The sequence below is a fragment of the Pantoea sp. E956-1 genome, from assembly GCF_982223955.1.
Genome location: NZ_CEUYZP010000005.1, coordinates 173,015 through 230,685, shown reverse-complemented (window position 1 = coordinate 230,685; position 57,671 = coordinate 173,015). Strand labels below are relative to the sequence as shown.

45 protein-coding genes, 1 tRNA gene and 6 pseudogenes (1 of these 52 cut by a window edge) are annotated in these 57,671 nt (G+C 49.3%); 22 read left to right on the top strand and 30 right to left on the bottom strand.

What is annotated here, in order from left to right; genetic code table 11:
- A protein-coding gene (locus AC0T7J_RS15165; protein ID WP_473795215.1) for a type I secretion system permease/ATPase crosses the window boundary here: on the top strand, nt 1-1,855 show its 3' portion. Its footprint begins 353 nt before the window's first position; the window shows 1,855 of its 2,208 coding nt (coding positions 354-2,208); its start codon lies beyond the left edge, outside the window; the stop codon is at nt 1,853-1,855.
- Nucleotides 1,852-3,033 (top strand): beta-barrel domain-containing protein, encoded by a 1,182-nt coding sequence (locus tag AC0T7J_RS15160; RefSeq protein ID WP_473795214.1) that lies wholly within the window; start codon nt 1,852-1,854, stop codon nt 3,031-3,033. Before AC0T7J_RS15165 ends, AC0T7J_RS15160 begins: the two co-directional genes overlap by 4 nt.
- Nucleotides 3,034-3,184: 151 nt before the next feature.
- Here AC0T7J_RS15160 and AC0T7J_RS15155 read toward each other — a convergent pair whose 3' ends face one another.
- From AC0T7J_RS15155 to AC0T7J_RS15145, 3 genes are read right to left on the bottom strand one after another with little or no spacing between them, the layout of a single operon-like run.
- On the bottom strand, nt 3,185-3,670 hold the full coding sequence (locus tag AC0T7J_RS15155; protein ID WP_473795213.1) for an Hcp family type VI secretion system effector: 486 nt from the start codon (nt 3,668-3,670) through the stop codon (nt 3,185-3,187).
- Between the two features lie 20 nt (nt 3,671-3,690).
- The gene (locus AC0T7J_RS15150; protein WP_473795212.1) at nt 3,691-4,023 is read right to left on the bottom strand and encodes a DUF1493 family protein; all 333 of its coding nucleotides are present in this window, start codon (nt 4,021-4,023) and stop codon (nt 3,691-3,693) included.
- Entirely contained in the window at nt 4,017-4,475 is a 459-nt protein-coding gene (locus AC0T7J_RS15145; protein WP_473795211.1) for an STM2901 family protein, read from the bottom strand. Before AC0T7J_RS15145 ends, AC0T7J_RS15150 begins: the two co-directional genes overlap by 7 nt.
- A gap of 474 nt (nt 4,476-4,949) precedes the next feature.
- Between AC0T7J_RS15145 and AC0T7J_RS15140 the strand changes: the two genes are divergently transcribed.
- The 4 genes from AC0T7J_RS15140 (at nt 4,950) to AC0T7J_RS15125 (ending at nt 9,357) form a co-directional block, all read left to right on the top strand.
- The gene (locus AC0T7J_RS15140; RefSeq protein ID WP_473795210.1) at nt 4,950-6,467 is read left to right on the top strand and encodes a BglG family transcription antiterminator; all 1,518 of its coding nucleotides are present in this window, start codon (nt 4,950-4,952) and stop codon (nt 6,465-6,467) included.
- An 18-nt stretch (nt 6,468-6,485) separates the two neighbouring features.
- On the top strand, nt 6,486-6,959 hold the full coding sequence (locus tag AC0T7J_RS15135) for a PTS sugar transporter subunit IIA (RefSeq protein ID WP_022625347.1): 474 nt from the start codon (nt 6,486-6,488) through the stop codon (nt 6,957-6,959).
- Nucleotides 6,960-7,066: 107 nt separating this feature from the next.
- Nucleotides 7,067-8,491: a PTS fructose transporter subunit IIC gene (locus AC0T7J_RS15130; RefSeq protein WP_134162001.1), complete on the top strand. Its 1,425-nt coding sequence runs from the start codon at nt 7,067-7,069 to the stop codon at nt 8,489-8,491.
- Nucleotides 8,492-8,496: 5 nt separating this feature from the next.
- Nucleotides 8,497-9,357, top strand: a complete 861-nt coding sequence (locus AC0T7J_RS15125; protein WP_473795207.1) for a ketose-bisphosphate aldolase — start codon at nt 8,497-8,499, stop codon at nt 9,355-9,357.
- A 121-nt stretch (nt 9,358-9,478) separates the two neighbouring features.
- Here AC0T7J_RS15125 and AC0T7J_RS15120 read toward each other — a convergent pair whose 3' ends face one another.
- The 3 genes from AC0T7J_RS15120 to AC0T7J_RS15110 form a co-directional block, all read right to left on the bottom strand.
- The gene (locus AC0T7J_RS15120; RefSeq protein ID WP_031593688.1) at nt 9,479-10,063 is read right to left on the bottom strand and encodes a DJ-1/PfpI family protein; all 585 of its coding nucleotides are present in this window, start codon (nt 10,061-10,063) and stop codon (nt 9,479-9,481) included.
- A 356-nt stretch (nt 10,064-10,419) separates the two neighbouring features.
- Nucleotides 10,420-11,238, bottom strand: a complete 819-nt coding sequence (locus tag AC0T7J_RS15115; RefSeq protein ID WP_473795204.1) for a CDP-diacylglycerol diphosphatase — start codon at nt 11,236-11,238, stop codon at nt 10,420-10,422.
- 147 nt (nt 11,239-11,385) lie between these two features.
- Complete coding sequence (locus tag AC0T7J_RS15110) at nt 11,386-11,742, bottom strand: putative T6SS immunity periplasmic lipoprotein (RefSeq protein WP_473795203.1); 357 nt, start codon at nt 11,740-11,742, stop codon at nt 11,386-11,388.
- 1,333 nt (nt 11,743-13,075) lie between these two features.
- Between AC0T7J_RS15110 and AC0T7J_RS15105 the strand changes: the two genes are divergently transcribed.
- A complete protein-coding gene (locus AC0T7J_RS15105) occupies nt 13,076-13,924 on the top strand; it encodes a YPO3983 family protein (RefSeq protein WP_473795201.1) in 849 nt (282 codons plus the stop codon).
- On the top strand, nt 13,911-14,387 hold the full coding sequence (locus AC0T7J_RS15100) for a DUF943 family protein (protein ID WP_191923757.1): 477 nt from the start codon (nt 13,911-13,913) through the stop codon (nt 14,385-14,387). Before AC0T7J_RS15105 ends, AC0T7J_RS15100 begins: the two co-directional genes overlap by 14 nt.
- Before the next feature lie 236 nt (nt 14,388-14,623).
- On the opposite strand, the gene AC0T7J_RS15095 is transcribed toward AC0T7J_RS15100, so the two are convergent.
- A complete protein-coding gene (locus AC0T7J_RS15095) occupies nt 14,624-14,905 on the bottom strand; it encodes a DUF3289 family protein (RefSeq protein WP_473795199.1) in 282 nt (93 codons plus the stop codon).
- Between the two features lie 882 nt (nt 14,906-15,787).
- Here AC0T7J_RS15095 and AC0T7J_RS15090 point away from each other — a divergent pair.
- Entirely contained in the window at nt 15,788-16,480 is a 693-nt protein-coding gene (locus AC0T7J_RS15090) for a helix-turn-helix transcriptional regulator (protein WP_473795197.1), read from the top strand.
- A gap of 14 nt (nt 16,481-16,494) precedes the next feature.
- Here AC0T7J_RS15090 and AC0T7J_RS15085 read toward each other — a convergent pair whose 3' ends face one another.
- From AC0T7J_RS15085 to AC0T7J_RS15075, 3 genes and pseudogenes are all read right to left on the bottom strand, one after another.
- Nucleotides 16,495-17,133 carry an acyl-homoserine-lactone synthase gene (locus AC0T7J_RS15085; RefSeq protein ID WP_111534554.1) on the bottom strand — a complete coding sequence of 213 codons (639 nt, stop codon included), beginning with the start codon at nt 17,131-17,133 and terminating at the stop codon, nt 16,495-16,497.
- Nucleotides 17,134-17,724: 591 nt separating this feature from the next.
- A pseudogene (locus AC0T7J_RS15080) lies at nt 17,725-17,907 on the bottom strand (DUF8093 domain-containing protein); the annotation flags it as partial.
- Between the two features lie 601 nt (nt 17,908-18,508).
- Entirely contained in the window at nt 18,509-19,036 is a 528-nt protein-coding gene (locus AC0T7J_RS15075; RefSeq protein ID WP_187484358.1) for a DUF2778 domain-containing protein, read from the bottom strand.
- 456 nt (nt 19,037-19,492) lie between these two features.
- Between AC0T7J_RS15075 and AC0T7J_RS15070 the strand changes: the two are divergent.
- Nucleotides 19,493-19,725 (top strand): annotated as a pseudogene (locus tag AC0T7J_RS15070) (hypothetical protein); the annotation flags it as partial.
- A 42-nt stretch (nt 19,726-19,767) separates the two neighbouring features.
- Here the strand turns inward: AC0T7J_RS15070 and symE are convergent.
- The 5 genes and pseudogenes from symE to AC0T7J_RS15045 all read right to left on the bottom strand — a co-directional run bounded on the left by symE (nt 19,768) and on the right by AC0T7J_RS15045 (nt 25,577).
- The gene (gene symE, locus AC0T7J_RS15065; RefSeq protein ID WP_031593698.1) at nt 19,768-20,097 is read right to left on the bottom strand and encodes an endoribonuclease SymE; all 330 of its coding nucleotides are present in this window, start codon (nt 20,095-20,097) and stop codon (nt 19,768-19,770) included.
- A 522-nt stretch (nt 20,098-20,619) separates the two neighbouring features.
- Nucleotides 20,620-20,943: pseudogene (locus AC0T7J_RS15060) on the bottom strand (helix-turn-helix domain-containing protein).
- Nucleotides 20,927-21,236: pseudogene (locus AC0T7J_RS15055) on the bottom strand (type II toxin-antitoxin system RelE/ParE family toxin). The pseudogenes AC0T7J_RS15060 and AC0T7J_RS15055 overlap by 17 nt, the downstream one beginning before the upstream one ends.
- Nucleotides 21,237-21,298: 62 nt before the next feature.
- Nucleotides 21,299-21,612, bottom strand: a pseudogene (locus AC0T7J_RS15050) (transposase); the annotation flags it as partial.
- Between the two features lie 431 nt (nt 21,613-22,043).
- Nucleotides 22,044-25,577 (bottom strand): annotated as a pseudogene (locus AC0T7J_RS15045) (AAA domain-containing protein).
- A gap of 315 nt (nt 25,578-25,892) precedes the next feature.
- Between AC0T7J_RS15045 and AC0T7J_RS15040 the strand changes: the two are divergent.
- The 6 genes from AC0T7J_RS15040 to AC0T7J_RS15015 all read left to right on the top strand — a co-directional run bounded on the left by AC0T7J_RS15040 (nt 25,893) and on the right by AC0T7J_RS15015 (nt 37,220).
- The gene (locus tag AC0T7J_RS15040; protein WP_473795193.1) at nt 25,893-28,742 is read left to right on the top strand and encodes an SNF2-related protein; all 2,850 of its coding nucleotides are present in this window, start codon (nt 25,893-25,895) and stop codon (nt 28,740-28,742) included.
- A 25-nt stretch (nt 28,743-28,767) separates the two neighbouring features.
- Nucleotides 28,768-29,748, top strand: a complete 981-nt coding sequence (locus tag AC0T7J_RS15035; RefSeq protein WP_473795192.1) for an AAA family ATPase — start codon at nt 28,768-28,770, stop codon at nt 29,746-29,748.
- A gap of 9 nt (nt 29,749-29,757) precedes the next feature.
- Nucleotides 29,758-32,145, top strand: a complete 2,388-nt coding sequence (locus tag AC0T7J_RS15030) for a S8 family peptidase (protein ID WP_473795190.1) — start codon at nt 29,758-29,760, stop codon at nt 32,143-32,145.
- A 9-nt stretch (nt 32,146-32,154) separates the two neighbouring features.
- Nucleotides 32,155-33,756 carry a site-specific DNA-methyltransferase gene (locus AC0T7J_RS15025; RefSeq protein WP_473795188.1) on the top strand — a complete coding sequence of 534 codons (1,602 nt, stop codon included), beginning with the start codon at nt 32,155-32,157 and terminating at the stop codon, nt 33,754-33,756.
- A gap of 2 nt (nt 33,757-33,758) precedes the next feature.
- Entirely contained in the window at nt 33,759-36,629 is a 2,871-nt protein-coding gene (locus tag AC0T7J_RS15020; protein WP_473795186.1) for a DEAD/DEAH box helicase family protein, read from the top strand.
- An 84-nt stretch (nt 36,630-36,713) separates the two neighbouring features.
- Complete coding sequence (locus AC0T7J_RS15015) at nt 36,714-37,220, top strand: hypothetical protein (protein ID WP_473795184.1); 507 nt, start codon at nt 36,714-36,716, stop codon at nt 37,218-37,220.
- A 181-nt stretch (nt 37,221-37,401) separates the two neighbouring features.
- Here AC0T7J_RS15015 and AC0T7J_RS15010 read toward each other — a convergent pair whose 3' ends face one another.
- The 8 genes from AC0T7J_RS15010 to AC0T7J_RS14975 form a co-directional block, all read right to left on the bottom strand.
- On the bottom strand, nt 37,402-38,664 hold the full coding sequence (locus AC0T7J_RS15010; RefSeq protein WP_473795242.1) for a tyrosine-type recombinase/integrase: 1,263 nt from the start codon (nt 38,662-38,664) through the stop codon (nt 37,402-37,404).
- A gap of 198 nt (nt 38,665-38,862) precedes the next feature.
- A tRNA-Leu gene (locus AC0T7J_RS15005) sits at nt 38,863-38,947 on the bottom strand.
- Nucleotides 38,948-39,157: 210 nt separating this feature from the next.
- Complete coding sequence (locus tag AC0T7J_RS15000) at nt 39,158-40,189, bottom strand: DUF1176 domain-containing protein (RefSeq protein ID WP_473795241.1); 1,032 nt, start codon at nt 40,187-40,189, stop codon at nt 39,158-39,160.
- A gap of 149 nt (nt 40,190-40,338) precedes the next feature.
- Nucleotides 40,339-40,725 carry a hypothetical protein gene (locus AC0T7J_RS14995; RefSeq protein WP_473795182.1) on the bottom strand — a complete coding sequence of 129 codons (387 nt, stop codon included), beginning with the start codon at nt 40,723-40,725 and terminating at the stop codon, nt 40,339-40,341.
- A 29-nt stretch (nt 40,726-40,754) separates the two neighbouring features.
- Nucleotides 40,755-41,216 (bottom strand): hypothetical protein, encoded by a 462-nt coding sequence (locus AC0T7J_RS14990; protein ID WP_473795180.1) that lies wholly within the window; start codon nt 41,214-41,216, stop codon nt 40,755-40,757.
- A 178-nt stretch (nt 41,217-41,394) separates the two neighbouring features.
- Entirely contained in the window at nt 41,395-42,993 is a 1,599-nt protein-coding gene (locus AC0T7J_RS14985; protein ID WP_473795179.1) for a hypothetical protein, read from the bottom strand.
- Between the two features lie 22 nt (nt 42,994-43,015).
- On the bottom strand, nt 43,016-43,813 hold the full coding sequence (locus AC0T7J_RS14980) for a nucleotidyltransferase domain-containing protein (RefSeq protein ID WP_473795177.1): 798 nt from the start codon (nt 43,811-43,813) through the stop codon (nt 43,016-43,018).
- A 4-nt stretch (nt 43,814-43,817) separates the two neighbouring features.
- Nucleotides 43,818-45,041 (bottom strand): RtcB family protein, encoded by a 1,224-nt coding sequence (locus tag AC0T7J_RS14975; RefSeq protein WP_191939111.1) that lies wholly within the window; start codon nt 45,039-45,041, stop codon nt 43,818-43,820.
- Nucleotides 45,042-45,224: 183 nt separating this feature from the next.
- Here AC0T7J_RS14975 and rtcR point away from each other — a divergent pair, with 183 nt between their 5' ends.
- Nucleotides 45,225-46,805: an RNA repair transcriptional activator RtcR gene (rtcR, locus tag AC0T7J_RS14970; RefSeq protein ID WP_064704891.1), complete on the top strand. Its 1,581-nt coding sequence runs from the start codon at nt 45,225-45,227 to the stop codon at nt 46,803-46,805.
- 5 nt (nt 46,806-46,810) lie between these two features.
- Here rtcR and AC0T7J_RS14965 read toward each other — a convergent pair whose 3' ends face one another.
- Nucleotides 46,811-47,071 carry a hypothetical protein gene (locus AC0T7J_RS14965; RefSeq protein WP_137241135.1) on the bottom strand — a complete coding sequence of 87 codons (261 nt, stop codon included), beginning with the start codon at nt 47,069-47,071 and terminating at the stop codon, nt 46,811-46,813.
- Nucleotides 47,072-47,165: 94 nt separating this feature from the next.
- On the bottom strand, nt 47,166-47,606 hold the full coding sequence (locus tag AC0T7J_RS14960) for a hypothetical protein (protein WP_473795174.1): 441 nt from the start codon (nt 47,604-47,606) through the stop codon (nt 47,166-47,168).
- Nucleotides 47,607-48,027: 421 nt separating this feature from the next.
- On the opposite strand from AC0T7J_RS14960, the gene AC0T7J_RS14955 reads away from it, so the two are divergent.
- Both AC0T7J_RS14955 and AC0T7J_RS14950 read left to right on the top strand, forming a co-directional pair.
- On the top strand, nt 48,028-49,041 hold the full coding sequence (locus tag AC0T7J_RS14955; RefSeq protein WP_473795172.1) for an HNH endonuclease family protein: 1,014 nt from the start codon (nt 48,028-48,030) through the stop codon (nt 49,039-49,041).
- Nucleotides 49,038-49,706 (top strand): class I SAM-dependent methyltransferase, encoded by a 669-nt coding sequence (locus AC0T7J_RS14950; RefSeq protein WP_473795170.1) that lies wholly within the window; start codon nt 49,038-49,040, stop codon nt 49,704-49,706. Before AC0T7J_RS14955 ends, AC0T7J_RS14950 begins: the two co-directional genes overlap by 4 nt.
- Before the next feature lie 104 nt (nt 49,707-49,810).
- Here AC0T7J_RS14950 and AC0T7J_RS14945 read toward each other — a convergent pair whose 3' ends face one another.
- Together AC0T7J_RS14945 and AC0T7J_RS14940 are read right to left on the bottom strand one after the other, a co-directional pair.
- Nucleotides 49,811-50,806 (bottom strand): YsnF/AvaK domain-containing protein, encoded by a 996-nt coding sequence (locus tag AC0T7J_RS14945; RefSeq protein ID WP_473795168.1) that lies wholly within the window; start codon nt 50,804-50,806, stop codon nt 49,811-49,813.
- A gap of 16 nt (nt 50,807-50,822) precedes the next feature.
- Complete coding sequence (locus AC0T7J_RS14940; RefSeq protein WP_010251609.1) at nt 50,823-51,224, bottom strand: DUF2382 domain-containing protein; 402 nt, start codon at nt 51,222-51,224, stop codon at nt 50,823-50,825.
- A 544-nt stretch (nt 51,225-51,768) separates the two neighbouring features.
- On the opposite strand from AC0T7J_RS14940, the gene AC0T7J_RS14935 reads away from it, so the two are divergent.
- From AC0T7J_RS14935 to AC0T7J_RS14925, 3 genes are all read left to right on the top strand, one after another.
- Complete coding sequence (locus AC0T7J_RS14935; protein WP_033759689.1) at nt 51,769-52,278, top strand: YjjA family protein; 510 nt, start codon at nt 51,769-51,771, stop codon at nt 52,276-52,278.
- A 129-nt stretch (nt 52,279-52,407) separates the two neighbouring features.
- On the top strand, nt 52,408-53,043 hold the full coding sequence (locus AC0T7J_RS14930; protein WP_086905101.1) for a hypothetical protein: 636 nt from the start codon (nt 52,408-52,410) through the stop codon (nt 53,041-53,043).
- Nucleotides 53,044-53,067: 24 nt separating this feature from the next.
- Nucleotides 53,068-53,736: a MarC family NAAT transporter gene (locus tag AC0T7J_RS14925; RefSeq protein ID WP_064704894.1), complete on the top strand. Its 669-nt coding sequence runs from the start codon at nt 53,068-53,070 to the stop codon at nt 53,734-53,736.
- Nucleotides 53,737-53,779: 43 nt separating this feature from the next.
- Here AC0T7J_RS14925 and AC0T7J_RS14920 read toward each other — a convergent pair whose 3' ends face one another.
- The 3 genes from AC0T7J_RS14920 to AC0T7J_RS14910 are packed head-to-tail and all read right to left on the bottom strand — an operon-like array spanning nt 53,780 to nt 57,581.
- Nucleotides 53,780-55,042: a c-type cytochrome gene (locus tag AC0T7J_RS14920; RefSeq protein ID WP_010671773.1), complete on the bottom strand. Its 1,263-nt coding sequence runs from the start codon at nt 55,040-55,042 to the stop codon at nt 53,780-53,782.
- A gap of 4 nt (nt 55,043-55,046) precedes the next feature.
- On the bottom strand, nt 55,047-56,816 hold the full coding sequence (locus AC0T7J_RS14915; RefSeq protein WP_010251625.1) for a GMC family oxidoreductase: 1,770 nt from the start codon (nt 56,814-56,816) through the stop codon (nt 55,047-55,049).
- Nucleotides 56,817-56,852: 36 nt separating this feature from the next.
- A complete protein-coding gene (locus AC0T7J_RS14910; RefSeq protein WP_064704896.1) occupies nt 56,853-57,581 on the bottom strand; it encodes a gluconate 2-dehydrogenase subunit 3 family protein in 729 nt (242 codons plus the stop codon).
- Nucleotides 57,582-57,671 lie beyond the last annotated feature (90 nt).

Genomic DNA, 57,671 nt, shown 5'->3' with positions numbered 1-57,671 from the left:
GCTGCAGACCACGCTGAGTATTGAAGAGCTGTCGCAGCATGCGCAGCGCGTACTGCTGGCGAAGCCGGAGTCCTCGGTGCCGGATGCGCGGGTAGATGACTATATCAAGCCGCATCGTGCTGACTGGCTGTGGCAGACCATTCTTCGGGAGTGGCCAGCCTATGTAAACGTGATGTTTGCGTCGCTGATCTCCAACGTGCTCGGTCTCTCCGCGATGCTGTTCACCATGCAGGTGTATGATCGGGTGATCCCTTCCCAGTCCGTTCCTTCACTCTGGGTGCTGTTTGGTGGCGTAATGATCGCCCTGACCTGCGTTTTTGTGATGCGCATTATCCGCACGCATATCTCTGATATGGCAGGTAAAAGTGCGGATTTGCGCATCTCCGACCGCGTCTTTGGTCACGCGTTGCGTATCCGTAACGATCAGCGGCCCAAATCCACCGGCTCTTTTATTGCTCAGATCCGCGAGCTGGAACAGATCCGTGAACTGATTACCTCGACCACCATTTCTGCGATTGCCGATCTGCCTTTTTTAATCATCTTTCTCTTTATCCTCTGGTTACTGGGGGGATGGCTGGTGCTGGTTCCGCTGGCGGCGATTCCGCTGATTGTTATTCCGGGCCTGCTGGCACAGGGGTCGCTGGCGAAGCTCTCCAAAGCGACCATGCGCGAGTCCGCGGTTCGCAGCGCCATGCTGGTTGAGACCGTACAGGGCATGGATGACATCAAGCTGCTGCGCGCAGAGCCCTACTTTCAGAACCAGTGGAATCACCTCAACGAGGTAATCAGTCAATCTTCGCAGAAGCAGCGTTTTATCAGCGGATTGCTGATGAGCTGGACCAGCGAAGTCCAGACTATTGCGTACGTGGGCGTGGTGCTGGTGGGTGCCTTCTTTGCCATGAGTGGCGACCTCTCTACCGGCGTGTTAATCGGCTGCTCGATGCTGGCGTCACGCATGATGGCACCGCTGGGACAACTGGCGATGATATTTGGCCGCTGGCAGCAGGCTAAAGTGGCGCGTGAAGGACTGGAGAACCTGCTTAACAGTGAGGTCGATCAGCCAGAGCGCAGCATCCGGGTTCATCGTCCGCGCATTAACGGCGAATATGCCCTCTCCGACGTTATTTATCGCTACGACCCGAACGCCCCTGACCCGGTGCTGACGGTGAAAAAGCTGACGATTAAAGCCGGTGAGAAAGTGGCGCTACTGGGGCGTAATGGTTCCGGTAAATCGACGCTGCTGCAACTGATGGCGGGCCTGTTGCAACCGGGCGAAGGCGCACTGCTGCTGGATGGCGTGCGTCTTTCCTCTATCGATCCGCTGGATGTGCGGCGTGATGTCGGCCTGCTTACCCAGACCTCTTCCCTTTTTTACGGCACGATCCGCGAGAACTTACGCCTGGGCATGCCGCTGGCGACCGAAGAGGAGATGCTGCAGGCACTGGAGATCAGCGGCGCACTCGACTTTATTCAACGCTTGCCGGAAGGCATGGATTACCTGTTGCAGGAGGGCGGCAAAGGATTGTCTGGCGGTCAGCGTCAGCAGCTGTTGCTGGCGCGCACCCTGCTCCGCCAGCCCAGCGTACTGCTGCTGGATGAGCCTACCGCCTGGCTGGATGATAGCGCGGAAAAACATCTGATTGAGCGGCTGATGACGTGGATGGGCAACCGGACGCTGATTATCGCCACTCACCGTCCGGCGGTACTGCAGCTGGTGGATCGCATCATGCTGATCGATAAGGGCAGGATTGCGCGGGATGGAACGAAAGCCGAGATGCTTATCACCAGGCCTGAGGCCAGCGCAGCGCCGCATCAGGGCAAAGTGAACGTTAAACCGCAGGGAGCACAGGTATGAGTTTCTCCTTATTCCGTAAAAAGAAGTCTCAGCGTTCCCGTAAGCGGGTCTCCTCTGGCGGTCTGATCATCCTGTCGGTGCTGATCATGCTGGTGCTGTTCTTTATCTGGGCCTCGAACTTCGAACTGGATGAAGTCACCGTCGGTGTCGGCAAAGTCGTACCCAGCTCACACGAGCAGATTATTCAGTCGCTGGAGGGCGGGATCCTGAAAGAGCTGAAGGTTCACGAAGGCGATGTGGTTGAGGCGGGTCAGGTGCTGGCCCTGCTGGATCCGACCCAGATTGATTCCGGTGTGCAGGAAAGCACCTCGCGGTTACGTGCCGCGCTGGCGACGGCGGCCCGCTTACAGGCTGAGACCGCTGGTACACCTCTGATCTTTCCGCCTGAAGTATTAGCCGATCCGCCACTGGTGGCTGCTGAAACCGCGCTTTATCAGTCGCGCCGTGAAAACTACAGCAAGACCATCAGCGGCCTGACCGAAGCGCTGGAGCTGATCAACCGCGAGTTACGGCTGACCTCGTCGCTGGTGGCTAAAGGCGCGGCCAGTAATGTGGAAGTGCTGCGGCTGAAACGCCAGGCGAACGATCTGCAAAACAAACTCAACGACGCTGAGAATCACTATATCGTCCAGGCGCGTGAAGAGCTGGCGAAAGCCAATGCCGAAGCGGCGTCTCAGCGCTCCATTATTATCGGACGCGCTGACTCGCTGAAGCGCACGGTGATTGTTACGCCGGTCAGAGGCATTGTTAAAGATATCGAGGTTAATACGGTTGGCGGCGTTATCCCACAGCGCGGCAATCTGATGGAGATTGTGCCGCTGGATGAGCAACTGATGATTGAGGCGCAGATTGCCCCGCGCGATGTCGCCTTTATCACGCCCGGCCAGCGTGCGGTGGTGAAACTCACTGCCTACGACTACAACATCTATGGCGGTCTGGAGGGTAAAGTGGCTTCTATCTCACCTGACACCATCCAGGATGAAGTCCATCGCGACCAGTACTATTACCGCGTCTACATTCGCACCGATAAGGATTATCTGGTCAATAAAAAGGGCAAAAAGTTTCCGGTTTATCCCGGCATGATTGCGATGGGCGAGATTCACACCGGCAGTAAAACCATCATGGAATATCTGATGAAACCGCTGAACCGCGCGAAGGAAGCGCTGCGGGAGAGATAAGAGCTGCGGGGCCTGGAGATGGGGGCATTTTTCGGGGTCAGATCTGACCCCGTTAGCTGATTCTGATCTTTTGTCTGTGCAGAATAAGGACTCTGCTGCTGCGGATGACGATGCCAGAGCAACTCCTGTTATAAAATCATGAAATCACTGCTCATGATGCTGTCGGCTGCTCATTCCATGCATCATGCGGTAACAGATTATCGTCTTTATATAAATGAGTGATCTTCTCGTAGTTCAGCGCCACCTCTTCCATATGACCCTTGCCGGGACAACCGCGGGTGTCATACATGACCGGACTGACAGAAATAACTTTTTCATTCTCAAGGGAGATGCGGTAATACTCAACCTCCTGTCCGGCGTCATTGATGTGATAAAAAAGGAACTCAGCTGACTTTAGCGTCTGGCCTGTTGCGGCAACCTTAAACAGATAAGGCAAAGCACTATTAAGCTCCTTACTAAACTGAAAGGGAGAATGCTGACGTGTCCCGGTAACCTTTCCGGTCATCGGGTCCGTTGGGATCATCAGATTATGCTGTAAACCGCGTAATTCTATACTGCCTTCACGGTCTATAACGTCTGAATAACCACGGATTATTGCACCGCCGTCATCCGTTAAAAAAAGTACAGGTACAGCCACTTCACACTCTTTGTTAATAGTTATTCGTATAACCATTTACCGGCTTTCGCTGACTCAATCAGCATCCCTAAAGTGAAATCCGGAACGGGAACGGGCAAGGCCTTTTTGAATGGATTCCAGGATAGTGGTTCATCCGGATAATAAGTTTCAATTCTGAAGTTTCCTCTGGAAACGTGAAACTCCTCAAAGTAATCATTCATAAGTTCTTCCGCCTCACCAATGTCTAACAACATATCTGTATCAAGGTCGGTTTCATGATTTAGTAGTTTTTGCTTCTTATCATTATTAAACAGGTAAACGCCACTGTAGCGTCTGGCCAGCGCGAAAACGCGTTGTTCAACGTCATCTACCATAATTTATCGTTGCCTCGTGCTATACGGTTGTAGTTACGTATTGCGCAGTAAGTAATTTGCCATACATCTGCAATTATAATCACTTCACCTATGAGAGGAATCGTTCGTCCAATAAATGTGCTTATTTTTGCTACCATTCGGCGTTCAGCCGTCCAGGGGGTATAGCCACCCACCCATGTAGGCAACTTTATCCCAAAGGGGAACTTCGCATTCTTAAAATATTTGCGCATCGCTTTAGATACTCGTGAAGTGCCCTCTTTTGCCCCCTGGGGCTTAGTACGGGTTTTCTGATTATTAACACCGCTGTAAAGGGCTATAACTGCAGCCAGATCATCTATCCCAAAATGATTCGCTGTGGTTTCACAGAAGATCATGAAGAAAAGCTCAGAAGCTGTCAGGTTGGAGCGCCCCGCATAAAAGTATGTTCCGTTAAGTTCCTCAACCGTATCCATTCCACAATCCCTTGTAAGCCCTGTGCGGAAAGTCATCATAGTGGCTACTTTTTACGCCATCCTTGATCTCATCACCTGATTTGACTCATTCGCTTTTCATCTGTTGTGGCTGGTCACTTCTGGTAATACTGCTGAGCGTCGTCAGAATGAGTAGTCTGGCCACATGGGGTAGAGGATCCGCTGGCTCTTTCTTAGAGGTCCGGAATTGCAGTGACTCTGTCCATACCTAACCTCTCCGGCATGACGATCCAATATTCAGTAAAGGGGCACTCAGGATTTCAACGACCGTCAGCATGCAAAAATCTTTAATCCCCTTTGTTATATCCATGCATCTCGTCCCCGATTATGTCGAAAACTCACCTTCTGGTGGTCAGCCTGACCACCAGGTTGTGGCCATGTTTTAATATTTACATGGCATAGTGCCTTTGCTTAGATGATAACTGACAAGGCGAATAACAGATTAAGCGGAACCTGATGATGATGAAGGCGCTGACTGAACGGCAACTGACGATTATGCGACAGCTTATTTCTCATAACAGTTATGTGAGCCTGCACGCTATTTCAGAAAAAACAGCAATCACCACCCGAACCTTGCGCCGCGATATCGCCGATATTAACGAAAAACTTTCTGACCAGGGAATCAATCTCAGCGGAAAAAGTGGGAGAGGGATCACAATTAAATTCGCTGACGCGCAGTCCGAAATAGCCGCGCGCCGGATTTTCTCAACCGAAGTGGATGATTTCAGCAGTAACTTCAGGATGCTGAAAATAGCGTCTGATTTATTAATGCTGTCACCAAAAAGCTCCTCCATCAGCGAACTGGCGGATAAATATTTTATCAGTCGCGCTTCGATAGTGAATGATTTGAAAACATTAGAAACATGGTTACATCAGTTTGATTTAACCTTATTAAAAAGTCGTGTGGGAACCAGCATAAAAGGCAGCGACCATAACATTCGCATGGCGATGAAAGCGCTGGTGTTAAAATCGATTTATAACCGTCAGGACATGATGGAAAGCCGTCTGGATGAAAGCACGCTGCAGGAGCTTTCAGAGAAATTTGGTCAGCAGGCTGTCCATTTTACCCTGCAATTAATTAATTTTATTGAACAGCAACTGCAATATACGATAAGCGATCCTTACTACATCAATTTATTTACGCATATTCTGGTACTGATCCACCGGAGTCACTCGCCGATGCACAGGACCGACGCCCGCGCGGTGTCGATGAACCGGGTCAGCGACCATCACGCATGGCAGGTATCACTGGCGGTGATAGAGCGCATTGAGACCGCCTACAACACGGTACTGGTGGCCGAGGAGTCTCACTCCATCTATCAGTATCTGGTCTCTTCCGGTAAGGCGGGCGGTGAGTCACCACAGCACGATGACTCCCTGATTTCAGAGCGTGAAACCCGCTTTGCTGAGGCGCTGATCGCCCGGGTGGCGCAGCGCATCAACATTGAAATCACTACCGACCAGAACCTGCAGGCTTCACTGTCCTCGCATATCAAGCCGATGCTGAACCGCCTCAGATATCACATCCGGATTAAAAATCCGCTGCTGCATGATATCCAGACCGAACTGGGCACGGTGTTCGCCGCCGTTAAAGCGGTGATCAGCCAGCTGACGCAGGAGCACAGCCTGGATGAGATCAGTGACGATGAGGTGGCTTACCTGACGGTGCATATTCAGGCAGCCATCGAAAACAGCATCAAGGTAAAACGGGTATTGCTGGTCTGCTCCAGCGGTCTGGGCACCTCGCAGCTGCTTTACGGACGGATTATCCGCGCCTTTCCCGACTGGAAAATTATCGACATCGTGCCAGGGAAAAATATTGCTGACTCCCTGAAACGACATGAGTGTGACGTGGTGATTTCCACCATCCGGCTGGAGCCGCTGGAAAAACCGGTGGTGTATGTCTCGGCCCTGTTCTCGGCGAAAGATATCGCAAGAGTAACGGAGTGTCTGGTATCGAATTCGATTAATTAATGATAATGGAGAAGCAAAATGACGACAGCCGTGGCTATTAACGAAGTATTAAAAGAAGAGTGCATTATTCTCGATGTCGATTGCCAGACCAAAGAGCAGATTATTTCTCAGCTGACCGATCTGCTCTGCCAGACCGGTGCCGTCACCGATAAAGCCGCTTTTCTAAAGGATGTTTATCTGCGTGAGGAATTAGGCTCCACCGGATTTGAAAATCATATTGCCATTCCGCACGGTAAATCTGCCGCCGTCGCCAAGACCCGCATTGCTGTCGGTCGTTTACGCCAGGATATTCCATGGGAGACCATCGACGGCACCAAAGTACGCTTGGTTATTCTGTTCGCGGTAAAAGAGTCCGATAAAGATGTAGGCCATATAAAAATGCTCGCCAAAATATCCATTGCGTTAGGCGATGAAGATGTCGTCGAGCAATTGCTTAATGTCCCGCATCGCGAAGAGATGTTTCATTTACTGTTATCCCGATCGGGAGCCTGAATAAACCGGAGAACAGCATGAATTAAAAAACAAAGGAGGTATTCCAGCTTGTAGCCATCCCTTCAGACCGAAAAACATAAATATAAAATTTTCACTGGAGAACATTTATGAACATTATTGCCATTACCGCCTGTCCTACAGGTGTCGCCCACACCTACCTTGCCGAAAGTAATTTAAAAAAAGCGGCTAAAAAACTGGGCCTGAATGTATTAGTTGAAACCCAGGGCGCGATTGAAAGCGAATATATTTTCAGCGACGACGATATTCATCAGGCAGATGTGGTGTTAATCGCCGCAGATAAAAAAGTTGAGATGGCGCGCTTCCAGCATAAAAACGTGATTGAGGTGCCCGTTACCCGTGCCGCGAAGGACGCAGAAGGCCTGTTAAATGCCATTGTTAACGGCGAGCTGGCTCCCAGGCTGGCAGACGCTGCGCCGCAGACCAGTGCATCTGAGCCGGCTAACAGTGCCCGTGAGGCGTCGGGTTCCCGTTCCTGGATTTCAGAGATTTATGTGCACCTGATCACCGGTGTGAACCTGATGATCCCGTTTGTGGTGGCGGGCGGCATTCTGATCGCACTGAGTTTTTCATTCGGGATTACGGCGGCCACACCAGGGGACGCGAACTTCAGCCCGATAGCGAAGATGCTCTCTGACATCGGTGGCGGTTCCGCCTTTGCCCTGATGCTGCCGATTCTTGCGCTGGGGATCAGCCAGTCTGTCAGCGGCAAAGCGGGCATCGTGGCGGGCGCCGTGGGCGGGATGATGGCGATCCACACCGGCTCCGGCTTTCTTGGCGCGCTGATTGCCGGCTTCCTGGCCGGGTACATCACGCTGCTGATCAATAACCATATCCATCTGCCCAAAGCGGTCGCCGGGTTAAAACCTATTTTAATCGTGCCGCTGCTGAGCGTGCTGCTGACCGGCGCACTGATGGCGCTGCTGATTGGTGAGCCGATCAAAATGCTGCTCGGCTGGCTGACCGACTTCCTCAGTTCGCTGGGTAACACCAACGCGGCCATCCTCGGCCTGCTGTTCGGCATGATGGTGGCCTTTGATATGGGCGGCCCGCTGAATAAAACCGTCTGTATGTTTGCGATTGGCCTGATGTCGAGCGGGGTTTACGGACCGATTGCCGCCTGTATGGCGGCGGGCATGGTGCCACCACTGGGCATCGCGCTGGCAACCACCCTTTTCCGCCGCAAATTTACCGAGCAGGAGCGCGAGACCGGCAAGGTCACCTACATCCTCGGTCTGTCATTCATTACCGAAGGCGCGATCCCTTACGCGGTCGCCGATCCGCTGCGCGTCATCCCGGCCATCGTCGCGGGTTCCGGATTAGCGGGCGCCCTGTCAATGATGCTGGGCTGCGCTTCCCGCGCTCCGCACGGCGGCATTTTCGTCATCTTCATTCCTAACGTGATCAGCAATGTCATGGGTTATCTGTTTGCGATTGCCGCAGGCAGTCTGCTGACGGCGCTGATCCTGTTGTTCCTGAAAAAAGATATCTCCGTTCCTGCAAAACAAGGATAAAACCTATGCTTTACAACATGAAAGACCTGCTCAGCGTTGCCCGACAGCATCAGTTTGGCGTTGGCGCGTTCAACATCGCCAGCGCGGAGTTTGGCCGTGTGGCGGTTGAGACTGCCGAGCGACTGGATTCACCGCTGATTCTGGAGATTCATCCTGAAGAGATGGCCTTCACCGGCCCGGAATTTATTGGCTATCTGCGGACGCTGGCAATTCAGGCACGCGTGCCGGTAGTGATCCATCTGGACCATGGCCGCTCGCTGGAAGAGGTGATGAAAGCGATCTACGCCGGTTTTACTTCAGTGATGATTGACGCCTCGTCTCACCCTTTTGAGCAGAACATTGCGCTGACGAAGAAGATTGTCGAGATAGCGCACACGATTAATGTCTCTGTTGAAGCGGAGCTGGGCACCATTGGCGTGGCAGAAGGCAGCGGCGAAGGCGGCAGTAACGAGATTCTCTACACCGATCCGCAGCAGGCCGAGACCTTTGTGCGCGAGACCGGCACCGACACGCTGGCAGTCGCGATCGGCACCTCGCATGGCCTTTATCCCAAAGGGAAGCAGCCGAAGCTGGATATCGAGCGCCTGCAGCAGATCCGTAAGGTGGTTAATATCCCGCTGGTGCTGCATGGCGGTTCGGGCAACAAAGACAGTGAGGTCGCGGAATCAATTCGTTATGGCGTCGGTAAAATCAATATCTCCAGTGATATGAAGAAGGCGTTCTTTGTCGCGCTGGAGCAGGAACTGAAGCTTGGGGGTCACGAGCCTAATTCCCTCTTTGTTAAACCGATGCAGGCGGCAGGTGAAGTGGTCGCGGCGAAGATGGCGCTGTTTAGTTCGATGGGGAAAGCGGCGTTGTATCGGTAAGCCAGTTACCAGTCGTTAGTGGAACCCGGCGGCGATTCAAAGAGACACTGAGGATTCGGTGTCTCTTTTTGCTGGCATCACAACAATCAGCGCTCTGTTTCTGACTGAAATTCAGGGGCGTTTAGCGAGGCGACCTGTTCAGCCACGGACGGTAATAGATATGTTCAGCCTGGAAATCGACCGCACCCTTATTCCCGGTCAGGCGCAGAGCAAGCGTTAATGCAAAATCGAAGGCGACACCCAGGCCCCGACCACTGAGCAGATTGCCATCCTCCACTACATCCTCCATCACGTATTCGCCATCTGTTACCTCAAGCCCCAGCTCGCCTGAGCAGGTGTAGCGACGGCCTTTCAGCAGGTTATTCCCCCCCAGCACCCGGGCGGCGGCAGAGCAGATTGGCGCAATCAACATTCCCGCTTCATCATGTCTCTGGATTAAGGCAGCCACAGCAGGACTGGCGGCCAGGTTCTTAGAACCCTCAGGCCCGCCAGGCATGATCAGCGCATCGAATAAATGTGAGTCCTGTAATTCTTCAATCAGCGTATCTGTTTTAATGACGGCGCCGTGATAACTGACGATCTCACGCTGAGGCTGACAGGCAACGGTAGTGACTGTGATGCCTAGTCGGCTGAGAATATCGAGAGTAATAAACGCTTCTGCTTCTTCAAATCCTGTGGCCAGGAGTAATGCTGCATTTTTGGACATATTTCCTCCGATGATTTTAAATAAATGAAACACTGTTTCATTTATTGTGATTCTACCAGAAGTTTACCGCTGTCGATGACTCTGTTTAAGAGAGGCGATTTATAATGTGTGCGTGACAGGATCCTAATAGATGGATTGAGCGAAAGCGGGAGCGCTGTTCTCATGCAGCACACGGGTGATCGCATCCACCTTTGCAGAACGGGGTCGCCGGGCTGCTGGCCTTTCATTACGGCATAAGCCATGTGCTGGTTTTTCTGCACGGGCGATCGTCCTCGTCAGCCGGGTTCTGGCTGGCAGAGCGTTTGATTACAGCAGAGTGGCTGGGTCGGAGGAGGATTAAGGGTGATAAGGTTGAGTTACTTCCCGACTGAAACATCAGCTGGCGGCGCTGAAAGAATATCGCAGCGTTTATCCAGTAGCGACTCAACGGAAGCCCGATTGCCCTTATCCCAGCCGCGCCGGGTGGTTAGCAGGATAAACCCTTTTTCTCCCGAAAACGTCGTCGGGATGAGCGCCACACCAGACTCCGCCAGCTGCGGCGGCGACAGCCGGAAATGGCGCGCCACGGAGGAGACAGGATAGATCCCCATCGCCGTCGGCTGCATAACGCGACGGGCATAGTAGGTGTGGTTCATCAAACGGTCGGGCAAGGGTCGCCAGTCATTATTAATATAGGGGCGCTCGGCCTGAAGCTGGCGATAGACATCTTCCCGCAGGCAGGTCAGATGAATATGCAGTTGATTCTGGCTGCGGCCATAAGCGGAATTCAGCGCCATGCCGAGCCGATCCTCAGGCACTTTATCGCCATAGGCCGCCATCAGACGATAGCGCATTAACCAGGCGTAGCCGAAATAATCGGGACGTCCGGGGCGCGTCAGCGCAATGCTCTCAATGCCGGACATTGCCACCGTGGGCACCAGAATAAAGTGCAACCTGTGGCGAGGATTCTGGATGATGCTGTAGCCCTGCGTGTTGTCCTGCGGCAGATAGATTTGCTGGCAGGGAGCCGGATCGCGACGGTAGTGATAGTTGTTCATGCAGAGGTCATGTGTGACCGTCCACAGCGCGTCAGAGCGGGCGCATCCCACCAGTAGCATCGCGATGACCAGCGACAGAGAACGGCATTGCGACAACAATTTCCCGTTCAGCGGATGGCGTCCGGTCAGGCGACTCAATGCAGGTACAACCTCATCAACAAGGGTTCATATTGGGGGAGCGTTTATCCAGTTTAGCACGGAGCCAGTGGTAACCAGCTTCGGGTTGGTTAGTATAGCGCTGGTGTTGCAGGGTGGTTAGGGCAACTGAGTGAATGTTCTGCCTCCTTATTCTTTGGAATAAGAAAAATCAGCCGTGACTAAATGCGACGCTGATTTATCAGATTGAACATCACAGGCGAAATAGTAACGCTCTCCAGTTGTGAACTTAAATCCAAACACAGGAAGGCACTCACCTTTTGGAATATAAACAGGTTTGTCATCAAAAACCTTGTGAAGAGAGTTGCTTTTATCGCTGTTGATTTGAATGGCAGTAATCCTTTCTTGTGGCTCCAGTGGCGACACCACACAAACTTGCTTGTCTTTGATAAATGCCGTTGTAGATTCGCGCTCCACCATTCGGTCGCCAGGCCCAGGGCATCCCGTTAAGAGAAATACGACACCCAGCATCATCTTGTTTCTCATGATTAACGCCCCTTCCCTGTTACGCTTTTATGATAAAGCGAGGGGACATCCTGCAACATATCATTGCCCCTATACATCCCCATGCGACCTGGCCTCTGATAGAAAGACCACTTACTCATCCCATAAACCAGTAGTAACCAATAATCAGCTAAAATAGAGACTTGCTGTTCAGGAGAGTAATCAGTTAGCTTGTCTTTATCCAGTCTGTAAGTGTATTCAGCAGCCCAGATAAATGCGCCCCGCATTCTCACCCATTACCCGTGTTGATGTTGCCACACGTGGCCCAACTCATGGATGAAAACATATTTATCTTCTATGAAAACAGAGTGTGCGGAAAAGTTTTCTTAGTACATTGGCTTTCTGTACCATAGCTCCCCGTTGGGGGTCATCGCGTAGTTCTGTTTCTTTAATCCGAATGGTAAATAGCTGTCGTAATGAATCCAGACACGGCTATAGACTATCGAATCACCGAATATTCTTCGAGCCATTGTAATCTCGCCTAACGTTATCCGGCGTAATGTTCCTCTCTGCCTGTGCACTCATAAACAACACTCCTTGTATGGTTTATCTCGGGTTATCCAGGGAGCATAAAAAGCGCAACTAACAGATTTTCGACAAAGGTGCCTTATTGCACGCTGGTAGTAAGACAACTCACACAGCCATCAGGCAGCAGCATCAGGAATACGTCAGCCATTGGTTTTTAACAGGGTGACAATATGATCCAAATGAAATGAGACCGAACCGCTGGCGCAGCCTGATGATCGTGAGCAGATGCTGACAGCAATATAAACAGGCCTGTATCCCTCCAACGTCATCTCAATTTTTCAAAGAGAGGCATCTTCGAATAATGAGCTGTTTCCTGTTGATTAATAATCTATTGTTATCGCCTGCCCTTCTAACCCAGACAAAAGTTATTTATACGGCTAATTAAGATTAGCCATATAAAATCCTGACAATAGCATTTTATTGGTATTTTCAGATGATCCTCTGATTAAATCTTCCAAAATGAGAATCAAAAATTATAGCTGGCGCCGATCCAGATTATAGTAAGTGTCATCAGAGATAAAGGCCTCCCGGAATACATTTTCAACAGTCCGTCTGGATTCAACTGACTAAATCACAGCGATAATCTTACGCTCAGTAAAACGAGTTTTACACATAGCGATCTCCTTACGTTGGCAGATTGATTGTGCCAGAGGATCTCTAAATGTGAATGGCACGATTATGCGGGATACATACAAAATGTCCTGTGCAAAATTTGCACCGCCGCCTGTCACAGCGTATTATTCCCTGTGAATACCACAACGGACGATAGCACAAGGAATGTACTACGATGGTTGCACTACAATTTCCCTGTACGATATTCAAAACCCAAAAATGGATGGACGACTACAGCGCCAGTGATATGCAATGTGGGGATCTGAACGAAACACAATTGAAAGCGCATTATCATCTGGTTGATGTTTCCACCAAAACCAATCCTTACACGTTGACGAAAATCACTCCGTTCACTCAGCCACAGTCTATGTTTTATGGCTCCCGAGAAGAAGGTGAGAAAATTACCCATCAGCAGTGCGCCGTAACTCTTTTTGATGAGTTCCGCCAGCTATCGCGCCTGTTCTCTCTTTACGGCCCCTACAAGTATCTGATTGAAAAGATGATCACCCATATGCAGTACGCTAATGGCAGAACGTTCAGTGATATGGCGCTGAACAGCGCTTTGAAAAAGCATATCCTTCAAGATAGCTCTAATGAAAACAGTACATTCCTACGTCTTAAAGACGCTATGACTGAAAATATAGATTGGGAAAATAAATGCTATCCAGCCAGCAAGAAGGATAAATTAACAGAAGCCATATCTTTTGGAAAGCTTCCAAAGTTTGACAGATTTAAGGATAACTTTAACGGTATGGGGATCACCGTTCACGATACATGGGCTAATCAAATTACAATAAAATCACTACAGGTTGATAATAATCGCTATCGTGCTATCGCTTATTACAAAGTACAAGACCACTTTGGGTTAGACAATAAAGATATTTCCACATTCATGTTCAACCAGTTTCGTTTTTTCCGTATTTGGTTTGTGCTCCAGCGATACAATCAGCTTGGATTTAAGCCATTTATGACTAATATTGATGCCACTATCGAAATTACCGGGGAACGTAATGAAAGTAAATAATAAAAAAAAGCTCTTTACGCTATCTCTCGCGGGCTGTGCACTGCTCGGTTATTTTATCTGGCTGTCTGTTCAACCGGTAGAAATCGTCGCTGTTCATGAGCATAGTAGCGCCAACTCTGTATTAGTTAAAAGCTTTCCTTTTACCGACAAAGGTAAAATAAACTGGTGGCTAACAAACAAAGAGATATTAAAAGCCAGGTACAACATTCCAAAAACAGATAGCGATGGAAGTTTTACTGTTATGTTCTGGTTATTCGGGGAGGGTTACAAAGAAACAGATGGCTACGACAGGCTCTGTTTTGATGACATGAACCCACCGTTAAACTGCATCGAAAAGGATGCGGTTTTTTCCGTCAGTAATAGCTCTAATTTAGGTACTATTTTCACCGTATATAATGGTAAATATCAGCTAAAAAACAATGGTGATATAATTAAGTTTAAGGATAAGTCCGAAATAAAGTGACCACAGAAATGAAACCCTCTGTCCTCGTCTGACTTGAACCAGCCATGCGGAAGTAGCGAGTTCGTTATGAAGGGCCGAAAACCGAGCTGATTCTATCTCTGGGGAAACAACCAAATACTAAAAAATCGGAAAGGCACTATCCAGCGACACATCACGAAAGGCTTTGCCATTGCAGAACTGCGTATGGGTAATCATTTTTTTATTAAATTCTTGTGGGGCCCGTAAGTTGAAAAAGGTCAGAACAGGTGTCGGAATTCATCAAAAAGGATATTGATGCATTGCTGGCGGGTTATCTTTTCCCCTTCTCCACGGGTGCCATGAAACATTGAATGTGGCTGAAGGAATGGAGTAATTTTCGTCAGGGTGTAAGGGTTGCCCCTGGTGGAGACATCCAGCAAATGAAAATATTCTTTTAGCTGTGACGCTGAAAGATCCCCACAGTGCATATCTTTAGCGCTGTAATCGTCCATCCATTTTTGCTTTTTAAATACGCCGCAGGGAAACTGTAGTGCGATCATCAGATACATTCTTTGTAATCTCGTCCGTTGAATTCTTCACAGAAAGTAATACTCGAAGACTGGCTGGAGTGTAAATAACGCAGTAATCCCGCCCCTGATTCTTTAAAGATGACGGACAAATTCATAGTGGACGCTTTACGCTCTTCGTTCATCGTCAAATGGTATCTTTCGGGTTCCCCTGAAGATCCTGTGCAATACCTTTAGCATCGGTTACCTATGTCTGAATCTCAATGTTGTCGATCCGCGCATCTGCACTTTGAGAAACCAGCATAAATGAAGTGCTTATAGCGCTGCTGATCATGAGCGTAATCAGATTACTGGCATGCTTACACGACTTAATGTGACTCCTGCTGATTAACACTCGCTTGTCATCACCTATATGGCCAGTGAAAGCGCAGGCGTTAAGCCGGCTGCAGGGTTGACCTGAACGTTTGCCATCAGGCCCTATGTCCAAAACCCACAGGGGTTAGCGCAGCAGAACTGACGACCCGGTAACGCCGGGGAGCCGAAGGGGAGCATGAGCATCAGGATTTAAAAATCGTCAGCAGTCAGATACTGACTCGGTGCCTGTTTAATTACTCCTGCCAGCATGAGTTTGTTATGAAAAATGCTGCTGTCGGTTCACTCCAGTCCGCAATAACTTAAAATCGCGAATCATTATTCGAATTTTTCTGCTGTCCCCGCAGATTTTTGTGAATCCCGATAATCCATCTGTAGTCTTGTAAGCTGGTCTTTCCATCCGTTTTGTAAAGCAAAAATATCCAGGATATTGCTGGCAGATGTCATTTGCACTGTCTGTTAGCTGGATTAAAATACGATTAGCAACAGCTAACGAAGCGGATTATACTGGTTTATCCACTCATCCCGGAGGTAGATACTGACGTGAAGGATACATACTACAACGATACAAGAATCAATTTGTTAATCCAGAATGAACTGAATGCATTCTTTGAGGATTACAAGGGTGTTATCTATGCCTACGCCATTATGAACAAGAAAGACCCTTCACAGATGCGTATTATTAATAACAACCCTGAGTGGTTCGATATATACCTTGAAAGAAAGTATCAGTTTATTGATCCTGTCATTATTCAGAGTTTACGTTGTATTGAAGATTTTTTTTGGGAAAACAATGTCATTCTGTCAGGCGGCTACAATCTCACGCGAATTTTCAATGAAAGTTTTCAATATAATATTTTACAGGGGCAGACATTCCCTCTGCATGACTACCTGAACAACCTGGCTTTGCTATCCATTATCAGTCAGAAAGATTCTGGTATTGACATGGAAAAAAATCGTTCGGAAATAGTTAGCTTTCTTATTAAATTGCATCAGAAAACGCTTAACTTATACAGTCAACACCATCAGAAAAAAAACGTTTTTTTGTCACCGCGTGAGCGACAAATACTTAAGTGGGTCGGCGCCGGGAAAACATACGCCGAAGTTGCGGTCATTTTATCTATTGCGGAGCGCACCGTAAAATTTCATATGGGCAACGTCATGAAAAAGCTCGGAGTGAATAACGCCACACATGCGGTAAAACTTGGAACGGAGCTCCGGCTGCTGGACAACTGAGCCAGCGTTACGGGTTAAAGATGGCGTAAATGCCGGGACATCTCACGAAGCCAGCCACTGGCTTTGTCCCTGGTGATAATATCTTCCACGATGCTCATGCTGGCAGGCATGAAAATGTAGTAGATAACTTCCCCTTTTTCAGAAAGGCCTTTCTGAATAACTTCTGTTTTCCAGTTTGCATGGCGAAATATTGCATACATGCCGCGACTTGCCACAGCGTACATCCCCCGATAGTTTCTCTTCATGCAATAAAAAATCATTGCAAGGAATAACACTTTACTGGCGGGCAAGCCATGAAGGCCTGCAGAGTCACGTCTTTCTTTATCTAAAAACAGCCGGCTAATCTCACAACAGGGGATATCTGTGGGGAGACCACTTATACCCTCGAAATATTCATGAAAAATTTCGCTCATCATCGTCGGCTGCGTTGAATCTATAAACCGTGCACCACATAGCAACTTCCCGTTATGCATGCCCAGCAGGTAAGTCGTATTTTCGTTGTCAAATTGATCCTTTTCCATGCCGTCAATGCATTCGACTTTCCAGTCGAGCCTCTCACGAAATGTTTTTCTTCTGAGCCGGTAGAGTTCGGTTGCTAATTCTGGCGGAAATTCATCGTAATCACGCAAAAAAAACTCAATAGCAGAATTCATTCATTCATTCCTGATAATCACACATGGGAACCATTACCCCTGTCTTTTAAGACAGCTTTTATTACACCTGCGCAGACCCTATACTTAAAAAAGTACCTGACCACCGGGCACTCACCATGCTTAGCGGTCAGGAGGTCAAAGACCAAGTCAACACCAGGGAAAACCCACCCGCGATTATCTGATATTTCAGGTGCCGGGTACAGAGTGCAATAAGCGCTCAAACGATAATTATATTAAAATACGAAAAACATCAATTAACTATAGTTTAATTATTGCCCTTTATAATTTTAAGGGGCAAGCTTTCCTGTTGAATTGACTAAAGCAACTATTATCTAATCTGTGACACAGGTTAACCGGGGGTTTCCCCGCCTGACACTAATCAGTTGCTGAAGACATCGCCACCAAACTGTTCAGCCGTTATACGAAACCCCTCACTATTATCGTTACAGATACCGCCAGCAGCGAGTAACCGGCCGACGTTTTTGATGTTAAGCGTTCCATAGGTTACTGGCTGTCTCCCGCCTCCCACGCTGAGCTGCCTTAATGAAGTTGGCGCAGTTTTTCCGTCAGAGCGTCGATGATCGCGCTTACTCACTGCATGATTAAACGCACCGATAGTGTTTTCGCTCCACCGAATCTGAAGGCATTTTCATTGCCGCAAATTAACTTACCATTGTCGTCAATGTAAAACAGCCCGTCGGACAGAACACACACATCATTCAGGCATACCACATCACCACACTCTATCATGGCTTTTAGTTGTTCCTTTGACCGCTCTGCGTGTCTGGAAAGCGTTCCGGATTATCCCTCGACAGGCAAATAAGACGGTTTTCTGGCAGGCTCAATGCCGTATAAACATCCCTGTGTTGTCTCTTTCATTCCCAGGGGGATAATTGGACTGCAGGATAGTGAATTAAACAATCACGCAACGAAAACCCGATGTCCCGGTGGAGGTACACCAGAAAACAGTGAGCAGGTTACAATGCAACTCAATCAATTTCGCATGCACGTATTTTTGGGCAAAAAACCTAAGATTTAGCCGTACATATCATAATAATTTAATACGCAATGTGAGCGAATTTAGATCATTCAATTTATAAGCAATTTTTTAACTTCTGCAGAATTAATTCACATCTTATAAAATTATTGCTTAGTGTTAAGTTGCTTCTCAATCGCTCTGACTATAATCTGATAACCAATGAGTGTTACCATTGTACAGATCACTAATAGCGCAATCCCCACGAAACCCTCAATATCGCGTTGATTAAATAGCTTTGCTAACTCTGTCCAAAACTGCTGCTCTCCTTGTGTCGATGGATCTGACGGTCTTACCAGAAGGAACGTCATTACAAACAAAGATACTGCGATAAGGATTCTAAACCCCGCTGGGACACGTTTTGCTTCCATTTAAAACCACCTCAATTGTGCCAAAAGACATTAGTCCATTACGTAATTTCACTTGTGAAGTAGAGAGTAATGCTTGCCGAATAGCGATGAAATCAGTTCTGTGTTGCAAAGTGATACAACCTAAAGATACACCAAGAGGCCCGCGAGGATGTAGTCTGAAATTCCCTCGATCTACATTATTAACCCACATATGGTCATCTATCCTTCCATCATCACGATACAAAGCAAACCATTCATACTTGATAACTGGCGTTGAAGTAGGCCATGAGTAGAAATCATGCAAGTCAGTTCGGATTATACCTTTCCAGCCACCGGTTGGGCGCTTAACGATGTGATATAAACCATCAGGTATTGGCCCGTTGTCTGGAACTGCAATGCATCCTGCACGATTGCGATATTCCCTGTTACCAGAGTACGCCATAAACGTCCCTATCCCATACATGAGTAAAGGTGAGTAATCTGCATCATTGACAGTGAAAATTCCTTTTAATGCCATGTCTGGCTCCTTCTACTTTGATCATTTTATAGATGAGTGTGATTTATCATAATGCCTCATCATAAAATGAAAATGATCTGCGTCTAATATTCAACACAATCATGAGTTAGTGATATATCTAATATTTACTGTGTTTCTATTTCGCCAACGTGCTGAAAACTCTGATAGACTTTGATAACTCAGTGCTGGATGTAGATAACACTCTTTATAATTCTACCGCCAGATTTCCTGCACCAGGTTTAGAAAGTAGCTTTGTGAATAGTATGCTTACGGAGAGTTTCGGGGCAAAAAAATCGGCTCTGGCCTCACGAAGGATGCTGATTTGGAAAGCCATTTTTATACGCACGTCTTCAAATTGCCGATGAAGACAGCACTAACATTGCAATATGTTAATTAATGGTGAGCAGGTCAAAACCAGTCTAAGTGATGGCATTCTGTTCGTTACGTAATATTTAATATCATCGTAAGCTGGCGATGACCGCTAAAGATGGTCAGGTATGGAATATTCGCTTCGATCAGGGAATGGGATACTGTGCATTAACTTTGTATCACAGCGGTATAGCTTTAAGTTCAGCGATAACCTTTCTTTGCGGTCAGGTAATAAGGCGCTGGTCTGCAAGGAGGAAAATGTGGTCAACAGCGAAGAAAGTCAGGCAACTGATGTATTTGTGGAAGTGATCGCGTACTGACATTTAACCGCTCCCGATGCGATGTCGGGAGCGGCTTTTCATTCAGACAACTTTCTGTTTACCGGCAATGACCTGAATAAACTCCTGAACCTGCTTTTGTTTCCGCGCCGACAACTTGCATACCTGGCGCAGAGACTGCATCAGTTCGCTCTCCTGCCGGGCGGTGAGAACAATACAACCTTCCATTACCTTTACATCTACTGCTGTGCCAGTGGCAAAACCGGCTGCTTCCAGCCATTGTCCTTTCATGGTGATGGCGGGTATTCGGCTGTAATCCGGATAGCGGCTTGCATAGCTAACGGTTAATTGCCGGTTATCTGCAGGAGAGACTTCTGGTTCAGAGAGTTGTGCAATAGAATGGGCGTCAGTCATGATTACTATTCCTTCTAAATAGTGATTGTGATTAGCGGCGCGGGTGTGTTGGCGCACATCCGTGCCGCGCTAAATACCTGTATATATCATCAGGAAAGAGAAGAAAAGTCCAGCTAAAAACAGTGTGAAATAAGTAAGTTATAAAATCATTTTAATATAAAGCGTAAGTTTTATCTGGCAGGAAATAATAAGAAGCGCACCAGGAAAAAACATCAATAACATTAGTCCCGGATATCAGAAAATCACCAACAGCTATTCTTCCTGACTCAATAAATAGAGAATCATCAGGGAGAGTTTAACTTTCTTCCTCTTTGTATTCTTCCCAGGTTACTGCACTAATCCTTACAATCTCATATCGTTGCTCATGAGATGGTGTTTCAATACATTTAAGAATTTTCCCGGCCTCAATTTTTCAGTGTATGGCTTAAAGCCGATCCCTCCCAATTATCGAGGTTAAAATTGTTCTTTCTGCGCCGTGATTCAGTCAGATTTCCATTTAATGCTGCAGCCAGTACAACTCACTCAAACCAATACCTTCAACCCATGCTTCTGCACTACGGTAAGCAATTTCAGCGATAATCCACCTGGACGCTTTACCCCACTTTCCCATTTCTGCATCGTTGACACACTGGTGTTCAGATAGCTGGCAAAAACGGGCTGGCTGACGTTCATCTACTCACGCAACGCCTTAATCTCGATGGGTTGCAGCTCATCCACATTGTTGAGGCACGCTTTATCAAAGTTGCGCATCGTTTCCTGCGGGATAGCATCGACGGTTAATAATCCAGAAGCCGCGCTGTGGATGGCCTCAAATGCAGGACTCTTAAATTTACTTTTTGCAGTCATGGCAAATCTCCACCAGTTCTTTACTCTTAATCAGTGCCGTGATCTTTTCATCGCGAAGAGCAGCATAGTGCTTTACTAACTCGCGAAATCCGGCCAGCTCGCGATTATCAATATTTGCCATATCCTGTTTGGCATAAAAGGAACGTGTAAAACCAGTGCTCCCCACCTTTCGCCAGGATAATGACGCGATCGCGATTCTGGTTCAGGCGCTTCTTGTAAACACCACCACCAGGATCGTCAGCCTTCCCCTGCACTAATGCCTCTATAGTCCGACATAACTCACTATCTTTAATGGCGTGAGAATTCGCTGCCTTGCTGAACTATTTAGTTTTGAAGCCCTCCCGGCGCAATAACTGCCAGATCCGCCGGTAACCAAAGCGGCGGCTTCCCGCCTCTGGTCTGTCTTCAGAACTTTCGGCCCAGAGCCACCTGAAGCGCCTCCTTATCCAGCATGGCTTCAGCGAGCAGTTTCCTGAGTCGGGCGTTCTCCTCTTCAGGTGACTTAAGCCGCTTTACCTCAGTGACTTCCATGCCGCCGAGCTTCTTGCGCCAGGTATAGAAGGTAGCGTCTGAAATAGCATGCTTGCGGCAGAGTTCCCGGGCCGAAACCCCGGCTTCGGCTTCGCGGAGAATACTGATGATCTGTTCGTCGGAAAAACGCGTCTTCATGAGGATGTCCTCATGTGACTGATGAAGACATTACTAACATCGCGGTGTATTAATCAACGGGGAGCAGGTCAATCAGGCGGCAGCATCAGGAATACGTCAGGCATTGAATTTTAACGGGGTGACTGTATGGCCCAAAGGAAATGAGATCGAACTGCTGACACAGCCTGATGATCGTGAGCAGATGCTGACAGCAATATAAACAGGCCTATATCCCTCCAACGTTACCTCAACATGATAGAGAGAGGTAACTCCGAATAATGACCTGTTTACTGTTGATTAATAATCTATTGTCATCGCCTGCTCTTCTAACTCAGGCAAAAGTTCTTTATTTATACAGCTAATCAACATTAGCCGTATAAAACCCTGACAACATCTTTATTGATGTTGTCAGATGATCGTCTGCTTAAATACTCCAAAATTAGAATCAAAAATTACAGCTGGCGTTGATCCAGACTGGAATATATCGTCTTGATTTCACCTCTCAAGCTTTCTCCACGATATACCATCGACGTATCGTATCGTTGATATTTTTCATCCCTTGCGGCACTAAACCAGTTGAACGACCCTATGCACAATAAACTTTCGTCACCCATCACAATTTTGCTGTGAACACGATTGACTAGCTTCGTCACAATGCCCATCTCATTGAGTTTTTCTACTGCATCATTAAGGCGCCGCTGTTTTGCTTTGCGCTTTTCATAATCTGAATCTTCGGTATTAAAACCTTTGTCCGTTACTACAGTAATGTCGATACCACGAGCGCGTGCCTGGCGCATCGATGCCAGAAAACCGGTTTCTTCCAGCTTTTGCCAGGTTAGCCAAGGGGAAACGATGGTAATATTCTTACCATTAGCGTCAAGAGTCTGGTTCAGAAATGCATCGTGCTGATCAACACCATGCAAGGTAGAGAGATGCGTTTGTGCTGTACTAAGATCCTGTCGTTCTTTGTGCTCAAACTGCAATGCATTATCGGGTGAGGCAAACAGGTATTTTGCCAGTAAACCCCTCGGTGAAGAACCCGGCTGGATCTCAAAGAGGTCCATATCACCAAATACCAGGAAGCTGTCTTTAGCACGGGATACCGCAACGTTCAGCATGCTGTTATCGCTGTCGATAAACCCTCAATCTTCATGTTTCGAATAGACCGGAGAGAAGAGTACGATTGCCCTTTCTGCCCCCTGCAACGAGTGCACTGTACCAACCGTAAGCGAATCCTCACCGCCGCTACAGTTAATGTCGAGCTTGCGTAATGCCGCTTTTATAGCGTTAACCTGCGCTGAAAATGGCGTAACAACGCCCACTAATTTATGCAACGGTTTATCGTAATGGCGCTCAATGTCATCTTTGTGAGCCACAAGCCACGCTGCAATGGTTTCAGCTTCAAAAGCGTTATAACGACTTCCACCATTGGACTTCATACCTCTGCCATCAATATGCAAATAGCCCATTGCCGGGAAAATCGTCTCTTTTTCTTCCCCTCGCTTTGGCTGCAACTTACCGTGATAGCTGAGGGTATTACAGTAACCAATAATGTTGTCGAAACAACGACGATGCTCGTAAAGATACATCCCCCGAGCTAAATCAGGATCGTACTGATAGCGCGAGTTAAACTGTGCAACTTTCATGACACTGCCAGACGCAGCGCTTTTTCCTGAGTCGCACACCAGTGCATAAGCTTCAGTGAGTTCTTCCTTAGAGCCCCCCGGAAGGATGCTCTCCTCAACCATGTTGCCAATATCAATTGCTGGCAGGCTGTTCCATATAGGTGCAATCTGTTCTGTATCGCCAATCACTAATGCTTTTTTCGCCAGAGCGAAAGAAGCTGCGGCGACCTCAGGAAGCACTTGACCCGCTTCATCGACGATCAGTAAATCAACAAAGTTATATAAATAGCCATCATCAAACTTTTTCCCGCCTGCATGTTCCTTGATGAGCATATGACGAGGCAGCATAAAGCAGGTCATCACGACACAAGGTGTGAGCTTCATCCTGCGTTGCCAGCGTGCCTTAACAGTTTTAGCACCGTTGCGTTTTTTTTCAGTTTGGAGATTATCGATGGCAGCCATATCCATCAGCCACCGACCTTCCCAGTAATGCGTCGCAAGCAGAAACGCAGGGAAACGAAGCTGTGTATCGGCGAGCTTATCAGCTTCGTTCAGACTCAGCTCCGGCTCGCCTGTATAACCCAGCGAATGGGTAATTTCACGCCAACATAGGGCAGCCTTCCCTTCACGTCGCAAAATCTCTTCAGCAAGGTTAATTTGCTGCTGGTATGCAGACTGCTCTTTGAGCGCATGTCCAATCAGACCATCGATAAAGGCATCAACTCCATCAGGCAGAGAGTCCTGAAATGCTGCCATTCTTGCGCCAAGCGTAGACTCTAAAAACAGGTTAATTTGATATTGGCGCTTAGTACGAACAGCGGGAAGCCACGAGAAGAGCGCGAACATAATCGACTCACCAGCTCGATATTGCTGCCACTGTTTTTTGCCCTGCGTTAAAAGTGAGAGTTCCTTTGTACTATTGAGCAGTAATGTTCTCTTATCGTGCAAATACTGTTCGAGATCGTCACTTATGGAGCGCCGTTCCTGACGTATTGCGTTCAGCCTGCCCCACGCGGGCTCGATTTGCTCAAGCTTTTCAAAAAGTGCAGCTAAGCGCTTATGCAAAAGGTTCATTGCGTGTTCAGGGGAGCGACATTCTTCAGCCGGAAAAGCCGCTCTTGCCTTTTCAAGGAAGAAAACCTGGGCATCTTCTGCATATTCAAGGGATTCAACGCGTTTAAAAAAATCTTCCGTCTGATATTTTTTTGCTGCCTTAGCCCTTCGGCCTGACGACGGAAAGTAAGCGCCAAAACTTTTCACATCAGGTAGCCAGCGCCCGGCCATGGGTCCGGAGCCGGCAGAAAAATCTTTACCAAAGGCTTCGATAATATTGGTGACGGCCTGATTGTTCGTTGATGTCGCAATCACCACAGGCGGTTCGCTTTTATTTAAAGCAGCTCGCGCCCACTCAGTGGCAATAATTGAGAGAACCAAGGTCGTTTTCCCTGTTCCCGGAGGACCGTTTATGGCAAGGATATCGCCCGGTTGCTGAGTGAGATAATGGCTAACAGCATCACGTTGTGCGGCAGCCAGTGGGAAATTGTCGCCTGAATGGCCCAGACGTTCACTGAACATGGCATTGCGGGCAAGAAGTGGTTCAACAGGAGACTTCTCTTTTGAGGCAAAGCGCGCCAGTAAAGGAACCTCTTTTTTGCACGACAGCAAATGATCGTACATAGGCAAGATATGAATACTGGCACCACCCGGCTGGCTGGCTTTAATAACGTAGCCATATCCAGCGGGTTCATACTGCTCAGGTGATTCGAGCCAGTTACCAGCAACATATTTTAAAAGTTCGCCGGTATCTTTAAGGTACTTTTGCCACAGCTGATGATAACGAGCATAGCGTTCCTCGCGTTGCTCATCAGTTTCTTCACGTTGCTCATCCTCGTTATCGGGACCAAAAGTAAATGAATCATGAGTGGTTTTGTACCTGTCATACTGCTCCATCTCACCAATTGAGAAAGTACCGTTGGGAAGTGGCTCAAGCAGGTCACGCGGTATGGTGGCAGAAGAGGTAGGGAATAAAAAACCATCGCGGTTTAACAGTGCAGAAGTAACCAGGTGTGTAATAAAAGCAGGAGCTCCCGCTGCTCGTTCTTTACCATGCTCTAACAGGCGGATCCACACATGGGGCCGTAAAAGCACTTTAACAGTCCTGAGTTGTGCGTCTTCGCCCTCAAAGAACGATCGAACAATCTCTTCATCCAATCTTCCCCGATCAACGTTCATCCACTGCGTGAATGACTCTTCATCTTTACGCTCAAATGCCCCTTTTCCAGACTCGGCATCAGCTAAAGTGTTACGCCAGTATGAAGTGAATCCCTGAGTATTGCTACCCCGTAACTTAAGTAAAGCTATTGATTTTGCTGATACAAATTCTTTACATGATTAACTATTGTCCACGTTGCGAGCGTGATCGCAATAATTTGTTTATGCAGGAAAAGCTATTGCATTATTAAAGTCAGAGTCAGCCTGTATTTACACCCGAGCATTTATCAGTCAGAAGCTGGTCATAAAAAGCAATTTAAATTGGGCTGAAATTTGGTATTGAACTAATCAAATCCCTGCCAGAAATCCGCAGAATATATCGGTATGTGAAGACAGCGCCTGGTACCCTGCAGTAAAATGATAACGTATAAGCACATCTTCGCACGCCGAAATTAAGGATAAAAAATGTATTCAGATCAACAGCGTAGTTATCTGGCCCATTGGTTAACGATAAGTGGCAAAGCCGAGGACTCACTGACGCAGACTATCGCCAGCGCTCGAGTTGATATGAATCCCCATCAGGTAGAAGCCGCGATGTTTGCACTGGCATCCCCTTTGTCGAATGGTGTTATCTTGGCAGATGAAGTGGGGCTGGGGAAAACCATTGAGGCCAGTTTGATTTTGGCGCAAAAGTGGGCAGAACGACGCCGGAAACTATTACTTATTGCTCCGGCAACACTGCGTAAGCAGTGGAGTCAGGAATTGGAAGAGAAATTTTCACTACCTTCACACATTATCGAAGCAAAAAGCTTCAACCAAATGGTCAAAGGTGGATGTGCTAATCCATTTGACATTGAAAACGCGATCGGTGAGGCAGCGATATGTATTTGTTCGTATGAATTCGCATCCCGTAAAGAACATGAATTGGCCCGTATCCCATGGGATTTGGTCGTCATGGATGAAGCACATAAACTGCGAAATATCTATAAGAGCGATGCCGCTAAAACGGCCAAAAAACTCAGTAGTGCATTATCTGGCCGGAAAAAAATTCTGCTCTCTGCTACGCCGCTTCAAAACAGTATCCTTGAGCTTTATGGTCTGGTTTCCGTTATTGACCCCCATTTCTTTGGCGATTTGGCCTCCTTTAAAGCCCGTTATTCTCGGCAGAATATTGACGATGCAGAATTGGCGTTATTAAGGGTACGTCTGAATAAGATCTGTAACCGCACGCTTCGCCGACAAGTTCAGCAGGAAGGTGGGATCAGTTTCACTCGCCGTCATTCAATAACCGAAGATTTTCGTCCGACTGAAGATGAAGAAGCACTCTATAAACAGGTCTCCTCTTACTTACAGCAAGATGATCTGCTGGCAATCAAAAGTGGTGCTCGTCATCTAGTGACATTAGTCATTCGTAAAATTCTGGCTTCATCGTCCACAGCGATACAGGGAACCCTAGAAACGATGATTCACCGTCTAGAAAATAAAATGCCGGTCTTAGATGCCCTGACTGATTATGAAAATTATGATGATTACAGTGATGAAGAAGGTATCGAGGATGAAGATACCATCGATCCTCGGGCTCTACAGGCAGAAATCGATCAGTTAAAAAGTTATAAAACGTTAGCGGCATCTATAACTAAAAACGCCAAGGCGGAGGCATTGTTAAGCGTTCTTAGTCGAGCTTTCGAATTTACAGTAGAACTGGGTGGATTGCGTAAAGCGGTCATTTTTACCGAGTCCGTGCGCACCCAAACCTGGCTAGCGCAACTGCTATCAGACAATGGGTATGAAGGCAAAGTAGTGTTGCTTAACGGCAGTAACAGCGATGCAGCGTCTAGAAAGATTTATAGAGACTGGTTAGAGAAGCATCAAAACTCTGGCCGGGTTTCCGGTTCGCGTACGGCGGACATGAAGGCGGCGCTGGTCGAAAAATTTAGGGACGAAGGCACTCTGATGATATGCACCGAGGCTGGTGCAGAAGGTATCAACCTTCAGTTCTGTTCACTGTTAATTAATTATGATTTACCTTGGAATCCGCAGCGCGTGGAACAACGTATTGGACGTGTTCACCGCTACGGACAAAAACATGATGTTGTGGTGGTTAATTTCATTAATAAAGGCAACCGGGCCGATCAGCGTGTCTTTGAACTATTGAGCCAAAAGTTCCAGCTTTTTGAAGGCGTATTTGGCGCATCCGATGATATCCTCGGATCGATTGAATCGGGCGTCGATATTGAACGGCGTATCCATGAGATTTACCAGCACTGCCGCTCCGACGAGCAAATCGAACGAGAGTTTAATCAGCTTCAGGATGAACTAAAAGATCAGTTAGAAAACCGGGAGAATGAAACCCGGCGTTCATTATTTGAACATTTCGATGTGGATGTCGTCCGAAACCTAAAAACGCGACGCACAACGACCCTCGCTCAGTTAAACGATTATCAGGAAAATCTGCTGCTGCTAGCGGAAATGTTTCTAAGCGACAATAGCGATTTCCAACACTCTGAAACTGGTTTTCGTTCCTCGGGAAAGCGTTATGACGTTAGCTGGCCTGTTGCGGATGAAAAGGATGCAGAATTTTTCCGACCTAATCAGGGATATGGAAAGCAACTGATTGATGTGGCCCTACATGAGGGAAAAGACCTTTCCGCATTGCCAGTTTGTCAGAAACTCCATTTCATCTACCAACCCAAGGCGGGACAATTGGCTGATGTAAAATTGCTTTGCCAACGATCAGGGCAGTTGTTACTAGCAAAAGTCAGTATCGGAAATCAAGAACAACAACGAGAGCAGCTACTTGTCGCTGCCGTAACGGAAAATGGTGAGGTAGTGGCGGAAGAAACCGCATCCCGTCTGCTTCGCTTGCCGTTGTCAGAGGTAACATCAATCGAAGAACAGCCTTTGTTACCCACTTTAACCGCACAATGTAAGGTTTTACGGAATTCTTTTATCCAGCAGGTCGAACGTGATAACGAACTTTATTACAATGAAGAAGTAGAAAAACTTGAACGCTGGTCAGAAGATCGTCGCATCGCGCTGGACCTACGCATCAAACAGCTAGATGCAGAAATTAAAGAAGCGCGTAAAACCGCCCGCCAACTTCCTTCGCTGAAAGAGAAGATGGAAGCTAAACGCTCGCTAAAGGCTCTAGAACGCGAGCGGGACAACATCATGTTGCAGTATCATGATGAAAAGAAAAAAATTGAGCAGGAAGAAGACCGCCTGCTGGAAGAGGTTGAACAAAAGCTGGCAACAGAGATAACGTCCAGTCAATTATTTGCGGTGAGCTGGACATTGAATTCACCTTCCGCATGAAGTTTTGTTGTTTCAGGAGTCAATAATGGCTAACGGTAAAGTATTAAGACAGCTGATAAAAGCGGGCGCGACGGGCGACACTGCTACGTTCCGTCGCGTTTCAGAAGCCATTATTGATGAGGAACGTCAGAAACAGCACCATCTTCTGGCTAACGATCTGGAGCATATTCTTTATGGCGATCACATTGTTCAGGCTTCGCGTTCAACTACGTTGCCTCCGGCACCGGTAGACAAAGAAAGGGGGCTGCCACTGTTGGATCTACGGCAGCCGCAGCGCAGCCTCGATGAAATGATCCTTCCAGCTACCAGTGCTACAGTGATCGATGAGCTCCTTGAAGAGCACCGGCGTAGCGATGTATTGCATAGCTATGGGATGAAAGCAGCCAGTAAAATCATGTTTTTCGGGCCACCAGGCTGCGGTAAAACGCTGGCAGCGGAGGTCATTGCCTTTGAGCTGGACATGCCGCTGGCAATTGTCCGCCTTGATGTATTGGTATCCTCATTTCTGGGTGAAACAGCCGCAAATCTGCGTAAAATTTTTGATTTTATTGCCCAACATCCGCTGGTGGTCTTGTTCGATGAATTTGATGCAATAGGTAAAGAACGCGGCGACAGCGGAGAACACGGCGAATTACGCAGGGTCGTCAATGCTGTACTGCAAATGATGGATGCTTATCAGGGCAAAAGTCTGATTCTGGCGGCCACCAACCATGAACATATTTTGGACGGCGCCATTTGGCGTCGTTTCGATGAAGTGATTGAATTTCCTCTGCCAGATCAGACGCAGTTACGCGAGTTGCTGGCGTTAAAGCTACGCGGCATTCGCCGACAGTTTGAACTGGACGATAATGAGTTGTTATCCTTGCTTCATGGCAAAAGTGGTGCAGATATCGAACGCATCGTTCGCCGAGCCACTAAACACATGATCCTGCGTCATCAGGAATTCCTGACGCTGAAAGATTTAAAAAACGCGATGCAGCGAGAGAACGCCAGAACTCACCGATAAGGGACTGCCATGACGGCGAATTATCAGCATCTAAATATTTTCAAAGCCCCTCTTCAGAACGACCGACGGACCCGCAGAGTCAATATGCCTCGTATTCGCAGAGGCGATTTACGTCAGCATGGGCAAATGTTATTGAACCAGCTCCAGACTCTGCGCCCGATGTTGACGCAGGTACCAGGCAGCGCCGATGATGGTCGATATATACTCAAACTGAACTACAGCGGCACGATGAATTTTTCGGCATTGATACATCATGGCGTAGAGTTTGTCAGTCAGGAAAATAAACAAGTTTGCGTAGTCTTTAGTGACGAGCAAGGGCTGGCTACATTTGCAGAACATCTGTCATCCCTCGGTCTAGGTAATACAGAATTAACCTACAAGCAGATCCTGGAGGCGCTTGACGGTATTGAGGGCTGGTCGGCGGAAGATCGCAAAAGCTGGGCTCTTCGGCGTTATGGTTTTCCTGTAGCGGAACGCTTTAAACTGGATGTGGAACTCTGGCCTATCGAAGTTGCACATCATCCCAAACGTATCGATATATATACACGTTTTGAGCATTGGTTACGTGAGCAGGGGATTTCCAGACAAGATAAAGTCAATCTGGACAGTCTGTTAATGTATCGGGTCGAAGTTTCGCTAGCACAAGCAGAACACCTGTTAGCCCATCGGGACGTCAGGTTTATTGATTTGCCACTGTCTAGCGGCATTAGCTATCAACAAATTAACCGGGACATAAATACACTTCCAGCGCGTCTGAGTTCGCCTGTGGAAAATGCGACCAGGATATGTATTTTGGATAGCGGTATTAATACCAATCATCCGTTATTAAGCGCTGCCATTGCCGAAAGCGCCAGCTTTATTCCCGATCAGGATGTGTTTGATGAACATGGACATGGCACGGCTGTTGCCAGTATTGCGCTGTATGGCGATGTTGAGGCTTGTAACCAGAGCAATTTCTGGCAGCCTCAACTATGGCTGTATAACGGAAAAGTCCTGAACGAGCAGGCTGAATTCAATACCGAAACTATTGAAGCTACGCTTGCAGCTGCTGTTGCATATTTTACCGATCTCGGCTGCCGCATTTTTAACCTGTCATTGGGAAACGCTAATGCACCCTACGACGGTAAACATATCCGCGGTATAGCGTATTTATTAGATACGTTGTCAAGACAGTACAATGTACTCTTTGTCGTTTCTGCAGGGAATTTTGCAGGTAGTTATGAACCGCCTGTGCCGCAAAATAGCTGGCGGGATGAGTATCCTGATTACCTACTTCATGAGGCAAGCGTTATCATCGATCCTGCTCCTGCACTAAATGTACTGACAGTGGGCAGCATCGCCAGGCATAACGCAACGCACGATGCACAACTAAGGCCTGAGGATATTCAGCATCTCTGCCCGGCAACAGAAAACCAACCTTCACCTTTTACCCGGCATGGTCCATCTGTAAAAGGTGCGTTTAAACCCGACGTCATGGCGCATGGTGGTAGTGTCGCTTCGAATGTACGGCAAGGGCAATGGCAGGCGCATATGCGTGGTTTGGGCGTATTAAGCTGCCATCACCAGTTTCAGGGCACAACTCTGTTTAAAGAACTCAGTGGTACCAGCTTTGCCGCACCATATATTACGCATCTGGCAGGACGCCTGTTAAATGAATACCCGGATATGTCCGCCAGTATGTTACGGGCAATGCTGGTTAATCATGCATCAGTCCCTCAGGCAATGACGCAGGCTTTCCCGCAGACGATGCGAGACAGTTATAAAAACGCGCCCACAACAAGATACCGCGAGATTGAGCGTGAGGTAACGGGTTACGGCATCGTTGATGAAGATGCTTTATACCGCTCTTCAGAAAATGTGGTGGTCATGCGGTGCGAAGAGCAGATAGAAAATAACGCCCACCAGTTTTTTGAGCTACCCTTCCCTGCTTCTTTTTTAAGATCACAGCGGGCTACTCGTGAGATCCGCGTTACCCTTGCTTACTCGCCCGCTGTGCGTACCACCCGACTGGACTATACCGCCACGCGGATCAGCTTCCGGCTGGTTAATGGTCGCTCGCTGGATGAGGTGCAGGCCAGTTTTAATCACCAGACCCAGAGTGAAACGGAAACCCGCTCCGATGATGCCCAAACAAGCCGGGTTGTATCTGCTCAACAGCGGGAACGCGGTACGGTACAATCATCAGTATGGACTTTCCGTCAGCGTAACCCGAATGAAAAATGGTTTATCGTTGTAACCCGTCAGGATAGAGATTGGGGCGAAGCATTCAGCAGCGAGCAGGAGCCTTACGCACTGGTAGTGACCGCGACCGATCGTGATAACGAACAGGCTCAGCTTTATACACAAATTCAGGCGCAGATCCGTGAACAGGAACGCGCGCGAGCACGTATTGGATAAAAATAGATTATGTCAACGAAGCAAAAACTAGAACTTAACTGGATTGGTAAACATAAGCGTCCTCGTCTGGAACCGCGTATTTTGCTTGAAGATAAGGCGTTGTCTTATGGTGATGTGGATAGTGAAAATCTGCTAATTCATGGTGATAACCTGCTGGCGCTGAAAGCTTTGGAACAAAAGTATGCAGGGAAGGTGAAGTGTATATTTATCGACCCTCCTTATAATACTGGAAGTGCTTTCTCTCATTATGATGATGGGATAGAACATTCTCTTTGGCTAACGTTGATGCGTGACCGATTAGAGTTGTTATATACATTACTTGCTTATGATGGTTCATTATGGATCTCCATTGATGATAATGAATCTCATTATTTGAAAGTCATGTGCGATGAAGTTTTTGGCCGTAATAATTTTGTATCAAATGTTATTTGGCAAAAAAAATATGCACCTCAGAATGATGCAAAATGGTTATCTGACTCCCATGATCATATTTTAGTATATGCAAAAAATAAGCAATCATGGCGCCCTTACCCTCTTCCAAGAACTAAGGAAATGGATGAAAAATATAAAAATCCAGATAATGATCCTCGTGGATCATGGATGTCGGATAATCTTTCAGCGAAAACTTATTCCGCAAAGTTAGATTATACCATTACAACTCCAGGTGGACGAAAAGTTAACCCACCCGAAAGTAGATCTTGGGTATATTCGAAAGATAAACTTGAAGATTTAATTAAAGATAATCGTATTTGGTTCGGTGAAAAAGGGACCAATATACCACGAATAAAACGCTTTCTATCAGAAGTGAAACAGGGTTCCGTATGTAAGACTATTTGGCTGAGAGATGAAGTAGGGGATAATCAGGATTCCAAAAGAGAGATAAAAGCCTTTTTTAAAACGGATTCATTTTCTACTCCAAAGCCAGAAAGACTTATTGAGCGTATTTTACAGCTTGCAACTAAGAGTGGTGACTTAGTTCTTGATTCTTTCGCAGGTTCAGGCACAACTGGTGCAGTCGCTCACAAAATGGATCGCCGTTGGATCATGATTGAGCTAGGCGAACACTGTAATACCCATATTGTACCTCGCCTTAAAAAAGTAATTAATGGAGAAGATCTAGGCGGTATTTCTAAATCTGTTAACTGGCAAGGTGGTGGCGGATTCCGCTACTTCCATTTAGCCCCTTCATTACTGAAAAAAGATAACTGGGGCAATTGGGTGATCAACAAAGAATACAACGCTGAAATGCTGGCAGAAGCCATGTGTAAGCATATGAATTTCACCTACGCACCAAGCCAGACTCAATACTGGAATCATGGTTACAGTACAGAAACTGATTACATCTACGTCACTACCGGTTCTTTGGCTTATGAACAACTCAAAGTTATAAGTGAAGAGGTGGGAACTGAACGCACATTGTTGATCTGCTGCAAAGCCTTTATGACCGAAGGGGCAGACTTTCCTAATCTGACATTGGTAAAAATTCCGCGCGCCATTCTGAGTAAATGCGAATGGGATCAGGACGACTATAGCTTTACGCTAAATGTACTCTCTGATTCAGAACAACCTGATGATATTGACTACGACGAAAATACTGAAGGCGAAGAATAATTATGAGCCAAAGCAACGCCATAAAAATTGCCAATCGGATTAGTGCACGACTGTCACTGCGCGATCCGCAGGATGAATCATTACGCATCTTATGCGATGTGCTCGAACAGTTCGGTCTCAGCAAAGATCCCGATCTTAATCGTTGGATTGAATTGCTACGTCAACAGTATCCCACAGTCAAAGGGTTTGAACGAGCCTTCCCTTCACTATGCTTTGCACTGGCTACGGGTGTAGGTAAAACTCGCTTAATGGGAGCGATGATTGCCTGGCTATACCTCACCGGACGCAGTCGCCACTTTTTCGTACTAGCTCCTAACTTGACCATCTATGAAAAACTTAAAATGGATTTTTTACCCGGCTCACCAAAGTATGTTTTTCAGGGCATTCCTGAACTGGCACAAACACCACCGGTACTAATTACTGGTGATGACTATCAGGAAGGGCGAGGCGTTCGTCTGGATTATGCGATTGCTGAAAGCAAAACGGGTGATCTTTTTGGCAGCGAAACCGCTCCGCATATTAATATCTTCAATATTTCCAAAATCAACGCATTGGAAAATGCCAAAGGTGCTGCTAAATCCAAGGTTGCCAAAATTCGACGTATTCAGGAATATGTCGGAGAATCTTATTTTAGCTATCTTGCAAACCTGCCAGATTTAGTTGTTTTGATGGATGAAGCCCACCGTTACTACGCTAGTGCGGGCGCACAAGCACTTAACGATCTTAATCCAGTATTGGGTATTGAATTAACCGCCACACCGAAAACCGTAGGTGCAAACCCGCGTGATTTTAAAAATATTATTTATCACTATCCTCTTTCACGGGCACTAAAAGATGGATACGTCAAAATTCCAGCTGTTGCTACTCGTAAAGACTTCCGCGCCGCAAATTACTCTGAAGAACAGCTGGAAAAAATAAAGCTGGAAGACGGAATCCACCATCATGAGTACGTGAAAACGGAACTGACCAGCTTCGCTAATAATACCGGAAATAAACTAGTTAAACCTTTTATGTTGGTCGTTGCGCAAGATACCGATCATGCAGACAGGTTAAAAGTACGCATTGAACACGACGATTTCTTCAATGGTGCATACAAAGGTAAAGCTATTACCGTTCACTCTAACCAGTCGGGCGAAGAATCAGAAGAAACCATGCAACGACTTTTGGCCGTTGAGCATGACAATGACACTGAAATCGTCATTCATGTCAACAAATTAAAAGAAGGATGGGATGTTACCAATCTGTACACTATCGTTCCCTTACGTGCTTCTGCCTCTGAAATCCTGACTGAGCAGACCATAGGCCGAGGACTGCGCCTGCCCTACGGCAAAAGAACCGGCGTCGAAGCCGTCGATCGCCTAACGATTATTGCCCATGACCGTTTTCAGGAGATTATCGATCATGCCAATAACGATGAGTCGATTATCAAGAAAGTTCTGTATATCGGGCTGGATGATGATGAAAACGGTATTCCAGAAATAAAACCCCAGCAAATTATCGTACCATCAATGGCTGAATTCCTGTTGGGGAATCAAGTCATTGATAATATTGGGTTGCAGGCTTGTGAACCTCAAGCAATATATCAGACAAACTCCATATCAAAACCGGTACTCACTACGGAAACAGAACGTAAAGTCGCAGAACTCACGTTTAAAGTGGTGTCAGAAGAAGCTAAACGGTTAACTAGCAGCCAGCAACTCAGCACGCCAGAGGTGAAAGCAAACGTAACTCGACGAGTACAACAAGCCTTGCGTGAATGGGAAGTGACTCAACATCAAATCTCATCTTCTTCGGATCAACTCGATTTGACGGAAATGATTGAAGAGCAAGTTGAACAACCAAGTTTCCTTTCAATGGAGGATACGGAAGTTCAGGAGTTGGTCGGGACGATCACCGAAAAACTGATGGAATATACTATCGATATTCCTCGAATCGTGGTTTTGCCAGAACGTGAAGTCAATTACGGGTTTAATGATTTCAACCTTTCCGGATTGGATCGCATTGCGCTCAAACCCGGCAGTAAAGAGCTCTTACTCACGCATCTGGAAAATAACGAACAGCGGACAATCAGTTGGCAGGAAGGTGGAGAAGCGGAAGAGCGGCTAGAAAACTATCTCATTCGTTATCTGCTCGACCATGATGAAATTGATTACGACGAACATGCCGACATGCTTTACAAACTGGCCGGACAGATGGTGAACCATTTGTGCAGTTATCAGCCGGAGGAAGATGCAGAATCCGTTCTGAAAAATGCAGGTAGGCAGTTGGCAGAATTTATATGGGTGCAAATCAAACAAAATATGTGGACAACACCAACTGGCTATACCGGGCGCATAACTCAGGGCTTTGACGTGATACACCCGGCAACATTCAATTTTGCCGGAAACGAAAAACCAAGAGACTTCCGTGTAGCTATTCCGGGTGGAGAAAAAAATAAAGTCCGCCAGATGATTTTCACTGGCTTTACTAAATGCTGTTATCCTTACCAGAAATTCGACTCTGTAGATGGGGAGCTTCGTCTTGCACAAATACTGGAGAATGATCCTTCAGTAATTCGTTGGATGAAACCTCGTCCAGGTCAGTTCCGTATCGAATATGCTAATGGTAGAAATTATGAACCTGATTTCGTTGTTGAAATGGACAATGGCTATTGCCTGATCGAACCGAAAAAAGCGACAGAAATCGACACGCCTGAAGTTCAGGCCAAAACACGAGCAGCTATCCGTTGGTGCGAATTTGCAAATCAAAATGCTGATAAACTTAATGGAAAATCGTGGCAATATGCTCTTATCCCCCATGATGAAATTGAGTTAAGCCGTTCAATTTCTGGACTAATGGCTGATTTTATGATGACAAATAGTTTATCTGTATAATAACTATTTTGGAATAATGATGAGAACCATCCTTAGGCGGTTTAATACCGTCTAAGAATGGTTTAACATAAAAAAAGATAAAAAATGAATCTAGAAAATGAGTTTCCTAAAAGGCAGAATATTTATAAAGGCATGTGGTATTTAATCACTAACACCAAACGGTTTTTATTATCCGCAGCCGAAAACTCAATGGCATTTGAGCTTGAGAAAGAAGAGTATCAACGGAAGCTCAAACAAGGAAATTACAGTCTTGATCCAAAAAATCATACCTACTCTCATCCCCAGAGGCTAAAAGAATTACGAACTTTGTTACTCAAGACAACAGTCTATATTTTTAGCATCATCATTTTAATAGCAGGAATTGGTTTTTATACAGGAGCATTAAAAATAACACCCCATCTATCATGGAAAAATAGCGCTAGCGCTTTAGGTATTATTTTAATTTCATGGTCTACATTATTTCAATTAGGCTGGGGAAATGGCACATGGAGTGGAACGTGCTTGGATGAATTGGTAAGAAATTCTCTTTTTCGTCATATTTTTAGCATTGGTGTATTTTTAAGTTTATTATATTTCGTTCTGCCAGAATGACTATCTCACCTCCTCCCTACTAAATCTGTGGCTTATTCATAATAAGCTTGAAGGGAGCAGATGTTCCGACAAAGGGCAACAATGATCATTATCCCTTACAATAGATCCATTTTTGGCAGAATTAAGGCGGCACTTCACGCCGCCGCCCATGATCAGCGCCATTCAACAATTTGAATTATAATCACGTTTTATTATTGGTTTTCCCAAAATCAAAAGGACTAACCCCCTTCTCCCGATTCGCATCCAGATAATCTGCCCACCACTGCAGCATCAACCTACGTTCTCCCAGATGCTCCGCCTTATGGATATAAGCCGCCCGAACAGAGTTACGTTCCTGATGGCTCATCTGCCGCTCTACCGCATCTCTAGACCACAGCCCCGACTCAATCAACGAACTACACGCCATCGTCCTGAAACCATGTCCACAGACTTCCGTTTTTGTGTCATAGCCCATCACTCGAAGAGCCTTGTTCACCGTATTCTCACTCATCGGCTTATGGGGATCGTGATCGCCTACGAAAATCAGCTCTCGATTCCCATTCATGCTTTTGATCTTTTCCAGAATGGCTAAGGCTTGCCGCGACAAAGGAACAAGATGAGGAGTCTTCATCTTCGAACCACGCTGAGAATGCTTAACACCTTCCAGCGGTTCACGCTCACCTGGAATCGTCCACATGGCAGTATCAAAATCTACTTCAGACCAGCGAGCAAAACGCAGTTCACTCGAACGAATGAAGACCAACAAAGTGAGTTCAACAGCTAATCGGGTTAAGGGTCTGCCGGAGTAGTGATCAATGCGGTGAAGTAATTCGGGAATACGTTCAAGATCCAGAGCAGCACGATGCTGTCTTTTCGCCGTAGCAACCGCACCAGCAATCTCTTGCGCGGGGTTGTAGTCGATTAAACCACTCTGCACAGCAAAGCGCATAATCGCGGTAGTTCGCTGCTGTAAACGGGCGGCGACTTCAAGACGCCCGGATGACTCAACGGCTTTGATGGGTACAAGCAGATCCCGTGTCTTCAATTCAGCAATGTTTCGCTTACCGATGGCAGCAAAGAGGTTATCTTGCAGGCTTTTCAATACACGAGCGCTATGTGATGCAGACCACTTCTGATTGCTGGCGTGCCAGTCTCTGGCGACCACTTCAAACGTTATCGCTTCTTGCTCTTGCTCTACCTTAATAACTTTCTTATTTTCACTGGGATCAACGCCGTTAGCTAAGAGCTTACGAGCTTCGTCACGACGAGCCCTGGCATCAGCCAGCGACATTTCAGGGTATTTCCCTAAAGCCAGCATCTTTTCTTTACCGCCAAAACGATAACGCAGCCGCCAGTATTTTGAGCCATTCGGGTGAACCAGCAAAACCATACCGTCGCCGTCAGTAAGTTTATAGGCTTTTGCTTCAGGCTTAGCCGAACGAACCTTCACATCACTCAGAGCGATGATGAGTATCCTTTCAAGGGTTCTGTGTGGGTACAAACATTATCGAACCGCGATATACCCGCAGTTGTACCCGCATCAGTAAGTTGATGTAGATTGAATCAGGTTGACTTAGGTTGAGTGAAAAAGCGAGGAAAGCCTTGCGGATACTGGATTTCAGGCACAAAAAAAGACGTCCGTTGACGTCTATTGATGTTCCGATGGTGCCGAAGGCCGGAATCGAACCGGCACGCCTCGCGGCGGTTGATTTTGAATCAACTGCGTCTACCGATTTCGCCACTTCGGCACTGAAGGGTATGCGGAAAACGTTGAGGATTATACCGTTACCCCCTGTTTCCGCAACCCTTATCCGCAGGCAGAGGTGCAACTGCTGAAAAAATCGTCTTTTGGGTTCTTAGGGACACTGCGTGACATCCTTGTCAGAAATTCTTCGCTTACTTCTTCCGCTGCAAATCACTCACGTCAGCCATCATGTTTCACTGGCATAACAAAAGCTTTAACCCGAAACAGGCTTCACATCCGTTACCAGCGTCTGCAGATCCCAGGTGCCGCCAGCATGGATATAACGGCACATACCGGTCCCGCCGTCATAGCTTTTGCGAAAAACCTTGCCGTCCCATACCCAGCTTTCCTGGCTCATGCAGTCTCCGATACCCCGGCCTTTCTGCACATTGGTAATCTCGCCCTTATCGTAATCCGATCCGGAAATGGTCACCAATTCAGGCTTGCCTTTCAGCTGGTTATCAATGACCCAGTAACCATATCCTTCGTTATAAGCAGCTCGCCAGCAGAGTGCTGAAAGCAAAGCGTGTGTGTCATCCAGTGGCGTAAGCGTGAGTCCGTCAGTTTCCGGATCGCTGTTTTCTGCAGGTGAATACAGGCTGTCGCACGTGTCATCGTCATTGTGATTGACCGTTGCAAGCAGTCGGGTTTTCAGCGCGTCGATTTCTGGTGCGGTCAGCAAACGGGGTTCGCCGCTGAGGGTTTTTGCCGCCTGAATAACCGGTGCGGGCACGGCCTTAGCCACGTTGCTCTCCGGCTTATTGCCTTTTTTAGTGAGCGCGCCGGGTGTGCCGATACGGCCCTGCACGTCGTCCGCTTTCAGCAGCACGGCATAAGCGCCCTCGCCAGAAAGCTGGAATGGCTTTGTGCCGCCTTTAAATTCGACTTTACCGCTGCCTTTGACGGCGCTGATTACCGCAGAGGTCTGGCTGGTCGAAAGCCGCCAGTTATCGTCAGCCGCCACCAGATCGCCTGCTGATTTTCCGTTGATCCACAGCGTCAGCTTTTGCGCCGGCGCGCTATCATCTTCGGTATCACCCAGCGTAACTTCTCCCACTGTCTCCGTTCCAGGTCCAGCGGCACGGGTGAGCAGGATCGAGCCAGACGGATCCTCTTCTTTGGCATAACCTGCAATGCGGCAGGTCAGGGTGTTATCACAGACAACTTCCCAGTCTTTGTGCTCAAGCGTTTTTCCGCTCTGGGCGGCCTGAGCCGACAGGGAGAACGCCGCCAGCGCGAAAAGCATTGGTTTACAGTTCACTTTATTCCCTTATGTTTTATTTCTGATATCAGCACAGGTATCACTCTTTCACCATCGGTGTGAGGGAACCCAAAGCCATTGTTAATCGCCGCCAGGCTTTGAAAAAAGGCTACGCCCCGTCCTGGGCGATGCGCCTATCGGGTAACTCTCTCTTTTTTGTTAAGCGCTTCAACCAGCACGCTATGCAGCTGGCCGACAGAGAGATCGCGGATGACAGGCTCAGGAATACCGCGCAGTCGTCTGCAAAGATAAACAATGCCAAAAAAATCGATGCCTTCACTATGGAAAAGATATTCGTTTTCTTTCAGAGAGAACGCCTTCCTGAAACCACCTTCGTCTGCAGAAAAGCTCACGCCGAAAACTTTTTCGGCCTCCTCCAGCAATTCAACACCATCATCGCCGGTAATCCCCAGATCCTTTTCCAGCCAGGTATTTTCATCGATTATTTCACGTCTGCATCCTGCAAAATCGCGGACAAAAGCGATAACGTCCGCCATTGAGGGTTCCATATCATTGCTCATGCTAAAGCCCTCCGCGCTATCCTGTCATTTTACAGTCGTCCTAAGGTCATTTCCTGCACCTCAGCCGCTGGATTAGCCTCTTTCACGGCGGCAAGAAAACCGGCAAAATCCCGATTAAAAAGGGTGTAGTTGTTCAGGACCCGGAACTCCCTTTCGGTGCTATAAGACCCGGTGACATAACGAACCAGCCATACCCGGCGACTGCTGACTTCAGTTCCGGAAACTTTTATCCTGATAATATTTTCCAGCGGAACTTTGCAAAGCGTTTCGCCGTCACGCTGCTGATACAGGAAGTCGCTGTCATAGTAATAATCTTCCGTGTTCATGCCCAATTTTTTCAATATCGGAGTGTTAGCCGATATCTTTTTCATCTCGCCAGGAGAAGGAGGGAGCCCTTTTTTAAAGGGCAAAGGCTTGAAGCAATACCAGATGAGCAAAATGAAGAAAGCTAACGACAGCAGTGAGAAAATAAAATAAACAAACTGATGCATTTAAATGACCCGACCTGTTCGGATAGCTCCTGATTATATCGAAGAAGATATGACGCCGTTATTCGTTTTTAACGCCCTGAGCAGAGCCTTTGCCAGCAGCTGCAGAGGCGAACCAGCCGCCTGCATCGGCAAGCGCTGGCCCCACTTCAGACAATTTTCATAAGCGGCAAAGCAGACGTTAATTCTTTTCCACCAGTTGCTCCAGTAGCTGCGCCAGCCTTACCTGAACCTCCTCTTCCGGTTCCCTGCTCTTAGCCTCAGCCAGTATTGCAACGGCTTCTGCTGGCAGCAAAGCCTGCGGCCAGGCTTCCAGCGCATTAAGCGCCTTATGGCGGCTAAACGTCATCGGGCTTTTTAAGCCCGTCCGGATCAGCGTCCAGCCCTGCCCAGGAAAACGGTTTAAATCCTGCAGGACAAAACTGAGCGCCGAATGCTGCTGATATAGCGGCCCCCTCCCCTGGGATTTCTGCGGCCCGCAGCTGAGGGTGGCCAGATCCAGCTCACTTTCCGCCAGCGCGATAACCTGCGCGATAAAATCCGGGTTATCGGTCTGCATCAGCTGATACCAGAGGACGCTTTCCGACTTTTCACGGTACCGCTGATAAATGGCCGGCCACGGATCGCCACCCTGCTCTCTGCAAAGCTGAAGCGCAGTATGAAAAATCACGGCGTCATCGTCATGTAGCCCGGCCTCAATCAGCGCGGGCCACTCGGGCAAGATACGGATCTGCTCGCACAGCGCTGTCAGCCGCTGCCGCTCCGCCTCGTCAGCAAACTCTTCGTCATCCACCAGCCTGCCGATTTCGCCTGCAACCTTATAATGCAGCAGATCGGCCGTAGAGCCAGGCAGGATATGCCCGAGGTAACGCTCGCAGGCCTGCACGGCAAAGGTGTATTTATTGATACCGGGCCCGGGCTCACCGCTAATCATGCCGAGCAGGATTTCTGCTGCTCCCTTTAACAGCTCCGCATCAACCTCGCCCTCCAGCGCGTCGTGCAGACGGCCATACTCGGCGCAGTGCCAGGCGGTATATTCCACCATCACGTCATTGTTATAGCCCTCCCTTAACAACCACTGACGAACGGTCCGATCCAGCGCGTCCGGCAGCCGCTCTATTAGCTGAATACGCCCCCAACCTGTCGTGCGCTTTGCTAGCGCCAGCCACGCCAGCGTGAACTCCCCCGGCGGCAGGATAGTTCGCATCGCCACCACGGCATAAAGGGTGAATTCATCGTGGCTACCTAACGTCTGCAGAAGATCAACGCTTTGCTGATACGGGAAAAAAGCCAGCAGCGCCATGGCTAATTTCACCACCTGACGGTCAGGTGCCTGTGTCGCGAGGAACACCGTCAGCGCCCGCAGGCGGCGGGCATCTATGGCCTGAGAAGCACTCATCATCTTCAGCAGATCGTCGATAAAATTCAGCGGTGTATCCTGCTTTGCCAGTTGATACAGCGCCTGCATGTTTTTACTGCTGCTCCGCCGCAGCACGCGGCTTATCGCCTGCATCACCTGAGTCGCTTGTTCCTCGTTGTCGCCGCGCGCGACATGATGACCGAAGGCCCCGTCCAGCGCACCGGGTGCCCAGCGTAGCGTTTCCTCATCTTCTTGCGGTGAAAACTCATCCGGCAACGTCTGCGCCGCGTCAGGCAACACGCCCGTTTCTTCCGACCACTGCGCCAGCCAGTCATAGATAGCGCGCTGCTCTGGTGGCCACACGATCGGAAAACGCTGTTCGTCAGGCTGACGGAAGATGTTGGCGATCCACTCTTTCATTTTATATTCCCTTATTTGTCAGTTACGCCATGCTCATCACGGTTTTCATCAGCAATGCATCCAGATCGCGGCAGTCGCGCCGCTCGCTATCCGGCAGCGTTTCACTGACGCGCCCTTCATCCAGACACTGGTGGATGAAAGCATGGATACGATCCATACGCTCACCATATTCCGCTTCGCCTGCACGCTGCTTGCGCGCAAGCAGCTGTTCGATTTCGGCCAGCAGAGCGGGATCCGTTACCGTCCCTGCCAGCAGATCTTCAAAACGCATAGGCGGCACACCTTTTCCGGCCTCTATCCACTGCACCGCCAGCAGTGGGCGCAACACGTAGAAGTACTTTTTCAGCCGCACGCTGTCGCCCTGCAGATATCCCCGAAAGTTCTTTTTCGCCATTGAGAGATAGTGCCAGCGCGCACGTAACGGCGAAAACCAGTTCGGTATTCTTTCCCGTAAATCGGTGACGATGACCGCTTCCTGCTGATAGATCACAGGCGAGTCCAGCCATTCGATCAGCGTGGGGTTGGCTCGCTTTAACAGGCCCAGCGCCTTTCGCCACTCCCAGCCGCAGACGTCCAGCGTATCGTCGATCGGCAGCTCGATGACGTCGCGCGGCGGCTCCACACGCAGATACCACTCGGGTTTATGCACATAGAGAAAACGCACATCGTAATCACTGTCCGGTGAGGCAAAGCCCCAGCCGCGACTGCCCGACTCGCAGGCATACAGCACTTTGACTGCGTGCTCCTCTTCTACCTGACGCAGCACGTCACGTACGCGCTCGCGCATTGCGCTATCCACTCCATGCAATCCTGTTCTCATTTTTTTATCCTTTTACGCAAACAACCTGTGACAGCGTATGCACCACTTCCACCAGCGAAGACTGGGCGGCCATTACGGCATCAATATCTTTATAAGCCATAGGGATTTCGTCGATAACCTCTTTGTCTTTTCGGCACTCCACATGCGCCGTAGCACGTCGCTGATCTTCCACGGTAAAACGGGCTTTTGCCGCCGTGCGGCTCATGATGCGCCCCGCGCCGTGGCTACAGGAGCAGAAGCTCTCTTCGTTACCCAGGCCGCGCACGATAAAGCTCTTCGCGCCCATTGAGCCGGGGATAATGCCCATCTGTCCTTTTTGCGCCGAAACCGCGCCCTTACGCGTTACCAGCACCGACTCGCCAAAATGCGTTTCCTGCTCCACATAGTTGTGGTGGCAGTTAACCGCTTCCAGATGCGTGCTAAAAGGCTTACTGATGACACGTGACATCGCCGCCAGCACTCGCTCCATCATGGCTTCGCGATTATGGCGGGCGAAATCCTGCGCCCAGCTCACCGCTTCCACATAGTCGTTAAAATGCCTGCTGCCCTCCCTAAAATAAGCGAGGTTATGATCCGGCAGATTGGCGATATGCTGCTGCATATCTTTCTGCGCCAGCGCGATAAACAGGTTGCCGATGGCATTCCCTACACCGCGTGACCCACTGTGCAGCATCACCCACACCTGCAGGCACTCATCCAGGCAGACTTCAATAAAGTGATTGCCCGTTCCCAGCGTTCCCAGATGCTGATAGTTGTTGGTTTTAAACAACGTCGGATGCTTTTGCGTCAGCGTCTTAAATCCTGGTGCCAGTTCAGCCCAGTGACGATCCACTTCCTGTGGTGGCGTCTGCCAGGCCCCCTTATCACGACGGGAGCGGGTATTCGTGCGGCCATGCGGGACTGCCTGTTCGATGGCGCTACGTATGCCCGACAGATTGTCCGGCAGATCGCTGGCCATCAGCGAGGTGCGTACCGCAATCATGCCGCAGCCGATATCCACGCCGACCGCCGCCGGGATAATCGCGCCTTTAGTCGGGATCACGCTGCCGATGGTGGAGCCTTTGCCCAGATGCACGTCCGGCATCACCGCCAGATGGCGAAAGATAAACGGCATTTTCGCCGTGTTCAGCAGCTGCTCGCGCGCTTCTGGCTCAACCGGCACGCCATTGGTCCACATTTTTATCGGCACGCCCTTTTCCTGCTGGAGGGTCTGATAGCTATTTTTCATTTCGTTCTCCTCATTGCTGTGACTTAGCTATTGCGAATGCCGTGCCAGAAAGCTCTCAGTCGCAGAATAAAATTTATCACTTTGATTACTAACATCATTTATGATCACTCCGCATCTGCACATTGCTATAACCGGCAAGGAAAATTATCTTATTGGATAAGTTATTTATCTTATGGGATAAACATGAAAGCTAACGTTGTGATAGGTGTGCTGGGCACGGTGCTGGACAGGCGTGGCAAGCGGGAAAAACGCTGGAGCAAATGGCGGCCAACCGTCGCGCTTTGCCAGCAGGACGATCTCCGCATTGATCGGCTGGAACTCCTTCACCAACCGCGTGATATCAGTATGGCGCAGCGGGTGGCTGAAGATATCACGCAGGCATCGCCCGCCACCGAAGTGGTGCTGCACAGCGTTAAGCTGGAAGATCCCTGGGATTTTGAAGAGGTTTATGGCAGCTTGCTCGATTTTGTCAGTCGCTATCCTTTCAATACCGACACCGAAGAATACCTGGTGCATATCACTACCGGCACCCACGTGGCACAAATCTGCTGGTTTTTACTGACCGAAGCTCGCTATCTGCCCGCGCGCCTTTTGCAGACTTCCCCAGCCAGCAAGGGATCTGAGACGCCAACCGCACTCGGCCACTACTCCATTATCGATCTCGATCTGAACCGATACACCACACTGACCAGCCGTTTTCAGCGCGAACAGCAGCACTCCACCTCCTTTTTAAAATCTGGCATTGAGACGCGAAACCCTACGTTTAACAGACTGATCGAGCAGATTGAACGCGTGGCGCTCCGCTCCGACGCCCCTATGCTGCTGACCGGCCCAACCGGCGCGGGCAAATCTTTCCTTGCGGAGCGCATCTATCAACTGCGCCATGCCCGCCACCAGCTGGCGGGTAAATTCGTGGCGGTTAACTGCGCTACTCTGCGCGGTGACAATGCGATGTCCACGCTGTTCGGCCATGTCAAAGGGGCTTTTACAGGTGCACAGCAGGCACGTGGCGGCCTGCTGCGGGAAGCCGATGCCGGCATGCTGTTTCTGGACGAGATCGCCGAACTGGGGCTGGATGAGCAAGCGATGTTACTGCGAGCCATCGAAGAGAAACGCTTTTTCCCTTATGGCTCAGATAAAGAAGTCAGCAGCGATTTCCAGCTGGTCGCCGGCACGCACCGGGACATGCAACAGTGGATTGCCGAAGGCCGCTTTCGCGAAGATCTGTTTGCCCGCATCAACATGTGGACGTTTCAACTGCCGGGACTGGCCGAACGCCGCGAAGATATTGAACCCAATCTGGATTTTGAGCTGGCGCGTTACACACGTGAACAGCAAACGCAGGTGCGATTTGATAAAGAAGCGAGAAGTCACTTTCTGCGTTTCGCCTGCTCGGCAGAAGCCAGCTGGCGAGGCAATTTCCGCGAACTAAGCGCTTCCGTCACACGTATGGCGACCCTGGCGGAACAGGGAAGGATTTCTCTGGAACTGGTAGAAGAAGAGATTGCCCGGCTGCGCACCAACTGGTGCTCTCCGGTTGTGCTGGCTGCCCAGCCAGATCCCCCTTTAGCGCAGTACGATCTGTTTGATGAGTGCCAGCTACAGACGGTGTTAAGCGTCTGCCGCGCGGCAGATTCGCTTTCCGAAGCGGGGCGACGCCTGTTTGCCGTCTCCCGCCAGGGGAAAAAACAGCCCAACGATGCCGATCGCCTGCGTAAGTATCTGGCACGGTTTGGGCTGAACTGGGAAGAGGTTAAAGGATAACGCGTCTACTGGCCTTCGTAGCTGTAATACTCAACCGGCAAACGCTGGCCATTAATTTCAAGATCGCGCCAGGGCTTTACATCGCGCAGACGATAAAGCGTGAAGGCCAGTATGCTGGCCATAGTCAATGATAGAGGCGGCAGATACACTGAATAATGATCGTGCAGGTTAAAACCATCCGGTACCGCCCAAAGCAATCCGGCTATCATTCCGATAACGATAATGGCACATCGAGTACGGTGAGGGAAAACGTCCTTTTTCAACATAGCTATTCCTTGCTGTAGGGTTAAGTTGAAATAAGTCAGGACATCGGGTCATCATAAGACATTTTTTATTAAAAACACCTCTGTCTGCCAGTGGTTATTTTGCGCGTTTTCTTTTTTTTTCTGCTTTGATTCTGGCTTTTTCCTCACGGGTGCGTGCCTTGAGGATTTTTCGCATACGAAAAGCCAGTTTCATCAGACGCAAGTCGGTGCTGATGGGCAGACTACGCTGAGAAGCATTTGTCCATAACACGATTAGCATCACTATAGTCATAACAGTGATATATATTAATGCCTCAGTTTTATCATTACCGAATAACAACATTAAAAATAAAATCACATATATGGGAGCAACCCCCCTGATTTTAGTGCTGTCTTCTGCCATTTGCGTAATAGTTTCCGGCAAATCTATATGCGACGTTAAATTTGGGTGATACATCTTTTTTACGGTCTTCATATTTCTCTTAAAGACAGAGTAATCTTTACGAGTGAAATTATTACTAAGTATCTTTTCCCGAATAGCCGCTTTATTATCCATACACCGATGACCCTCTAAGCTTCCATGAAATATGAACCCGTATGATAACTGGCTAATGATAGTGGCTTTTGAGAATTGACTCCAGATGAAATTTATAGAACCTGGTGTGACTTACTGCTTATTAGCAGGTCGCATAAATAAAATCGGTAATATCCAGACATAGCAGCCGGTAGCGCTTTATCCTGAATTTTATGACTTTGCATTTTTCTTACGCTGAATATGCCGTCATGCTACCCCCACGCCTGTCTGCTCTTATCCACCAAAAGAAGACTTCGTCATCGTGACCTCTGCTTACGATCTCCATTTTTGCCCCTAACAACGCTCCGCCCCTTCCCCACCTTTACGGTTTACATTTACCTGCATTTGTTATGTGATCCTGTTACGTGAATTCCTCGAGCTGTCTCGCAAAACAGGATCCTGCATGCGCTTTTACCAGGCCGATCCCCGCCTTGAAAACTACTGGCGCGGCGTTATCCTTTTTGGCAAAAACGTCGCCTCTTATAAATTTGCCCTTGCCCATGCGCTGTACGACCTGAAGCAGCCGGACAACGATTTGATTACGCTGGAAGCGCTGGCCGTGCCTTTTGTGCGGCATTTATGCGCCCACCTGCGTCATGCGCCAAAGCAGATCACCAGCAAAAGCAGCGAGTTTCTGGAGGCATGCAGACAATTCAACGCAGGCGAAATCAGCGAAGAACAGTTAATTGCTATTACCGTTAAACGCGGGTTCGCTAACGTCATCGATGCTTTTCATAATGTGAATCACGCCGAGATCGACAAACGCTTTTTCCTGGATGAACGGCGAAGCCATAAAGGCATCCGGCTGACGGAGAACTTTTATCAGCTGACGGAAAACGAACAGTTTGCCAGTCTGAAAGCGGAAACGGATGCCAGATGGCGGCTGGTAGAAGAAGCCTGGGCGATGAACGTTTCACGCAACCTGATTGCGGTTGATTATGACGATAATGACAAGATGCTTTTCAGTCGCCAGAGCGGTCGCCGCGTCACCATTACCAGCTGCCGCAGCAGCCTGAATGGCTACCAGAAAGGCCGGTGCTTTTACTGCTTTCGCGCCATTGGCGTGACGGGCGGCGAAGAAAATCTGGCGGATGTCGATCACTTTCTGCCGCTGATGCTCAGCGATCAAATCGGCAACCTCAACGGCGTCTGGAATCTGGTGCTGGCCTGCCAGACCTGTAATCGCGGCGCTCAGGGTAAGTTTGCGCGTATCCCTTCGATAACACTTTTGCAGCGACTGCATGATCGAAACGAATACTTTGTTAACAGTCATCTGCCACTGCGGGAGACGTTAATCCGCCAGACCGGCGCAACGCCGATGCTGCGGCACAGTTTCCTGCAAAACAGCTGGGATACGGCAAAATTTGCCCTGCTCCACGAGTGGCAGCCAGCGGCACAGGGAGACAGCCTGTTTTGAGCAACGAAGAATATTACCGGCAGAACGCTCAGCGGTTTTTTACCGATACGGCCAGCGTGGATATGTCTGCGCTTTACCCGCCTTTTATTGACTGCCTGCCGCCGGGCGCTCGCATTCTTGATGCAGGCTGTGGTTCAGGTCGTGACGTTAAAGCCTTCAGCGAAAGGGGTTTTATCGTCGAAGCCTTTGATGCCTCGGCGGAGCTGGTTGCGCTGGCCCGCCAGTTATCCGGAAAGCCTGTAGCGCAGATGCGCTTTCAGGATGTGGATGCGGTTGAAAGATATGATGGTATCTGGTGCTGCGCCTCGCTGCTGCATATTTCCGAAGCTGAACTACCCGGCGTCATGACAAAACTGGCCATGGCGCTGAAGCCTGGCGGCATAGGGTATCTCTCTTTTAAACATGGCCGCGGCGAACGGGAAAAGGATGGGCGCAGATTTACGGATATGGATGTGGCTGGATTACAGAAACTGGTAGATGGGGTAAATACACTCGGCGGTGACATTCTGACTACAAATAAGATAGGGATAAAAAGAGAGGCTGGCTCTGAGGGCATAATGGGGAACAGGTTCGCTATTGAAACAGAAAAAACCTGGCAGACCGGTGATGTACGTGCGGGACGTGGCGACGAAGTCTGGCTGAATGCGATTATCAGGAAAAAATAACGCAAAAGAGCCAACCTCTCGGTTGGCCCCTTCTTGCATCTTGCATGCTCAGCATCGGGCATCAGCGGTGCCCATTAGCGCCTGTTGTTGTCAGGATAAGCGCCTCAATGCGAGTGGTCGTGCAGTTTGTTTCCAACCTTATCCTTCACTTCGCTGGCTTTCTCACTCACCTTCTCAGTCAGGCTCTTTTTGTGGTCACGGTTATGCACCCCTGGTGACTGCGTACCTGCTGCGGCGGTCGCAGGTTTTACACCTGCGGTCGTACCCGGCAGTTCGCGCTCCAGACCACCTCGTGCATGGTCGATATCCACTTCCTGACGACGCACCGTGTCGTTAATCGTCTCGGTACGATCGCTGCCGTCGGTACGCACCACCACTTCTTCTTTCACGTGGGTCGTTTTGTTGATCACCGGCTGCTCATGGGTCTCAGCAACCTCGACGGTTTTCTCGGACCAGTCCACTTCACCAGCCAGCGCGGGTTCATTCACCGAACGGCGGAAGATGTCAGCGTGCTGCTCATGCAGCGAAATATCTTCAGATACGGTATCGGTCACGGTGTAGCGGCGAACACGAGTAGAGCCTTCGCTCACCAGACGTTTACCCACTTCAACCTGCTCTTCGGCAAGACGCAGAATGTCAGCTTCGCTCTCATCACCGGTCAGTGAGGTGCGTCGCGGTTCAACCTGTCGGTCGTTGGTCTCACCAGCAAACTGCTTGCCTGCCGTCGTCGGGTTGATGCCCGGCGCGGTAGTGCCATTCTCAACCGAGCTTTGCATACGTGACGGAACGTCCACCGAGTCATGAGAATGGAGAATGGTCATGGCGCGAGCCAGCTTCTCCTCCTCAGTACGGATAGTCAGCACTACGCCGCCCTTGTCCATCGCTCTGGTGTAAACATCGGCCTGCTCTTTATCAACTGAGTGACCAAACAGACGCTGCCAGATGCTCGGATGGCGGATAGAGTGTCCTTCCTCCTGCAAACGTTCTCCACTGATAAGACTGATGTCCCGATCAGAAAAGCCTGCTTTCACGAGATTTCTTTTCGCGGCCTCTGCCTGATTTGCAGAATCGAACAGTGTTACGATTTTTTCATGTGCCATGATAGGTTCCTCTCTGTTAGCTAATTTGATCGTCATCTCTTTCAACGTTCACCTGCTGCTCACGTCGGGTCACCACCTCCTGAAAAGGAACATTTTCCTGCACTTTTCGGATGTGGATCTCCTCTTTAAGCACCAGCTTTCTGACGATTTGGATTTCTTCCTCTACTACCGGGACAATCAGTACACCGTTCTCTTCCCTGATTTCGGGCATCGTTTCAACGGGTTGCGCTTTCGCTACATGCTCAACCTCAACTTTCTCCCGGTTAAGCAGTGTACTGATGACCTCGTCATGCTCAGTTGTGGAACGGGTAACACGGACATGTCCATCCACAATCTTTTGCTTCGTCAGGGCTATTTGCTCTTCAGCGAGTTTAAGCGTGACCTCTGCATTATTATTGTGCTCTGGCTGTCCAGCCATAATATCGCTCCCGTTAAATTAAATATCTGCCACAACTGCCTGACACAGTGATTAAGCATGAACACTCTCGCTGATTTCGCAAGCCGGAATAATAAAAAACTCCGCTAACTCAATTTAATTACGGCACAGAAAATCGCATCAATAACCAGCGGTACGGCTTAAATAGCCGCTACGCTAAAAATAAAAATTAACCAAAATACATGTAGTTATATAAATTTAATTCCTCAGGTAAATATTACCAACCCAGACACAAGCGCTTAGAAAACACGCTATAAGCAAAGCGGTAACTTTAATTTAAACCAGGACGATTCCTGATAAACACGGTGAGGATATTAAATAATGTTTCAGCGGAGCGTGCTTATTACTGACTCCGGAAAATCACTTCACAGAATAATAACACCCACAAGCATCTGAATATTTTATTGCTCCTGTTACAGAAGATTCCCAAAGTGCTATTTAAGACGCTTTTTATAAAAGGAAGTCAGGAACTTTCTGCCCGTCAGCCTTTCTTAGGAAAACTGAATAAGCACATACCGAGGTTGAAATGAAGCAAGCACAACGCAGTGCGTGGGGATGGGGACTGGCGGCACTTCTGGTCGCAGGCAGTGCATCAGCGGCAAGCTGGCAGGATCAGCTGAGCAGTGCAGCATCGCAGCTCAGCCAGCAGAACAACGGCAGCACCACCGGCACCACGCAGCAGAATGGCGGCATGTCGCTCTCCTCTATTACCAGCATGCTGGGCGGCGGCGATAAAGCGGTCAGCGCCAACAGCATGACCAACGCCGCGGGTGTGATGCAGTATTGTGTCGAACATAACGTGGTGAAAAACAATGTGCAGTCGGTAAAAGATCAGGTGCTGAGCAAGCTCGGTCTGAACACCACCACTGCGCAGGAACAGAAAACCGATTACACCCAGGGCGTGGCCGGTCTGCTGAATACCGGTAACGGCCAGCAGTTGAATCTGCAAAGCCTGAGCAACTCGCCGATGGGTGAGAAGCTGAAAACCAAAGCCTGTGACGTAGTGCTGAAGCAGGGCAAAAACTTTATCTCGTAATCTCCTTCCCTTCTCTCCCCTCTCTGCTCTGAGGGGAGCGTTAAACGCCCCCATGCTGTGATGCCTGACATTCCCTTAACCTGGGGTTGAGCGCTATAGTGTTGTTTTGATTTCTACAGGACAGCACGCATGAAAGGCATCAACATCGCACTTTACTTCGACCCCGATCAGATTCAGGCCTGCGTTCACGAACAGGACGACAGCTATGTCACCAAAAAATTCGAGTATGACGATGGCGTGATTGAAGAGATCTACCAGTGGCTGGAGCAGTACGAACCCAAACGTACCCACATCTGCGTGATTGAAAACGAAACTGCCGAGCTGCTGGCCGATGAGCTGGTCGACAGCGGCTTTCGCGTTCATCAGGTTACCATGCATCAGCTGCTGAGCTGGTTCGCTACCGAGCCGCCTTCCACGCCAGACGGCACGCCAATGCGCGCCATGCTGCGTTTCCTGGAAGATGAACACCCGCGTGAATATGAGTCGCGCACGCCGCAGACCGAAGCGCTGATGGAGATGTTCGACGAACTGGACGCGCTGGAGATGGTGGATGACGCCGACGACGAAGACGCGCTGCCAGGCGATCTGCTGCGCGCCATGAAGAAGCACAAAATCACCGCCAGCGCCGCGGCCCAGCGTCTGCTGCCGGACGTCAACGAGCGTATCCGCGAACATCTGATGCAGTATCCCGAACTGATGACCCCTGAAATCCTGCAGGACTTCTTCCCGGAACTGCTTGAGGCGCTGGAGCGTCCGAAGCACTAATCACCACGGAAAAGGCGATTTGTCATGCTGGAGTTAATTAAAGCAGTCAGTCTGGGGCTGGTGGTGATACTGCCGCTCGCCAATCCACTCACCACCGTGGCGCTGTTCCTGGGGCTGGCGGGTGAGATGAACTTCCAGGAGCGCAACCGACAGGCGCGCCAGGCTTCTATCTATGTCTTCGCCATTATGATGGTGGCGTGGTACGCGGGCAGCGCGGTGCTGAATACCTTCGGCATCTCCATTCCTGGCCTGCGCATGGCGGGCGGCCTGATCGTTGCTTTTATCGGTTTTCGGATGCTGTTCCCGGCTAAACCTGCGGGCCACTCTGTCGAAGCAAAGCAGAAACTGGATGAGCAGGAGGCAACTAAAGAGCCGGTAAATATCGCCTTTGTGCCGCTGGCGATGCCGAGTACGGCCGGGCCGGGTACCATTGCGATGATCATCTCCTCTGCCTCGACGGTAAGAAGCGGCGTCGATTTTCCGGCATGGGTGGTAAGCGTCGCGCCGGTGCTGACCTTCCTGCTGGTGAGTCTGATCCTGTGGGTTTCACTGCGCAGTTCGGGTGCCATCATGAAGCTGGTGGGTAAAAGCGGCATTGAGGCGATATCGCGCCTGATGGGATTTTTACTGGTCTGTATGGGCGTGCAGTTTATCATTAACGGCGTGCTGGAAGTGGTGCGCACCTTTCACTGATCCGGGATATCCCCTCTCCGAACGGGCAGAGGGGAAAGCTCGATTACTTCAGCGTTTTACGCACTTCAGCAACCTGATCTTTGCTCACCGCTGGCGCGGTGTTGCTCCAGCCCTGGCGAATAAAAGTCGCCAGCTGCGCCACCTCTTCATCACTCAGACGCTGACCAAAGCCTGGCATCGCCAGTTTCGACGGGGCCTTCGCGGTGGAAGGCTGCTGTGCGCCCGCCAGGATGGTGTGGATCAATCCGGTTGGATCTTTAGCATTGACGATCGTCGCCTGATCCAGTTCCGGGAAGATCCCCGGCGCGCCTTTGCCGGTCACGAAGTGACAGGCACCGCAGTTATCCAGATAAAGACGCTCGCCTTCGCTCAGGTTCTTCGCCGCGGTCAGCTTCGCTTCCGTTGCCTGCTGCGCCTGCACGTTGTACGCCTGCAATGGCGGGTTGCCGCCCAGGAACTTCAGGTAGGCCGCGATGGCTTTCAGATCGGCGTCGGTCATGTGTGAGCTGCTGTGCTCAATCACCGAGGTCATCTCGCCGCCCACCGCCGCTTTATCGTTACGGCCGGTCTGCAGGTAGTCCACCACTTCCTGCTCGCTCCAGCGTGGCAGGCCACGCAGTGACGGCACATCCCAGTTGTTCAGGCTGCCGCCTGCCAGGAATTTATCGTCACCGCTATCCAGCGCTTTCTCGTTCATGCCCAGACCGCGCGGCGTATGACAGCTGCCGCAGTGGCCCAGACTCTCCACGATATAGGCACCGCGGTTAACCTCTTCAGAAGCTCCACCAATCGGCTGGAACGGCTTATCCGAGGCGAACGCCCAGTTCCAGAAACGCATGCCCCAGCGCTGGCTGAACGGGAAGCTCAGATCGGTTTCTGGTGGCTGTTCTGCGCTTGGCTGCACGCCTTTCATGAAGTAGACGTAAAGCGCGTGGATGTCGGCATCACTGATTTTGGCGTAATCAGGATAAGGCATCGCCGGATAGAGATGCGAACCGTCCGGTAATACCCCTTTGCGCACCGCGTCCGAGAACTGCTGCTCGCTGTAGTTGCCAATACCGTGCTGTTTATCGGGCGTGATGTTGGTGGAGAAGATGGTGCCAAGGTTCGACTCAATCGCCAGCCCGCCTGAATAGTCAGGCTTGCCAGGCAGTGAGTGGCACGCCATGCAGTCGCCCAGCCGCGAGAGATATTCGCCCTGCTTAATCAGTTGCGCTTCATCTTCGGCGTGAACCGGCAGCGCAAATCCGCTGGCTAACAGCACTGCGTTGGCAAAGATAAAAGATTTCAGTTTCAGCTTATTCATGCGCTTATGCCTGTACCAGTGGGCCGGGATTTTTCAGATACTGATCTTTGATCGCCTGTGCCGCCATCAGGGTGATCGCACCGATGGTATCGGTCGGGTTCGCCTGGAAGTTCTGCGGGAAAGCGTTACCGCCCGGCACAAAGACGTTATGCACGTCCCAGCTCTGCAGATACTTGTTCAGCGCCGAGGTTTTCGGGTTATCGCCCATCACGGCACCGCCCACGTTGTGGGTAGAGACATATTTGGTCAGGTCAAAGTCCGCGCCCATTGGCAGGAAGCTCATGCTCATGCTGTCAGGGTTCAGCTCTTTCGCGATATTGCCGACGATGCCTTTCAGGTGCTGCTGCAGCTTCAGCTCATTCTCTTTCCAGTTGAAGGTCATGCGCAGCAGTGGCAGGCCACGGTGATCGTTGTAGTTCGGATCGAGATCCAGATAGATATCGCGGTAAGACTGACAGGTGGTGGTGATGCTGATCTTCATCGAATGACCGTACCACTCCTCCAGACCTTCCTTGTATCCCATGCCCCAGGTCGGCGTGCCTTTTGGCAGCGCGGTGCTGATCGGCGTACCGGTCGCCTGTGAGCTGTGGATCTTCGCGCCGCCGAGGAAGCCGAGTGATGGGCCGTCGAAGTTGCCTGGCGAGATATCGTTAAACATCTGGCCGGTCGCGCCCGCCGTGGCATACGGATTGAAGTTTTTATCTTTGAAGAACAGCGTCGCGCCGCCGTTGGACAGGAACGCGTAGTTACGCCCTACCACACCCTCTTCGGTAATCGGGTTGTAAGGCTTGCCGATGCCGGAGAGCAGCATCAGACGCACGTTGTAGAGCTGGAAGCTGCTCAGCACCACGATTTTCGCTGGCTGGAAGCACTCGTTGCCCTGCGCATCGATGTAGATCACGCCTTTCGCGGTTTTCTTATCATCGTTCAGTACGACCTTGATCACTTCCGCGTTCACTTCATAGGAGAAGTTCGGCATACGCTTCAGTGAATCCATTACGGCGGTCTGCGGCGACGCTTTGGAGTAGTTCAGGCAGGGATATTTACTGCAGTAGCCGCAGTAGTTGCACGGCGCGATCTGGTTGCCGTACGGGTTTTTCCACGCACGCGACACACAGGCCGACGGGTTCGGGAATGGATGGTAACCGAGTTTGGTCGCCACCTCTTTGAACATCACGTTGTTCAGTGTGTCATCCAGCGCAGGCAGCGGATAAGGCTCAGAACGCGGGCCTTCAAACGGATCGCCGCCTTCCAGGATTTTGCCGCGCAGGTTGCCGGTATTGCCCGACTGGCCGCAAATCAGTTCGAATTTATAGTAGTAAGGCTCGATCTCTTCCCAGCTGAACGGGAAGTCCATCACCCGCATATCATCCTGCAGAATGCCCGGCTTGTAAGCCTCGTCGACATAGGTCTTCAGTTTGATATCGGTCGGTGTCGGACGGATCAGTACTGCGGTCCAGTGCAGGCCGGAACCGCCTACGCCGGTACCCGGAGCAAATGCGCCCCATTTACGGGTTGGCAATGCCGTCTGGCTGCTGTTGTAGCGCACGGTGACCGCCACTTCGGCGGGGGTGGCAAACACTTTGTTGCGCACCGCATAGGCGTATTCATCCGCCGGTTTCGGGTAGGCGAATTCGTCATAATCGCGATCGCCGCCGCGCTCAAGGGCGCGCACGTCCAGACCTGCCAGTGCCAGCTCGATGCTCATCAGCGAGCCTGCCCAGCCGAGGCCGCAGACCACGACGTCGACTTCTTTTTTAGTAACCTGTGCCATGATAATCCTGTTTCAAATACCTGATATGGACGCGCCCTACGCGCGTTCGCCCTTCACACTGACCGGACCCAGCGGATAAGGAACGTTGTGCTGTTTCACCCATTCGGTGAAGCTGGCACGCGCGCCGGGGAAGCCGATGGCAATCCAGGCTTTCATGCCTTTATTACCGCCGTACATCGGGTCAGCAAGGTAGCCATGCTTGGTATCGGAAAGCAGCTGGCTGAAGAAATGCGCAGGCTTAAGATCGGCTTCGCCCAGTGCGGCAAAGTCGATCTCGTTTTTGTTTACCTGGGTCAGTACCGCATCTTTCTCTTCCAGCGTCAGCGCATGAAACGCTTTCTGATGGGTGTTCTGCGACCACTGATTAATCAGCCGGATACCGGTCTGATACATCTGCTGTGGACGGAACGGGATCTGGTAACCCATGGTTGCGGGCGCCTGCGTATTGAACGGCCCCTGCAGGTAGATTTCGCTGCCAAACGCTTCGCTGTGCAGCTGCTGATCGATAAAGATCGGCACGTTAGTTTCCAGCGCGCCCGGCGCTTTGCCTTTGCCGCCTGCCGGAATCAAACGGTCAGTGGCAGCCAGGATAAACTGCCACTCATCGGCACTAAAAAAGATCGGTTTGTAATCGGCTAACTCCGGTGCGGCCATCTCTGCCGCCTGTGCCGCAGTAATGCCTTTGAAGACCAGTTCACTTAATGGCAACGCCAGCAGTGAACCGAGCAAAAATTTACGCCTGGTGGTGGGTTTTTCTAAAAGCATATCCGCACGACTCTCATCTGCTAAATACCCGCTTTATTTGTTATGAAGCTGAAAGGCTGAGTGCAGGCGGAAAACTTCCCCGCAGAGATT

What these genes read in the sequence shown, in the direction of transcription:
- AC0T7J_RS14990 (WP_473795180.1), bottom strand. Translation starts at nt 41,216, where the DNA reads ATGCATCAGTTTGTTTATTTTATTTTCTCACTGCTGTCGTTAGCTTTC.
- AC0T7J_RS15130 (WP_134162001.1), top strand. Translation starts at nt 7,067, where the DNA reads ATGAACATTATTGCCATTACCGCCTGTCCTACAGGTGTCGCCCACACC.
- AC0T7J_RS15030 (WP_473795190.1), top strand. Translation starts at nt 29,758, where the DNA reads ATGACGGCGAATTATCAGCATCTAAATATTTTCAAAGCCCCTCTTCAG.
- AC0T7J_RS15140 (WP_473795210.1), top strand. Translation starts at nt 4,950, where the DNA reads ATGATGATGAAGGCGCTGACTGAACGGCAACTGACGATTATGCGACAG.
- AC0T7J_RS14935 (WP_033759689.1), top strand. Translation starts at nt 51,769, where the DNA reads ATGAAGCAAGCACAACGCAGTGCGTGGGGATGGGGACTGGCGGCACTT.
- AC0T7J_RS14965 (WP_137241135.1), bottom strand. Translation starts at nt 47,071, where the DNA reads ATGTTGAAAAAGGACGTTTTCCCTCACCGTACTCGATGTGCCATTATC.
- AC0T7J_RS15020 (WP_473795186.1), top strand. Translation starts at nt 33,759, where the DNA reads ATGAGCCAAAGCAACGCCATAAAAATTGCCAATCGGATTAGTGCACGA.
- AC0T7J_RS15075 (WP_187484358.1), bottom strand. Translation starts at nt 19,036, where the DNA reads ATGGCATTAAAAGGAATTTTCACTGTCAATGATGCAGATTACTCACCT.
- AC0T7J_RS15105 (WP_473795201.1), top strand. Translation starts at nt 13,076, where the DNA reads ATGGTTGCACTACAATTTCCCTGTACGATATTCAAAACCCAAAAATGG.
- AC0T7J_RS14985 (WP_473795179.1), bottom strand. Translation starts at nt 42,993, where the DNA reads ATGAAAGAGTGGATCGCCAACATCTTCCGTCAGCCTGACGAACAGCGT.
- AC0T7J_RS14995 (WP_473795182.1), bottom strand. Translation starts at nt 40,725, where the DNA reads ATGAGCAATGATATGGAACCCTCAATGGCGGACGTTATCGCTTTTGTC.
- AC0T7J_RS15125 (WP_473795207.1), top strand. Translation starts at nt 8,497, where the DNA reads ATGCTTTACAACATGAAAGACCTGCTCAGCGTTGCCCGACAGCATCAG.
- AC0T7J_RS14915 (WP_010251625.1), bottom strand. Translation starts at nt 56,816, where the DNA reads ATGGCACAGGTTACTAAAAAAGAAGTCGACGTCGTGGTCTGCGGCCTC.
- AC0T7J_RS15100 (WP_191923757.1), top strand. Translation starts at nt 13,911, where the DNA reads ATGAAAGTAAATAATAAAAAAAAGCTCTTTACGCTATCTCTCGCGGGC.
- AC0T7J_RS15145 (WP_473795211.1), bottom strand. Translation starts at nt 4,475, where the DNA reads ATGGATACGGTTGAGGAACTTAACGGAACATACTTTTATGCGGGGCGC.
- AC0T7J_RS15135 (WP_022625347.1), top strand. Translation starts at nt 6,486, where the DNA reads ATGACGACAGCCGTGGCTATTAACGAAGTATTAAAAGAAGAGTGCATT.
- AC0T7J_RS14955 (WP_473795172.1), top strand. Translation starts at nt 48,028, where the DNA reads ATGCGCTTTTACCAGGCCGATCCCCGCCTTGAAAACTACTGGCGCGGC.
- AC0T7J_RS14940 (WP_010251609.1), bottom strand. Translation starts at nt 51,224, where the DNA reads ATGGCTGGACAGCCAGAGCACAATAATAATGCAGAGGTCACGCTTAAA.
- AC0T7J_RS14945 (WP_473795168.1), bottom strand. Translation starts at nt 50,806, where the DNA reads ATGGCACATGAAAAAATCGTAACACTGTTCGATTCTGCAAATCAGGCA.
- AC0T7J_RS15015 (WP_473795184.1), top strand. Translation starts at nt 36,714, where the DNA reads ATGAATCTAGAAAATGAGTTTCCTAAAAGGCAGAATATTTATAAAGGC.
- AC0T7J_RS14925 (WP_064704894.1), top strand. Translation starts at nt 53,068, where the DNA reads ATGCTGGAGTTAATTAAAGCAGTCAGTCTGGGGCTGGTGGTGATACTG.
- symE (WP_031593698.1), bottom strand. Translation starts at nt 20,097, where the DNA reads ATGACTGACGCCCATTCTATTGCACAACTCTCTGAACCAGAAGTCTCT.
- AC0T7J_RS14980 (WP_473795177.1), bottom strand. Translation starts at nt 43,813, where the DNA reads ATGAGAACAGGATTGCATGGAGTGGATAGCGCAATGCGCGAGCGCGTA.
- AC0T7J_RS14910 (WP_064704896.1), bottom strand. Translation starts at nt 57,581, where the DNA reads ATGCTTTTAGAAAAACCCACCACCAGGCGTAAATTTTTGCTCGGTTCA.
- AC0T7J_RS15035 (WP_473795192.1), top strand. Translation starts at nt 28,768, where the DNA reads ATGGCTAACGGTAAAGTATTAAGACAGCTGATAAAAGCGGGCGCGACG.
- AC0T7J_RS14960 (WP_473795174.1), bottom strand. Translation starts at nt 47,606, where the DNA reads ATGGATAATAAAGCGGCTATTCGGGAAAAGATACTTAGTAATAATTTC.
- AC0T7J_RS15025 (WP_473795188.1), top strand. Translation starts at nt 32,155, where the DNA reads ATGTCAACGAAGCAAAAACTAGAACTTAACTGGATTGGTAAACATAAG.
- rtcR (WP_064704891.1), top strand. Translation starts at nt 45,225, where the DNA reads ATGAAAGCTAACGTTGTGATAGGTGTGCTGGGCACGGTGCTGGACAGG.
- AC0T7J_RS15095 (WP_473795199.1), bottom strand. Translation starts at nt 14,905, where the DNA reads ATGATCGCACTACAGTTTCCCTGCGGCGTATTTAAAAAGCAAAAATGG.
- AC0T7J_RS14975 (WP_191939111.1), bottom strand. Translation starts at nt 45,041, where the DNA reads ATGAAAAATAGCTATCAGACCCTCCAGCAGGAAAAGGGCGTGCCGATA.
- AC0T7J_RS14930 (WP_086905101.1), top strand. Translation starts at nt 52,408, where the DNA reads ATGAAAGGCATCAACATCGCACTTTACTTCGACCCCGATCAGATTCAG.
- AC0T7J_RS15150 (WP_473795212.1), bottom strand. Translation starts at nt 4,023, where the DNA reads ATGGTAGATGACGTTGAACAACGCGTTTTCGCGCTGGCCAGACGCTAC.
- AC0T7J_RS14920 (WP_010671773.1), bottom strand. Translation starts at nt 55,042, where the DNA reads ATGAATAAGCTGAAACTGAAATCTTTTATCTTTGCCAACGCAGTGCTG.
- AC0T7J_RS15040 (WP_473795193.1), top strand. Translation starts at nt 25,893, where the DNA reads ATGTATTCAGATCAACAGCGTAGTTATCTGGCCCATTGGTTAACGATA.
- AC0T7J_RS15160 (WP_473795214.1), top strand. Translation starts at nt 1,852, where the DNA reads ATGAGTTTCTCCTTATTCCGTAAAAAGAAGTCTCAGCGTTCCCGTAAG.
- AC0T7J_RS15110 (WP_473795203.1), bottom strand. Translation starts at nt 11,742, where the DNA reads ATGAGAAACAAGATGATGCTGGGTGTCGTATTTCTCTTAACGGGATGC.
- AC0T7J_RS15085 (WP_111534554.1), bottom strand. Translation starts at nt 17,133, where the DNA reads ATGAATTCTGCTATTGAGTTTTTTTTGCGTGATTACGATGAATTTCCG.
- AC0T7J_RS15120 (WP_031593688.1), bottom strand. Translation starts at nt 10,063, where the DNA reads ATGTCCAAAAATGCAGCATTACTCCTGGCCACAGGATTTGAAGAAGCA.
- AC0T7J_RS15000 (WP_473795241.1), bottom strand. Translation starts at nt 40,189, where the DNA reads ATGCTTTTCGCGCTGGCGGCGTTCTCCCTGTCGGCTCAGGCCGCCCAG.